Source organism: Micromonospora sp. NPDC002717, assembly GCF_040295705.1.
Classification (GTDB): domain Bacteria; phylum Actinomycetota; class Actinomycetes; order Mycobacteriales; family Micromonosporaceae; genus Micromonospora.
The window spans coordinates 225,331-280,595 of sequence record NZ_JBEOVW010000008.1 but is presented as its reverse complement, the minus strand read 5'-3'; the positions used below and the strand labels follow the sequence as shown (position 1 = coordinate 280,595).

The window sequence follows — 55,265 nt, the reverse complement described above, 5'->3', positions numbered from 1 at the left end:
ACTCGCCCTCTACCTGGCCGCCCAACTCGTCGACGCCGCGCAGGACCTGGCCCACGCCCCCGCCGGCCACCTGCACTACCGATTCCTCGGCTGGACCCGATGAGCATCCTGCGACCCGGCGACGAGAAGTTCCACTACAGCGACGGCTCCCACAAGTGGATCCCGCCCGACCCGGACTACGACCAGGAGGTCTGGGACGAGCAGGTCCGCCAGCACAAGCAGGGCCACCTCAGGAACGAGCAACCCAAGGTGCGCATCCAGCGCCTCGTCTGATGCCAGCAGTGCAGCAGCGAAGTACAGCAACCGTGCCAGCCGAACCGGCACGAGACGAGCTTCAGCAGGTCAGATGAACTCGTATGAAGCCCGCTCCGACCGTCTTGCCGAGAGTTGACACCGAAGAGACCGCTGGATCGATCCGAGTAACGCCCACACAGGCCGACGGCCACTTCCCGGAAACGGGAGGCGGGCCTTCTGCTGTCGTACAGCAGCGGTGCCGACCTGGCATAACCGCAGCTCGGCCCCGGCCCGGCTGCAAGACTCGCAAGGGTGAGCAGCGACGGCGAGCGCACAGGAACGCGGCGACTGGAGCCCGCCGCGCCGGGGAGCAAGGTGACCCCGCTGGAACTCTTCTACGACCTGGTTTTCGTCTTCGCCTTTCTCAACGTGACGGCGACGAACGCCAAATACCTCACCCCGACCGCGTTGGTGAAGAGCCTTCTGATCCTGGCCCTGCTCTGGTTCGCCTGGACGACCTTCGTCGCGCTGGGCAACGTCGTACGCGTCGATCAGGGTGTCATGCCCCTGGTCGGGTTCGCGACCATGATCGTCGTCTTCGTGCTGGCGGTGACGATCCCGGACGCCTTCTCGGACGCGCCGCACGGGCTGCCGGGAGATCTGGTCTTCGCCACCTGCTATTTCCTGCTACGGGCGCTGCAGGTGCTGGCTCTCTGGCACACCGTGCGTGGCGACCGGCAGTTGCGCCGCCGGTGGTCGGGGCTCGTCGCGCCAGCGCTGATCAGCACGGCGCTGCTGCTCGTCGCCGCACTCGTGCCGCAGCGGCTCTTCACCGGCACCGCCGAGTTCGGCGCCCGGGCCGGCCTGTGGCTGCTGGCCATCGCCGTCGAGTACACCGTCAGCGCGGTGGTCCGGACCGAGGGCCTGACCATCGTCTCGGCCGGGCACTGGGCGGAACGTCATGCCCAGATCGTCCTGATCGCGCTCGGCGAGTCGGTCATCTCCCTCGGGACAGCTTCCAACCTCGCGGTGGGATGGCCGCCCACCTGGCCCATCATTCTCGCCTCCGCGCTCGGCATCGTCCTGATCTCGGCGCTCTGGTGGGTCTACTTCGACGTCCGCGCCATCGCCGCCGAACACATGCTGCACAGCGCCCGGGGCCGCACGCGGGCCGCGCTCGCGCGGGACGCCTACACCTACCTGCACCTGCCGATGATCGCCGGCATCATTCTGTTCGCCCTCGGGCTCAAGCGGGTCCTCACCAACATCGCCGAGCCCACGGTGCCCAGCTTCGAGGATGCGCTCAGCGGAGCCGAGGTCTATGTCCTGTACGGCGGAGTCATCCTCTACCTCCTGGCGGTGCAGGGCTTCGAGCGCCGCGCCGTCCGCCGGTCCGACTGGTTCCAGGTGGCCAGGATCTTGCTCCTGACGGCGCTGATTCCGGTGGCTGACCGGCTGTCCGCCATCGCCGCACTGACCCTCCTGGTGCTGGTCGCCACCGCCCTGATCGTCGCGCAGAGCATCCGCACCAGGCAGCTCCGTCGGCGCGTACGCACGTCCAGGCTTGCCGAACAGCGGGAACTGGAGGCCGAGGAGACGACGTGGCGTCGCCGGCACCGATGACCGCGCACGCTGTGACCGGAACAGGCGACGTGCGGGTCGGGTGCCGGCGACGGCCTCGGCGCGTCGGAAGCGCCCGCTTCTCAGCTCACCGCCTGCCTCACGAGCGTGCCGATCCTGGCCTCGACGTCGGCGGTCAGTTCGGTCAGCGCGAAATAGGTCGGCCACATGGCGCCCTCGTCGAGGTTCGCCTCGTCACTGAAGCCGAGCACCGCGTACCGCGTCTTGAACTTCGCCGCGCTCTGGAAGAAGCAGACCACCTTGCCGTCGCGGGCGTACGCGGGCATCCCGTACCACAGCTTGGATGTGAGGACGGGCGCGTTGGCCTTGATCAGGGTGTGCAGGCGCTCGGCGATCACGCGGTCGGACTCCGACATCTCGGCGATCTTCGCGAGCACCTCGCTTTCCGTGTCGGCCTTGGCGCCCCGCCGAGCGCTCCTCTTCAGCTCCTTGGCGCGCTCCTTCATCGCGCCGCGCTCCTCGTCGGTGAAACCGTCGTACTTCTCGCCGTTCGCGCTGGTGGTCTTCGTCGTGGTCGACATGACAACGTCCTCTCTGTGCCGTGTGGGCTTCGGGCGGTACTGGTCGGTGGAGCCCTCTCCGGGGCCGGCTTCCACCGGTTGGTTCAGCGTTGGCCGGTCTCTTCGGCCTTGATCAGCAACAACGTCACCACGTGCCGGCCTGCTGGCGGGTCGGCGCGTTGAGCCGGTTGAAGGCGTTGGTGATCGCGATGTTGAGCAGCAGCGCGGCCAACTCCTTCTGGTCGAAGTGCGTGGCGGCCACGTCCCATACCTGGTCCGGCACCGGGTCCGGCTGGTCGGTGAGCCGGGTCACCGCCTCGGTCAGGGCCAGCGCGGCGCGCTCCTCGTCGCTGAACCAGGGCGTCTCCCGCCACGCGGCGACGGCGTGCACCTGGTCTGCGCTCGCGCCGTGCTGGCGGGCCTGGTGGACGCCCCCGGCCACACACGGGCCGCAGCCGTTGATCTGGCTCGCCCGCAGGTGGCTCAGCGCCAGCAGCTTGCCGTCGACCCCGGCGCCCGCGACGGCTCTGTTGACCGCCATCAGGGCCTCCATCGCCTCGGGGATCAGAACCGCCGGGTTCGGCATGCGCTCGGTCGACATCGCTTCTCCTTCGTCGTGGGTGTCTCTGACAGGAGTCATCCGACCATCGGCGCGCCGGGGCCGGCGCGGTCCGTGGGACACCGTGGGACACGTAGAACGTGGTCCAGCAGCGCAAACGCGTCGCCGATCCGGGTCCGTGGTCCGGGACGGTACGGTGTTGCGCGTGTCCAGCCCCCAGGAGCGACTGGTGGCTCAGCTCGCCCGGCTCAAGGAGTTGAGCGGGCTCAGCCTGCGCGCCCTCGCCCGCCAGGCTGGCCTGAGCAGCTCGTCGCTGTCGCGGTACCTGACCGGTCAGCTCGTGCCGCCGTGGGAGGCCGTCGTGGCGCTGTGCCGGGCGGTGGGCCGCGACCCCCGGCCACTGCGCGCGGTGTGGGCCGAGGCGGCCAGGGCCGGCGCGGCGCCCGCCCCACGCCGCAACGATCTGCCGGCCGACCTGTTCGACTTCACCGGCCGGGAAGCGGAGTCCGCGCTGGTCGAAGAGCTGCTGCACACCACCGGCGCGGTTGCGATCGACGGCATGGCGGGCGTGGGCAAGACCAGCCTGGCCGTGCGTGTGGCCCATCGGCTCGCCCCTGCTTATCCGGACGGCGGGCTCTACCTCGACCTGCACGGCTTCACCCCGGGCCAGGAGCCGCTGGAGCCGCAGGCCGCGCTGGGCCGGCTGCTGGGCGCGTTGGACGTGACGCACCCCCCGACCGGCGTCACCGAACGCGCGGCGCTCTGGCGGTCGGAGCTGTCCCGCCGGCGGGCTCTCGTCGTGCTCGACAACGCGGTCGACGCGGAGCAGGTGCGCCCGCTGCTGCCCGGCGCGGGGAAGTCCGCGGTCCTGGTCACCAGCCGCCACCGGCTGGTCAGCCTGGACGGGGTGCCGCCGGTGTCCCTGGAGCCACTGACCGACGACGACGCGGCGCACCTGTTCGGCCGGGCGGCCGGGCTCGCGCTCGTCGAGGAGGAAGCGGTCAGCGAGGTGCTGCGGCAGTGCGGCGGGCTCCCCCTGGCGCTACGGATGGCGGGCGCCCGGCTTCGTCACCGCCCCGGCTGGACGGTGGCGGTGCTGGCCGAGCGGCTGCGCGACACCGCCAACCGCTTCGACTCCGTGTTCGGCATGTCGCTCCGGCAGCTCGACGCCGTCCAGCGCCGCGTGTTCCGGCTGCTGGGCGTCCTGCCGGGCGCCGACTTCGACGCGGCGGTGGTGGGCGCGCTCACCGACATGCCGCCCGCCCGGATCGGCGCGGCGCTGGAGGAGTTGGTCGACGCCCACCTGGTCCAGGAGCCTGCGCCCGGGCGGTACCGGATGCACGACCTGATCCGGCAGTACGCGGCGGAAATCGCCGCCGAGGAGGAGCCACAGGCCGACGCCGCCCTGCGTCGGGTCCTCAGGCACTATCTGGCGCAGGCGGTCGCCCACGATCAGACACTGCCCTCGCCGTACCGCAAGGAACCCTCGCCGGGAGATCCGGTGAAGGCCATGGCCTGGTTCGACCTCGAGTACGTCAACCTGGTGGCCTGCTTCGACGCCGCCGTGCGGCTCGGCGTGGACGAGGTGGTGGCCGAACTGCCGCAGGCCATGCGGGTGTGGTTCTTCCGGCACCGCGGAACCGACGACCAGGCGCGCCTGCTCGAAGCGGCCGCAGCCGCCGCGGCACGTCTCGGCCGCGACCAGCAGCGGGCTTCGCTGCTCGCGGACCTCGGCTACGCCTGTGCCGCCGCCGGCCGCCTCACCGAGGCGCTCTCCGCCTACGAGCTGGCGGAGCAGTCAGGGCCGGACGACGACATCGCGGCCGCCCTGGCGCTGCGTACCGGCCTCGTGCGCCGGGATCTCGGTGAACTCGAAGCGGCACAGGCGCACTTTCGGCGGGCACGCGAGCTGTTCGAGAAGATCGGGCGCCGTGCCGGGCAATCCCAGGCGTTGGCCTTCGACGGATGGGTGACACTTCACCTCGGGCGGCACCGTGAAGCCGTCGAACTCGCCCGGGCATCCGTCGCCCTGGCGGACGGGCCCGCACAGATCACCGGGCTGGTCACCCTCGGTGTCGCACTGGCACCCGACGATCCGACGGAGTCGCTGCGCACGCTGCGCGACGCGTTGCGGCTCTCCGAGCAGAACAATCTTCAGCACAACCAGGCGTGGTGCCACAACTATCTCGGTGTCGCGCTGCGGGTCATGGGTTCACCCGAGAAGGCGCTCGAACACCACCGGCGGGCCTTCGAGCTGCTGGAGCCGCTGGCCGAGGTGCAGCTGGAGATCGACTTCCTGCACACCTACGCCGAGACGTGCCGCGCGGCGGGTCGCTACGACGAGGCGCTGGCGCTGCTGGACCGGACCGTCGAGTTCGCGCGTGCCCTGGGCCGGCCGTACGACGAGAAGCGCGCCCGTGCGGCGCGGGAGATCGTGCGCGCCGCACGCTGAGTCATCGCCACCGTCCGTACGCCAACGGCCGGCGACGCGCGGTGGCGTCCGGCCGGCCGGCCCGGAGGAAGGCGGACCGGCCGGGTGGGGCGCGCTGTCACCAGGCGTAGGTGACGGAGATGGTGACGTTGGGGCAGTTGTCGGCCCAGTCGGTCAGGGCGCTCTTCTCGGCGCTGTCGACGGTGAGCCGCCAGCGGATCTTCACCGCGACCCACTCGTTGATGTAGCGGCAGCGGGCGGAGGCGTAGGGCGGCATCCAGGTGGCCGGGTCCTGGTCCCCCTTGGCCTGGTTGACGTTGTCGGTGACGGCGACCAGGGACCGGCTGTCGCCCAGGTCGTTGGCGAAGGCCTGGCGGCGGCTGCTCGTCCAGTTGCGGGCTCCGGAGTCCCAGGCTTCGGCGAGCGCGACCATGTGGTCGATGTCGAGGTCGCTGGTGAGGGTCCAGTAGGCGTCGTCGTAGTAGGAGTACCAGCGGCCACCGGACAGGGTGCAGGTGCCGCTGATGCTCGGCCTGGTGGTGGCCTCGGCGATGAGGACCTCGTTGCGGGTGTGGCAGCCGTCCCCGTCGGCGTCGATCCAGTGGCGGAACAGGTCGCGGCTGTAGCCGGTGCGTACCTCGGTGGCGACGGGGAGATCGGCGACGGCGGTGGTGAGGGAGGCGGAGTAGCTGGCGGCCCAGGCAGGCTGGGCGAGGCCGAGGGTGGCGGCCAGGATCGCGGCGAGGCTGACGGCCGTTGCGCGCAGGGTGCGGGTCATGATGCTCCGTCCGGGTGAGAGCAGGTGGTTGCCGTACCCATATAGACAGAGTTGAAAGTGATCGTCCAGATCGATATCCGTGAACATCCGGTGACCGTTGCCCGATGCAGGGACACGACGCGTGGCTGTAGGGGCCACACACCGCTCAGTAGACGACGCTGTACCAGTGCGCGGTCTCGCCGGGAATCGGCGCCAACCGCACCTCGGTGCCGCCGGGGTGGTCGAACATGCGTACCCCGTCGCCGAGCAGCACCGGGGCGAAGAACATCAGGACCTCGTCGAGCAGCCCGGCCTCGATGCACTGCTGGGCGACGTTCGCGCCGAGGATGTTCACGTACTTGTCGCCGGCGGCCTTCTTGGCCTGCGCGACGGCGCTGTGCAGGTCACCGACGAACGTGACACCCGGGTGTGGTGCGGCCGGCGGCCGGTGGGTGAGCACGAACACCGGCCCGTGGTACCGGCCGCCGAACGCGCCCTCGCTGTCGGTGCCGCGGTTCGGGTCGTCGCCGCCGAAGGTGCGGTTGCCGGCCAGGATCGCGCCGACGTCGGCCAGCAGGCGCTCCGCCGTCGGGTTCTCGCCGGCAAGGTGCGCGGTCAGCCAGGACATGTCGCCGCCCGGGCCGGCGATGTAGCCGTCGAGCGACGCCGTCGCCGAGTACAGCAGTTTGGCCATGAGGGCTCCTTTCGCAGTGGTCACTGAATAGCCGGCCGGCGGCCGGAAGAGTCGCCGCCACGCCGAGGGCGGGGACACCGGCCTCGTCCTCCGTCAGGTCAAGCCCCTCACTACCGGCCCCGCTGACGCGGCCGGGCTCGGCGCCGACGCCTTGCCGGCGTCTGCCATGCTCTGGACGGTGACCACCGGCCACCCGACCAGTCCCCGCAGCCGCAAGGGCAGCCGCCGCCGCGTCCGGAGCCGTACCGCCCGCAGGGCCATCCTGCTCGGCGCGGTCGCTGCCGTCGTCGCCGTCGTCGTCGTCCTCGCCGTGGTCGTCGTGCCGTTGCTGCGGCCGCCCGGTCCGCGCCCGCTCTTCCAGCTCCCCGTCGCCTGCGGCGAGACCTGGCAGCTCGGCACCTACCCCGGCCACGACGACTACGACGTCGACCTGTTCCCGACCGAGGGCGAGGCGTGGGGGCGACCGGTGCTCGCGTCCTATGCCGGCACGGTCACCGTGGCCGGGATTAACGGGTCGCTGGGCGGTCGCACCCCCGACAACCCGAGCGGCCCGCGCGGTCGCGGCGGCGGTTACTGGGTGAAGATCGACCACGGCGGCAGGTGGGAGACGCAGTACCTGCACCTGCTCGAACCGCCCCTGGTGGGGGCCGGTCAGCGGGTCGCCCAGGGCGAGCAGATCGGGCGGATCGGCAGCACCGGCAACTCGGGCGCGCCGCACCTGCACTACGAGCAACGCCGGGGCTGGGAAAAGGTCGAGAGCCACTTCGACGGCGCGCCCTCCGGCATCACCCACGACGACACCGAATACACCGTCAGGCGTACGAGCAACAACTGCGCCCCCGGGCAACGGTAGCGGCTGTGCCGGTGCGGTAATTCGCTGCCGGAGCGTCGTACGCGGCTGGCATGCTGGCCGGCGTGACGCCGTTGAGGATCATCAAGGGTGACGCGACCAGCCCCCAGGCCAAGGGCCCGAAGGTGATCGCGCACATCTGCAACGACCTCGGCGGCTGGGGCAGGGGCTTCGTGGTGGCGATCTCCCGTCGCTGGCCCCAGCCCGAACGCGACTACCGCGACTGGCACCGGCACCGCGCGGGCAACGACTTCGCCCTCGGCGCGACCCGCCTGGTGCGGGTCACGCCGGACGTGTGGGTGGCGAACATGGTCGGCCAGCGCGGCATCAGGACCGGCAGTGGCGGCCCGCCCATCCGCTACGACGCCGTCGAACGCTGCCTGGCGTCGCTCGCCGACCAGGCGCAGGCGTTGGGGGCGTCGGTGCACGTGCCCCGGATCGGTTGCGGGCTCGCCGGCGGCACCTGGAACCGGATGGAACCCGTCATCGAGCGCACCCTCTGCGCGCGCGACATCGCCGTGACGGTGTACGACCACGGGTGACGGCCCCGCCGGGACGGCTGCCGGCGAACGGGTGGCTTGCGTCTCCCGTAGGGGGAGGCGCGTGGGTTGGGGCATTGACGGTGAGGCGTTCCACTCGATCGGGGAACCGGCCCGGCGGACCGGGCTGACGGTGAAGGCCATCAGGGGAGTGCCCGGCGGCGTGCCGGCCGCCCTCGGGTCCTGACCCGGCCAACGGGGGTTCGCGCTCGGTGACCGCTTCGTAGACTCCGGTCATGCCGCGGATCGTGCAGTTGCTGGCCTCGCCGGTGCACCGCTACGTGGGCCGGCCCGCGGACGGCCCGGCGCCGGCGCCGCCCGGCGAGCTGGTCGAGGAGGTCCGGGTCCGGGCGGGCCTGGGCATCGTCGGTGACCGGTACTTCGGCAAGCCGGCGCACCGGGAGGCGAGCGTCACCGTGATCGCGCAGGAGTCGTTGCCGCCCGGTGTCGACCTGGTGCAGGTCCGGCGGAACGTCCTCACCGCCGGCATCGCCGTGGACGAGCTGGTCGGGTCGGTGTTGACCCTGGACTCGGGAAAGGGCCCGGTCAGCCTGCGGGTCAACCGGCCGGCGCACCCCTGCGCCTGGATGGACGTCACCGTCGGGCCCGGCGCGTGGAAGGCGCTGCGCGGCCGGGGCGGCGTCCGCTGCACGCCCCTGAACGACGGTGTCCTGCGCGTCGGCCCGGTCGACGTCACGGTCGAGGGGTAGCCGGGCCCCGGCGGCTTTGACTCTGGTGGCTGCGGCCCTGGTGGCTGCGGCCCCGGCGCTTGTCGGCCGGGCGGCGCAGAGGTCCGGTCTCGTGGACGGGGCAGCTCGACAGCACGCCGCGGGCACACCCCGCACCCGGCTGGGCGGCGTCGGCCGCCAGCAGGGCGGGTGTCACCCGGAGGCGGGTGGGCGGTCCGGCCGCTGTCTCGCTGGTCGGCCCGGAGCGGAGAGGTCCCGGGGAGCGGAGACGCCCCGGGGAGCGGAGACGTCCCGGGGAGCGGAGACGTCCCGGCGGCGGTGAGCGAGGATCGCGAGGAAGCCTCTACGATTCGGCGTATGGCGCTGCTGCACCGGGCGGAACTGCACCCGTCGAAACTGGAACTCCTGGCGGCGTGGCTGCCCGGCCGGCCGTGGTACCAGGGGCCCGACGACGCCGACGTGGTCCGCGTGGCGGCCTACCGGTTCGACGATCCGGCCGGCGAGGTCGGCATCGAGACGATGCTCGTCCGGGCCGGGGACGGGCCGGTCCACCAGGTCCCGCTCACGTACCGGGGCGCTCCGCTGGACGGCGGCGACGAGTGGCTGGTCGGCACCACGGAGCACTCGGTGCTCGGCCGCCGCTGGGTGTACGACGCCTGCGGCGACCCCGTCTACGCCGCGGCGCTGGCGGGCGCCGTGCTCGCCGGCGCCGGTCAGGCGGAGGAGTTCATCGAGATCGACGGCCGGCTGGAACGCCGTGAGCCCAGCATGACCATCACCGGTGGCGGCACTCCCGGTGCCGACGTCCCGACGGTGGGCGCGCTGCGTCAGGTGGTGCCGGACGACCCGACGCTCATCGTCACGGATGCCGTCGACCTGGTCGTCGTGCGCCGCCTCGACGGCGGGAGCCGGCCCGAGGGCGCCACGCTGACCGGCGCCTGGGCGGGCCAGCCGACTGCGCTGCCGTTGGCGTACGCCCGGCCGCGCTGACGCCCGCCGGCGCACCCACCGGCCCCGGCGCCCGCCGCCGAGCCCGTCGGGCGTCGGGCGTCGGCGTGACGGAGGCCACCGGCAGCGCCGCCCGGACCGGCCCGGACGGGAACTATGGTCGGGGCCATGACCTTGGACGACGGCAGCCCCGACGACTGGACCACGCCCGGCGCGTTCGAGGTCGCCCCCGGGGTCTGGCGCGTGCCGCTGCCGCTGCCCAATGACGGCCTGCGGGCGGTGAACGTGTACGTCCTGCGCCACGACGACGGTCTGGTGCTGGTCGACTCGGGGTGGGCGGTCGCCGGAGCGCGGGCCACCCTCGACGCGGCGCTGGAGGAGTTGGACTCGACGGTCAAGGACGTCCGCCGCTTCCTCGTGACGCACATGCACCGGGACCACTACACGCAGGCCGTGCACCTGCGCCGCGAGTTCGGCATGCGGGTGAGCCTCGGCGCCGGCGAGCGCCCGAGCCTCGAGGTCACCATGTCGCCGGAGCGGGACCCGCTCGCCGAGCAGCTCGACCGCCTGCGGCTGCTCGGCGCGGGCGAGCTGGCCGACACCCTGGCGAGGATCACCCGGGGGCGCGCCCCCGAAGAGGACTGGGAGCTGCCGGACGACTGGTTCCGCGGCGGGGACGAGGTCAGGCACGGTGACCGCACCCTGCACGTCGTCGAGACCCCGGGGCATACCCGCGGCCACGTCGTCTTCCACGACACCGGGGCGCGGCTGCTGTTCGCCGGCGACCACGTGCTGCCCACCATCACGCCGTCGATCGGGTTCGAGCCCGTGCTCTCCGCGAACCCCCTCGGCGACTTCCTCGGCTCGCTCGCGCTGGTGCGGCAGCGGCCCGACGCGCGGCTGCTCCCGGCGCACGGGCCGGTGACCCCGAGCGTGCACGCACGCGTCGACGAGCTGGTCGCGCACCACGGCGCACGGCTCGACGAGACGGAGGTCGCCGTCGCCCGTGGCGCGCAGTCGGCGTACGAGGTCGCGGCGCGGCTGCGCTGGACCAGGCGGGAACGCGAGCTGGGCGACCTGGACGTCTTCAACCGCATGCTCGCCGTCACCGAGACCGCGGCGCACCTCGAGCTGCTGGTCGCGCAGGGGCGCCTGACCCGGGCCGACGTCGACGGGCTGCGCTGCTACGCGAGCGCCTGAACGCGGCGCGAAACCCCGTCCCCGGCGCGCCTCTAGGCTGTCCGCATGCCTACCCCGCTCCTGCCCGACGACCCGTCCGTGGCCGCACGGAGCGGTACGGGGGCGTGGGGGCGGTGAGCCGCCCGTCCGTGCCCACCCAGCGGGGTGGCGGGTCGACGGCTGCGTCCGGCGGCCCGCCGGGCGTGGCGGAACGGTGCGCCCGGATCGCCCGGTCGCGGCCGTTCGACGTGCTCATCGTCGTGGTCATCATGGCGAACGGGGTGGTGCTCGGCGTCGAGACATACCCGGACCTCGGTGCCGCGGGACGGGCCCTGCGCTGGTGCGAGTGGCTGTTCCGGCTGGTCTTCGTCGTCGAGATCGCCATCCGGGTGCTGGCGTACGGCCGCCGGCCGCAGGACTTCTTCCGGCACGGCTGGAACGTCTTCGACTTTGTGGTGACGGCGGCGATCTTCATCCCCGGCCTGCACGGCGACTCGGCGCTGCTGCGCTTCGTGCGGGTCGCCCGGGTGCTGCGGCTGGTGCGGTTCTCGCCGGGGCTGCGCACGATCGTGGCGGCGCTGTGGCGCAGCATCCCCGGCGTGGCCGGCTTCCTCGCGCTGGCCGCCGTGACCCTCTACGTCTACGGCATGGCCGGCTGGCTGATCTTCGGGGAGCGATATCCGGAGCAGTACGGCGACATCGGTCGTTCCCTGCTGACCCTGTTCGTGCTGCTGTCGCTGGAGACCCTGCCGGACCTCATCGCGCAGGGCATGGCGGTGTCGCCGTGGACGCTGCTCTACTACGTCAGCTACGTGATGATCACGGTGAACCTGCTGCTGAACATCCTGATCGCCGTCATCGTGAACTCGATGGAGGAGGCCCGTCGGCTGGAGATGACCGAGCGGTTGTCGCCCGACTACGACGAGGACGGCGACGGCGTGCCGGACGAGGTGGACCGGATCGCACTGACCCAGCGGCTGGACGACCTACGGGCGGTCATCGCCGAGCTGGAACGGGAGCTGCGCATCGACCGGGAGGACGGCCACGGCCCGGCCCGCCACCACCACGGCGAACGTACGGGCGGCCGGCCCCCCGGGTAGGGGGACCGGCCGCAGCGTCGGTGGGGCGGGTCAGCCCCAGATGGCCGTCGCCCACTCCGGATGGTCGACGAACGGGTTCCGGTTGCCCTGCCAACGCTCGTAGATCCGCTGGTTGCGGCGCTTCTCGAAGGCGTCCGGCGGGTCGAGCTGGTTCCACTGCAGCAGCACCGACATCCGGCCGTGGTACGGCGCGGTGCCGTTGTTGACCGACTGGTTCATCTCCAGGTTGGGCCAGCCGTCGGTGCCCTCGTACCGGATCGCCATGTACATGATCATGCGGGCCACGTCGCCCTTCACCGCGTTGCGCGGCTCCCACGAGTCGGCGTCGGTGTAACAGCCGGGCGCCTCGGCGACGGGGCTGCCGCCGTTGTCGAAGTCCTTGTTGCCCCGGGTGGAGTTGACCGAGACGTCGGTCGGCCGCAGGTGGTGGACGTCGGTCCCGGGGCCGGTCGCGGTGCCGAAGTCGCCGTGCGACTTGGCCCAGACGTGCTCGCGGTTCCAGTCGTCGACACCGCCGCCGTTGCTGGTCTTGCTCTGCGACCGGCCGGTGTAGAGCAGGATCACGTTGTTGGTGTTCGCCGGGTCCTGGTCGGTGTCCCGCAGCGCCTCCCACACCTGGTCGTAGGAGAGCTTGGTGTGCACCTTGATGATCGAGTGCAGCGAGCTGCGCAGCGCCGGGCCGGTCTTGCCGATCGCGCTGGCGTAGTAGGTGGAGTCGTAGTCGCCGCCGGGCGAGGTCGGGGTCGGGCCCGGCGTCGGCGACTGGGTGGGGCCCGGCGTCGGCGACTGGGTCGGCGAGGGCGTGCCGCCACCGCCGCCGAGGGTCATCGCCGTCGGGTTCTTCAGGCCGCCGTGGCTGAAGTAGGCGGTCAGCGTGCCGGTGGCGGTGACGCGCTGGCCCCGCAGGCCCGGGGTGGTGAGCAGCCCGAAGGTGCTCCGGTAGGCGGCGGTGACCTGGACGTAGAGCATCCTGCTCGTGCTGGTCTCGGCCGCCGTGTCGGCGATCGCGATCGCGGTGTCGGACGTGAAACCCGACCGCAGCACGGTCGTGTTGCTGGTCGGTTGACCGATCACGTAGCCGGTCACGGTCGCCGTCCGACCGTCCTGGGTGGCGAGCGCCTGGGCCACGGTCAGGGTGGTGGCGGCCGAGGCCACCGCCGTCGTCACCACCACGGGCGCCACCAGCACGGCGGCCAGCGCGAACGCCGTCGCGAGCCTTCTGGGCCGCGAGCGGGTGCTGTTCTTCGTATTCATGAACAGCGATGCTATCGGTGCGGGTGTGAACGCCGGGAGAGCGGGAGCGCAACATTTCGGGCGCGAGCCGTCGGCGGCGCGGCCCTCCCTCGGCCCGGCCGGCCACTACCGTCGGGGCATGGTCACCGTCGCCGACGTCCGCGCACTGGCACTGACCCTGCCACGGACCACCGAGCACCTCATCCGGGACCGCGTGAAGTTCCGCGTCGGTGCCCTCGTCTACGTCGCGTTCTCCCGGGACGAGACGACGATGGGGTTCGCGTACCCGAAGGAGGAACGCGCCGGGCTCGTCGCCGGCGACCCGGACCTGTTCCTCCTGCCCGACGCGGCCGACCTGCGCTTCAACTGGGTGTGCTGTCGCCTTGACCGGCTCGACCGCGACCACATGACGGAGCTGGTGACGGATGCCTGGCGGATGGTCGTGCCGAAGTTCCTCGCGCGCCAGCGACTGGGCGGCTGAGCGAGGCGCCCCGACGACCAGCGGCCCACCGCCCGGCCGGCCCGGCCGGCGGGAGATTCGCGGCGGCGGGGTCCGCCACGTCGCCGGCCGTCGGACCGTCGGCGGCGTAGGGTGGTTCGCGTGGATCAAGAGGACCGCATCGCCCTGTTCCTCGACTACGAGAACCTCGCGCTGGGGGCGCGCGACCACCTCGGCGGGGCGGCCTTCGACCTCCGTCCCATCGCCGACGCCCTCGCCGAGCGCGGCCGGGTGGTGGTGCGCCGGGCGTACGCCGACTGGTCGTACTTCGACGAGGACCGCCGGATGCTCACCCGGTCACACGTCGAACTCATCGAGATACCCCAGCGCATGGGCGCCTCCCGCAAGAACGCCGCCGACATCAAGATGGCCGTCGACGCGGTGGAACTGGCCTTCGAGCGCGGCTACATCTCGACGTTCGTGATCTGCACCGGCGACAGCGACTTCACGCCCCTCGTGCACAAGCTGCGCGAGCTGAACAAGCGCGTCATCGGGGTCGGCGTGGAGAAGTCGACCTCGGCGCTGCTGCCGCCCGCCTGCGACGAGTTCCTCTACTACGACCGCCTGGAGGGCGTCGACGTTCCCCCGGCGCGGGGCCGGCGCGCCCGCCCGGCGCGGCTGCCCGGCCCGGAGGCGCAGCAGGCCGAGCCGGAGCGGGAGCCCGAGCCGCAGCCGGTGGGCGAGGAAGCCGCCCGCGACGTCGACACGCTCGCCGTGCTGGTGGCGCAGACCGTGGCCGGCCTGCAGGGCAGCTCCAGCGGCGCGGTGACCGCCTCGACGCTGAAGCGGACCCTGCTCAGGAAGGACCCGACGTTCAGCGAGTCCGACTACGGCTTCCGCACCTTCGGCGAGCTGCTGCGACACCTCGCCCAGCACAACGTCGTCGAGCTGGGGGAGGGCCCCGCCAAGGGCGACCCCGAGGTGTCCCTGCCCGAGCACGGCGACCGGGAGGTGGCGTTCGGGCTGCTCCGCTCGGTGGTGTCCGACCTGGCCGGCGACGAGGGGGCGGTGGCGCTGTCCGGCCTGAAGAACCAGCTCCGCCGGGCGCGGCCCGACTTCAGCGAGAAGAAGCTCGGCTACCGCAGCTTCCTCCAGTTCTGCAAGGCGGCAGCCACCAGCGGCATCGTCGACCTGCGGTGGAGCCAGGACGCCGACGACTACCTGCTCACCCCGCAGTCCTCCTGACCACACCGGTGGCCGTGCCGGCGGCTGGCGCCGGCCCTCCCACGGACGCCAGTTCCCGCAGTGATGTTTGGCGATCCCGAGGATCGGAGAAGGTGCGCTGGCGCGGGCACTGCCGCCCGCCGGCTCTCGGGAGGAACTGTCATGACACGGATGGTGCGGGCGGCTGCGCTCGTCGGGGTGTTCGCCCTGGCGGTCAGCGGCTGCGGAGGCGTCGGCGGTGGCGACGGGGGCGGTGGCGGTGGCACGGCCACCAAGGGTGCCCTGAGCACGATGGGCTTCGGCCTGTCCGACGAGATCGCCAGGACGCGCGTGGACGCGTTCACGCGCGACCACCCGGACGTCGACCTGAAGATCACCGAGGGAGCCTTCGACGAGCAGCAGTTCCTCTCCGCGGTCGCCTCCGGCAACCCGCCGGACCTGGTCTACATGGACCGCAAGCTGATCGGCACCTACGCCGAGCGCGGCTCCATCCAGCCGCTGACGGACTGCGTCGAGAAGCAGGACATCGACATGGGGCAGTACCGGCCCGCCGCCAGGGAGCAGGTCACCCTCGACGGCACCGTCTACGGCATCCCGGAGTTCTCCAGCGTCCGGGTGGTCTACCTCAACGAGGCGCTGCTGCGGCAGGCGGGGCTGACCCCCGACGACGTCGACCTCGCGAACTGGGCGGGGCTGCCGGCGCTCAACGCCAAGCTGGCCACCGTCTCCGGGGGCCGGCTCTCCCGCATCGGCATCGACCCGAAGATCCCCGAGTTCCTGCCCATGTGGGCCAAGGCCAACGGGGCCGACCTGCTCTCCGCCGACGGGACGAAGGCGAACCTCGACGACCCCAGGGTGGTCGAGGCGCTCACCACCGGCGTCAAGCTGATCCAGGACCAGGGTGGCTGGGGGAAGTTCAAGTCCTTCCGGGACACCTTCGACTTCTTCGGCGCGCAGAACCCCCTGGCCAAGAACCAGATCGTCGCGTGGCCGATGGAGGAGTGGTTCCTCAACCAGGCCGCCAAGAACAGCCCGAAGGCCGAGCTGGTGGTCAAGCCCTTCGTCGATCGGCAGGGCAAGCCGGTCACCCTGTCCTCCGGGCAGGCCTGGGTGGTCCCCAAGGGGGCCAGGAACCCGGACGCGGCGTGCGCCTTCGCCAGGACGGTGACCGCCACCGACACCTGGGTCGCCGCGGCCAAGGCCCGCGCCGACGCGCGCAAGGCCGCGGGCCAGCCGTTCACCGGCGTCTACACGGGCAACGTCGCCGCCGACAAGCGGATCTTCGACGAGCTGTACCAGCCCACCGGCAACAAGCGGTTCGACGACGCGGTGGCCACCATCCGCTCGGTGCAGGACAGCGCGTTCGCCATGCCCGCCTCGCCCGCCGGCGCCGAGTTCGACAAGGCCTGGACGGACGCCGTCAACCGGGTGCTCTCCGGCCAGGCGCAGCCGGCGCAGGCGCTGGCCCGCGCCCAGCAGGAGGCGACCGCCGCGCTGGACAAGGCGTCGAAGTAGGCCCGGGGATGGCCACCACCACCGTCCCCGCCCCCGCCGGCCGGCGGCGTCGTACGCCGCTGGCCCGGCGGGAGGCGCGTTGGGCGTACGTCTTCCTGGCGCCCTGGATCGTCGGGTTCCTGGTCTTCAACGCCGGGCCGATGATTGCCAGCGCCTGGCTCAGCTTCACCGAGTACGACGTGATCAACGCGCCCCGGTACACCGGCCTGGACAACTACCGGGAGCTGATGGCCGACCCGATGGTGGCCCGCAGCCTGGGCAACACCGTCTACTACACGGCCCTGCACGTGCCGCTGGTGATGGCCATCTCGCTGGGGCTGGCGCTGCTGCTCAAGCGGGTGGGACGGTTGCAGGGCTTTTTCCGTACCGTCTTCTACCTGCCGGTGATGACCCCGGCGGTGGCGGTCGGCATCCTGTTCCTGCTCCTGCTCAACACCCAGGACGGCCTGATCAACCGCGGCCTCGCCCTGGTCGGGATCGAGGGTCCGAGCTGGACCACCGACCCCGACTGGGTGATGCCCGGCATCGTCCTGATGAGCCTGTGGAGCCTCGGCTCCACCGTGATCATCTACCTGGCCGCCCTGCAGAACGTGCCGCGTGACCTGTACGAGGCGGCGAGCATCGACGGCGCCGGCGGCTGGGCCCGGTTCCGGCACGTGACGCTGCCGATGATCTCCGGTGCGCTCTTCTTCACCCTGGTCGTCAACACCATCGCGTCCCTGCAGATGTTCACCGAGGTCTACACCATGTACTTCGGCAACCGGCAGACGCAGGGCTCGTTCAACAGCGACGCCGCGTCGTTCTACGTCATCCACCTGTTCCAGGAGGCGTTCCAGTTCCTGCACATGGGCTTCGCCTCCGCGATGGCCTGGCTGCTCTTCGTGATCATCCTGATCATCACGCTGGTGCAGGTGAAGCTGAGCAACCGCTTCGTGTACTACGAGGGAGACCGGCCGTGACGGGGCACCGGGGGCGACGCGGCGTGGCCCGCGCGCGCCGGGCCGAGGGAGGCCGGTCGTGACGGCCGCGGCAGAGCGGACGGTCGCCGCCCCCGTGGCCGCCGCCGCGCCGTCGGCCGTCGAGCGCCGGCCGGCGGCCGAGGACGCCGGGCGGCCGGTCTGGCAGCGGGCGCTGCTCGTGCTCGCCCTCGTCGGCGCCGCCGTGGTGTTCACGGCGCCGTTCGTCTGGCTGATCAGCGCCTCGCTGCGGCCCCGTGAGTACGTCTTCTCCACCGGGTTCCTGCCCACCCCGTTCGCGCCGGGGAACTACGCCGAGGCGTGGCAGGCCGTGCCGATGGTCACCTGGCTGCTCAACAGCCTGGTGATCGGCGTCGCGGCGGCGGTCGCGGTGACGCTGTCCAGCGCGTGGGTGGCGTTCGGGTTCGCGTACTTCCGGTTCCCCGGGCGGGACATCCTGTTCGGGCTGGTGCTCGCGACGATGATGCTGCCGTTCGCGGTCACCATGATCCCGACGTACCTGATCTGGTCGGAGCTGCGGCTGACCGGCACCCAGGTGCCGCTGTGGGCGGGCAACCTGTTCGGCTCGGCGTTCTACGTCTTCCTGCTGCGGCAGTTCCTGCTCTCGCTGCCCCGCGAGTACTTCGAGGCGGCCCGGGTCGACGGGGCGAGCTACCCGCAGTTGTTCTGGAAGCTGGCCTTTCCGTTGATCCGTCCCGCCCTGCTGGTGGCCTTCGTCTTCGAGTTCAAGGCGAGCTGGACGGACCTGATGAAGCCGCTGATCTACCTGCGCAACGAGGAGCTGTACACCCTGCCGCGCGGGCTGAAGGTGGTGCTGGACCGCTTCGGCTACGGCGGCGAGCAGCAGTGGGAGATCGTGCTCGCGGGCAGCGTCATCGCGACCGTGCCGATGCTGGTGCTGTTCTTCCTCGCCCAGCGCCACTTCGTCGAGGGCATCGCCACCACCGGCCGCAAGGGCTGACGCACGGAGCGGCCCGACCCGCCGTACGGGTCGGGTCGGGCCGGTTCCGCGGAAGTCGACCCGCGCCGCCGGGCGGCCGGCGGTGCGCAAGGCCCGGTCGGTCAGGGAATCGTCAGCCCGTACGCGGCCAGGATCTCGGTGATCGGCTGGTAGTAGGTGGTGCCGCCGGTGGCGCAGTTGCCGCTGCCTCCGGAGAGGACGCCGAGGATGGTGCCGGTGGCGGCCACGTAGAGGGGCCCGCCGCTGTCGCCGGGCTCGGCGCAGATGTTGGTCCGGATCAGGCCGGTCACGGTGCCCTGGGCGTAGTTGACGGTCGCGTTGAGTCCGGTGACGCTGCCGCAGCGTACGCCCGTGGTGGCGCCGCTGCGGCAGACCGCCTGGCCGATGTAGGCGTTGCCGGCGCCGTAGACGGTGAGCAGCCCGGGGTGGGTGTAGACCGCGCTGGGGTGGGCGATCGCGCCGGTGTGGCGGACCAGACCGTAGTCGTTGCCGGGGAAGCTGGTGCCGGTCCGGGTGCCGAGGACGGTGGTCTGCGCGCTGTCGGCGTACCAGGTCGAGGCGGCGACGGTGCAGTGGCCGGCGGTCACGAAGTAGGCGGTGGTGCCGCTGCGGACGTTGGCGCCCAGCGAGCACCGTCCGCCGCCGCCGTAGACGGCCTGCCCGCCGGCGATGAGGACGCGCAGGTGGCCCGGCTCCCGGTGCAGCAGCGCCCCGGCGCGTGCGGCGGTCGCCCGGAGCGCCGCCACGTCCCGGGCCGGGACGGTGTCGTCGACAGTCAGCGTCATCCGTCCGGTGGCCGGGTCGAGCCCCCAGGCGGTGCCGGGGGTGCGGACCGCTGCGAGCGTGGCCGCGGCGCGGGCGGCGTCGGCGTGGTCGGGGGCGGCGTGGGCGGGCGCCGGCAGGCCGAGCATCATCGCGGCGAGCAGGAGCAGGGCGAGCGGGAGACGACGCATCCGAACCTCCGATAGATCCGTCTCTGTCGATTCCCTACAGGATCCACCCGCGGGCCTGACGCGGACAAGCCACGGGCGCGGCAGTCTGCGGACCCGCCGGAGTCCCCCGTCGGGGGCTGCCGCCGACGAGGATCGACGCCGGCGAACGCGGCGCGGCGGCGGCGCCGGCCGGGCAGGTGTCAGTGGCGCGCGGCGGCGGCGCCGGCCGGGCGGGCGGGTGTCAGTGGCGCGCGGCGCCGGCCGCGGAGATGTCAGCGGCGCGCGGCGGCGGCGTGCCGGAGCGCGTCGAGCAGGCCGCGCAGGGCGGGCTGGTCCAGCGCGGCCTCCCGGACGGCCGCGTGGATCGCCCGGACCGGCCGTGGGTGGCGCAGGGGGCGGACCACCACGTCGGGGTGCGGGCTGTCCAGCGCGGTGCGCGGGACCACCCCGACCCCGAGCCCGGCGGCCACGAACGCCTGCGTGGTCGGGTAGTCCTCGCTCTCGACGGCGACGGCCGGGCTGAAGCCGGCCGCGCCGCAGGCGTCCAGCACGGCCTCCCGGCACGGGCCGGCCGGCTCGCTGCCCACCCAGGGTTCGTCGGCGAGGTCGGTCAGGTCCAGCACCCGCGCGCCGGCGAGCCGGTGCTCCCGTGGCAGGACGACCAGGTAGGGGTCGTCGAGCAAATGGACGAGCCGTACGCCGTCGCGGGCCTGCCCCCGGCGGCGGACCACGATGGCCAGGTCGGCCTCGCCCCGCTCCACCTCGGGCAGCGGATCGTCGGGGTCGACCAGCCGGAGGTCGACGCGGACGTCGGGGTGCTCGCGGCGAAAGCGGGCCAACGCCGGCGGCACCAGGGCGGCTCCGGCGGTGGCGAAGTAGCGGACCGCCAGCCGCCCCGTGCGTCCGGCCCGCAGCTCGGCGAGGGCGGTCTCCGCCTCGGCGAGGTGCCGGCCGATGACGGCGGCGTGCTCGGTGAGCAGCCGCCCGGCGGCCGTGGGACGCACGCCCCGGCCGGACCGCTCCAGCAGCGCCGTGCCGGCCTGCTTCTCCAGCGCGGCGATCTGCTGGCTGACGGCGGACGGCGTGTAGCCCAGGTGCGCCGCGGCGGCCGTCACCGATCCGCTGGTCACCACCGCGCGCAGGACCTGCATCCGCCGTACGTCGAGCATGTAGCAGACCTTAACAGTTCGGCAGAAACATTCACTTGTGCTGTTGGGTTGCTCCGGGCACGGTGGACCGGGACGGCGGTGCGGCGAGACGGGGGCGGCGATGGGCGGGGGACCGTGGGCGGTGCTGCGGCTGGGCGTACTGGCCCTGCTGTGGGGCTCGACCTTCTTGTGGATCAAGGTGGCCCTGGAGGGGTTCTCCCCGGCCCAGGTCACCGTCGCCCGGTGCGCCCTCGGCGCCGCCGCGCTGCTGGTCGCCTGCCGTTGGGTGGGGCACCGCCTGCCCCGCGACCGGGCGACGTGGGGCCGCCTGGTGATCGCTGCCTTCTTCTGCAACGCCCTGCCGTTCGCCCTGTTCAGCGTGGGGGAGCGGACCGTCGACTCCGGAGTGGCCGGCGTGCTGAACGCCACGACGCCCCTCTGGTCGGTGCTGCTCGGGGTCGCCCTCGGCACGGAGCGGGCGCCGCGTCCGGTCCGACTGACCGGGCTGCTGCTCGGCTTCGCCGGCGTACTGACGATCTTCGCGCCCTGGGGCCGGGCGGGGCTGGTCAGTGTGGACTCGCTCGCCATCCTCGGTGCCGCCGCGAGTTACGCGGTCGGCTTCGCCTGGATGGGCCGCGAGCTGGCCGGCCGGGGTACCCCCACGATCGCGCTGTCCGCCGCCCAGCTCGTGGCGGCCACCGGGTGGAGCGTCCTCGCCCTGCCCGCCGGCGGCCTGGTGATGCCCCGGCCCACCCCGGCGACCGCCGTCGCCGTCGTCGTCCTCGGCGTGCTCTGCACGGCGGTCACCTTCCACCTCACCTTCCGGGTCGTCGCGGAGGAGGGCGCGACGAACGCCGCCGCCGTCGGATACCTGCTGCCGGTGGTGTCCGTGGCGCTGGGGGCCGTGTTCCTCGGCGAGGGCCTGACGCCGCGTACGGTCGGCGGGATGGTCGTCGTGCTCGCCGGCGTGGCGCTGACCCGGCGCGGCGCGGCGGCCCGGGACGCCCCGCCCGCCGGGAACCCGCCGCACCCGATCGCCGCCCGGTCATGACGGCGCACCCGGCGGGCTGCGGCGTTCCGGCGAGGGCCTGGCGGGGTGGCGCACCGGCGGGCTCGACGCGGCGCGCCGGCGGTCAACCGGTCCCAGCCGCTACGGCAGCGGGACCGAGATGCCCCGGGCGTGGTCGGTGAGGGCCGCGCCGACCACGGTCGCCTCCAGCGGCAGCACCTCCAGGCAGCGGCGCACGGCGGCGGCCATCAGCGCGTTCGGCACCCGCATCGACAGCGTGCAGTGCGGCACCCAGCGCCCCGGCTGGTAGTGCTCGACCAGCCCGATGCCGGCCTCGGCCAGCCGGCCGTGCACCTCGGCGTGGTGCGCGAGCAGCTCGGCGGTGGGGGTCGGGCCCAGCCAGAGCACCCGCCCGACGAACTGACCGGCGTGCTGGAAACTCAACCGCAGCGGCGCGGCCACCACCGTGCCGCGCAGCGCCGCCGCGACCCGCTCCGGGTCGAAGCGGGGCGCGACGGCGAGCGAGACGTGCGGCCGGTGGCGCTGCTCCAGCAGCGACCGCATGCTCTGCACGCCCTCGGTCTCCAGCGCGTCCCAGAGCACCCGGATCCGCCGGGTGGCGTCGGTGTCCAGGTAGAGCTCCAGCGCCGCGACCACATGATCACTCTAGGGTCGCGGTGGTCACGGCACGACGACGGCCCGGCCCTCCAGCGTGCCGTCGGCCATCTTCCGGTACGCGACGACCGCCTCGTCGAGCCGGAAGGTGCTGGCCTTCGGCTTCACCATGCCCCGGGCGCCCAGTTCGAGCACCTCGATGAGCTCCGGCCGGCTGCCCCAGTACGTGGTCTGGATGCTCACCTCGTACGGCACGCCGAAGTAGCTCACCGGCAGCGTGCCGCCGCCGATGCCGACGATGGTGAGGTCGCCGACGGTGCGGGCGGCGGCGGCGCCGAGCGCGAGGGTGGGGCTGGCCCCGACGAAGTCCAGCACCACGTCGGCGCCCCGGCCGCCGGTGGCCCGGCGGATCTCCTGGGCGGTGCCCTCGCCGGAGAGCATGGTGAGGTCCGCGCCGCACTCCTCGCCGAGCTTCAGCGCCTCCTCGCGGGTGTCCACCGCGATCACCCGGGCCGCGGTGGTGGCCTTGAGGATCTGCACGCCGACGTGGCCGAGCCCACCGACGCCGATCACGACGGCGGTGCTGGTCGGCCCGAGCTTCTGCCAGGAGCGGCGGATCGCGTGGTACGGGGTGAGGCCCGCGTCGGTCAGCGGCGCCGCCAGCACCGGATCGAGCCCCTCGGGCAGCGGCACCACGTGCCGGGCGTGCGGCACCAGCATGTACTCGGCCATGCCGCCGTCCAGGCCGAGGCCGCCGCCACCGCCGGGCACCGGCGCCTCGGCGATGTTCTCGCAGTACGGGTCGATGCCCACCCGGCAGCGCGCACAGGTGCCGCAGCCCCACGGGCCGTAGACGGCCACCGGCTGGCCCACCGTCAGCCCGGCGACCCCGTCGCCGAGGGCGTGCACCCAGCCGGCGTTCTCGTGGCCGAGGGTGAACGGCGGGTTCCACGGCACGGCGCCGGCCTCGAAGTCGTGCATGAGGTGGAGGTCGGAGTGGCACGCGCCGGCGGCCCCGATCTTCACCACCACCTGCCCGGGGCCCGGGGCCGGCTCGTCGACCTCGACCAACTGGGGTTCCGACTTCCAGTTCGGCAACCGCAGCGCGCGCATGAACGTCTCCTGTCCTCCGGTTTGCTCCGCCCGCGGCCTGCCCGCTCAGCGCCCGGTCAAACGGCCCGCCTTCCGGTGGCGCAGGGCCCGCGCCACGTCGAGCGGCGCGGGTGCCGGCCGCCTCCCACGTCTCGCCCCGTCCGGGTGAGTCGGCCTCACCCGCCGGTGGGAGCCTGCTCCGAACCGTCGGCCGCCCACACGGCCGCTGGCCGCTGCGCCGGGGCGGCCGTCGCGGACGGGGCCGTGGCGGGGGCGGCCGGTGGCCCGGCACGACGGGCCAGGCCCCGGTCGACGCCCACGAAGATCAGGCCGAGCAGCCAGAACGCGACGGCGAAGAAGACCGCGCTGACGCCCACCCCGTCGTAGCCCAGCTCCCCGGCGTCGAGGAACGGGTACGGGTACCGCTCGACCACCAGCCCACGGACCAGCGCGAAACCGAGGTAGCCCAGCGGGAACGCCAGCCACCACGCCGCGTACCGCGGGCGGAGCCGGCCCCGCCGGTCGAACAGCGCCCAGTCCGCCACCGCGAGCAGCGGCACGACGGTGTGCAGGAACTGGTTGCCCAGCGCCTCGCCGAGCGCGCGGTCGGGCTGCGGCATCGCGAACGGGCTGGCGGGGTTGGCGAGCACCAGGTGGTAGACCACGCCGGTGATGGTGATGTAAAGGGTGACCGCGCCCTTGAGCGGCGACGGCGGTTCGGGACGGTCCCGCCAGGCCAGCCAGGCGGCGTATCCGGCGAGGAGACCGACGGCGACGTTGCTCTGGATGGTGAAGTACGGCAGCAGGCCGGTGACGGTGGCGGGACCCAGCGCGGTGAGCACGATCCCGGCCAGCACGCTGATCACGATCACCACGCGGAAGACCATCGCCACGCGTCGACGCCGCAGACTCATCGGGGCAAGCTATCAGCCGGGCCGATCCGGGGCACCGGGCGAGCGCCGGCCGGTGCGCGTCGGCGTCCTACCGGTTGGCCGAGCCGCCCGCGCGGCGCGTTCGTCACGTGCGACCCCTTCCCGGCGACGCCCCGGGGCACGTGACCGGCGGACAGACGTCGGTCCGCCGTGGCCCACGGCGCGATGGCGTGGGGTCAGCGACTGCCGCCGCTGCCCGGTGCGGGGCGACCGTGGTCGGGCGAGACCTGGTCGTTGCCGGGCGAGACCCGGATGTTGCCGGGCGAGACCTGGACGTTGCCGGGCACCGAGGGCCGGCCGGCCGGGACGGAGGGCGATGTCGTGGGTCGCCCGGGCTGCTGGGGGGTCGGGGTGCCGCCGGGCCGGTCGACCGGCGTGCCCGACGACCCGGGGCCCGCCGACTCGCCGGGCAGCAGGCGGTCGCAGTAGCCGGCCACCTTGCCGCGACCGCCGGCCGCGCGGACGAGGTCGTCGAAGGCCGGCTTGGCCAGGGCGCGGCCCGGGCCGTCGCCGTCCGTCCGGTAGGCCCGGCACAGCTCTGCCACGGACGCGCTCGGGTCGGGTCGACCCTCCCCCGTGGTGGGCGGCGCGGACGGCCGGCCGGGACCCGCGGTGGGGGAGACGGCCGGGGGCGGCGCGGGCGGCGCGGGTGTGGCGGTGGTGGGGGCGGGGCCACGCAGCGGTCCGGGCAGGGTGCCCCCGGCCGCGGCGAAGGCCACCCCGCCGGTGACGGCGAGAGCGACACCGGCGAGCGCGGCGCGGACGCCGAAGCCGGCGAGGGCGCGGCCCCGACGACTCCGCTCGGGACTGCCGACGGGGGTGCCGGCCCGCGCCAGCCGGTACGCCCGTACCGCGGCGTCCTCCCCGGCGAGCTCAGCCGCGCGGGGTGCGGCACGGACCGCCGTCAGGAGCGACGCGACAGGTTGCGGAGCGTCCCGCGGGTCGACGACCGGACCGCCGAGCAGTCGATCGACAGTCTCCTGGTCCATCCGGTGTGCTTTCATCTCGTGTCCCTCAGCGCCGCCGGATGCCGGGACGTCACACGGGGTGAGTGTGACGTCCGACAAACACCGGGCCGGGAGACGGGGCGGGGCGGGGCCGCGCGGGGGCGTCAACCCATGGTCTTGGCGCCGTCGATGGCCTCGCGGAGGATGTCGGCGTGCCCCGCGTGCTGGGCGGTCTCGGCGATCAGGTGCAGCAGGACGCGGCGGACCGTCCAGCTCGCGCCAGGCTCGAACCAGGGGGCCTGTGGCAACGGGTGGGCGGCGTCGAGGTCGTGCGTGGCGATCAACTCGTCCGTCGCGGCGGCCACCCGGTCGTAGTCGGCGAGCAGCCCGGCGAGGGTCTCGCCGTCGAGCATGCGGAACTGGCCGGCCCAGTCGACGGGATCACTGTTCATCGCCTCGGCGCCGCCGACGGCGAACCGCATCCACCGGTGCTCGACCTGCGTCACGTGCTTGATCAGGCCGCCCGGGCACAGCTCGCTGACCGTGCTGCGGGTCGCGGCCTGCTCGTCGGTGAGCCCCACGACGGTCTGCCGGAGGAAGCCGCGGTGCAGGCGCAGCGTCTCCAACAGGTCGGCCCGCTCACCGGTCAGCTGCTCTGTCGTGGTCATCCCGCCACCCCTCTTCACGGACGTCCGAACGGACTCACGATAGGGCCGGCCACCGACAGAACCGCGTCCCGCCGTGCCGGTTTTCCGCCAGCGGTTGCCGATTCGTCCGATCCGCGATCCACTGAATCACATGGGTGTCATCAAGGTGGGCACGTCGTCCTGGGCGGACCAGATGCTGCTGCGCTCGGGGTGGTACCCGCGCGCGGCGAACACCCCGGCCGGCCGGCTCGGCTTCTACGCCGGGCGGTTTCCCCTGGTCGAGGTCGACACCTCCTACTACGCCGTGCCCGTGCCCGAGACGACGCAGGGATGGGTCGACGCCACGCCGGAGGGCTTCACCTTCGACGTCAAGGCGTTCAGCCTCTTCACCGGCCACCCGACCCCGGTGGCGGCGCTGCCCCGCGACCTGCGCCCCGCCGGCGGCCCGAGCCGGATCCGGCGCCGGGACCTGCCGGCGACCGCGTACGACGAGCTGTGGGACCGGTTCCGGGCGGCGCTCGACCCGATCGCGGCGGCCGACCGGCTCGGTGTGGTCCTGCTCCAGTTCCCGCCGTGGCTGGCCCGCGGCGCCGCCGCCGAGCGGCGCATCGCCGAGCTGGCCGAGCGCTGCCGGCCGTGGCGGGTCGCCGTCGAGCTGCGCCACGGGTCCTGGTTCGACGGCACGGCGGCGCTGGACACGCTCGGTTTCCTGCGGGAGCGCGACCTGTCGTTCGTCTGCGTGGACATGCCGCAGGGGCACCCCTCGTCGGTGCCGCCCATCCTGTTCGCCACGGCGGAGCTGGCGCTCGTCCGCTTCCACGGGCACAGCAGCGCCTGGGGGACGGGGGACAAGCAGGAGAAGTTCCGCTACGCGTACGGCGACGAGGAACTGCGCCGCTGGTCGGAGCTGCTGACCGAGCTGGCCGGGCAGGCCGGCGAGCTGCACGTGCTGTTCAACAACTGCTGCGGCGACCAGGCCCAGCGCGACGCGGAGCGGCTGGCCGAACTGCTGGGCGTCGAACCGGTGGGGCGGGTCCGCCCGGCGCGGGCGGGAGCGGCGTCGCCCTCCTGACGGCGGGCGTGCGGCCCGTGTGGGCCGGCCCAGCCGGACAAATTCCGTCGACCGGGCCGCGCGGGGCCGGCATGATCGCCGGGTGGTGGCACCCTCTCGCGCGCTCTTGCGCTGGCAGTTCGACCTGACGTGGTCGCTGTTCGAATACCACCTCGAGCGCCTCGACCCGGCGGACTTCCTCTGGGAGCCGGCCGGGCACTGCTGGACGGTGCGTCGCGGCCCCGACGGCGGCTGGACGCCCGACTGGGCCGACACCGAACCCGACCCGGTTCCGGTCCCGACGATCGGCTGGCTGACCTGGCACATCGGCTGGTGGTGGACGGTCGCCACGGACCACCTCCGGGGGCAGCCGCCACGACAGCGCGCCGACGTGGAGTGGCCGGGCGCGGGCGAGCCGACCGTCGCGTGGCTGCGCGGCCTGCGTACCGAGTGGCTCGGTGTCCTCGACCGCCTCACCGACGCCGACCTCGACCGCACGGCACCGTTTCCCTGGCAGGACGACGCCGAGCACACGGTGACGCACATGCTCGGCTGGGTCAACGCCGAGTTGATGAAGAACGCCGCCGAGATCGGTCAGCTCCGGCTGCTGCGCGCGGCGGGACCCGGGGCCTGACCGGGCCGCGCTCCGAGGCCGGGGGGCGGCCGGGAGGTACCGCGCCGCCGCCCACGTCGCTCAGGAGCGCCGGCCCCTGGTCCGTAGCGCGTCCTCCGTCCGCTCCTCGACGTCGGCGGCGTCGGGGAAGGACCGCCGGGACGGCGCCGGGTCCGGGGGCGCGCCGGGTCCGGCCGGCAGCGTACGGGTCGGCTCGACCGGCCCGAATCCGTGCCGGCCCCCCTTCCCGGCCGGCCCCGCCGGCTCGCCGGCGCGGCGGTCCCCGCGCCGGCCCTCCGGCACGGCGGTCTCCTCACTGCCCTCGTCCATCGGGTCGTGCTCGCCGGTGCCCCAGGGCGGTTCCGCGTCGAAGCCGTCCCTGGTCACCCACGGGGTGATCGACTCCGGTGTGCGCCTGCCCCCGCTGCGTCCGTCTCCTGCCGCCATGGTCACCTCGCTGGTCGGGTCCGCCGCTACCGGCCCCGATTGCCCGTCCCGGGGCCGGTCATGCCTGCGCCGGTGCCCCGGCGGGGTCGTGCGGGGCGGACTCGCCCCGCCCGGCTCCGGACGCGGAGCGGCGTCCCGCCGCCGAGGAGTCGGCGGGACGCCGGCCGGTGGGCACGTCGCTCGGTCAGCGACCGGCCATCGCCATCCGCTTCTTCTTGGCCGCCGCGCCCATCGCCATCACCGCGCCCATCCCCTTCGGCAGCCCGCCCGCGCGTCCGAGCATCCCCCGGAACACCTCGCCGGGCTTCTGCTGCTCGCCCATGTACGCGGTCACCACGATGAGCGCCCCCGTCAGCGCGGGCACCGCCCACTGGAGCATCCGCATCTTCCGCTGGCAGGACGCCACGTTCGACGGCGTCTGCGAATTGGGTTCGGTGACCCCCTCGACCGACGGGCCGCCGGCCTTCTCCAGCTTCATGCCGAGCAACCGGCTGTAGCCGGTCACCGCCAGCGCGCCGACCGTCAGCGCGGTCTTCAGGGTGCTGACCCGGGCGACTCCCGATTGCGCCGCCATCCGGGGGCTCTCCGTCACCAGTTCGCCGACGGCGCCCGCGAGGTGGGCCCCGATCGCGGCGGCGTTCACCGGCGTCCACCGGGCCCAGCCGGCCGAGGCCATCGGCAACCGCTGGGTCGAGTCGTTCATCTGTGCCGCCGCGCCGTTGACGCCGAACGCTCCCATCAGGGAGCCCCCGAACCAGGCCGCCAGGCCCAGATCGTGCATCGAGCGCAGTGCGGTGTGCCGTTCGGACATCTGATCCCCTTCCACCGTGTCGGGCGCTGCGGCATACCCGCCGCCCGGTCGGCTATGCCCGTCCGTCACCCGCCGATAGGGCGCGGTCACGCGGATACCGGGGAAGACCGGGAACCGGTCGCGTCGCCGCCCGCGCCGCGGCGCGGACCCGGCCGGGCGGCGGCGGGTACGGCGGTCGCGCCGGCGACGGGGCGCGGCCGGGAGGAGTCGGCGGGGCCGGTGCGGGTAGATCGCGGGACGGACGATCCGAGCGAGAGGGGAAGAGGATGTCGCAGCCCGACGAGAGCCGGGAGAAGACCGCCTCCACCGACGCGGTGCTGATGCACCCGGGCAACGATCCGCGCAAGACGACGTCCCAGGTGCCGCCGCCACCCGAGCGCGGCGAGACCCGCGTCGAGCGGGACGGCGAGATGGTGCCCGTCGAGACCGACGAGTGACCGGGCCCCGGGCGGCGGGCACGCCGCGCGCCGCCCGGGGAGGCGTGCGGGCGACGGCGTGACGTCGGCGGGACCGACCCGACCGTGGTGCGCCGCCGTCGACCGAGGACGCCTCAGCGGGCCGGCAGGTCCGCGGCGAAGCGGGCCACCCGGGCCGCCAGCGGCCCGGCGGCGCGTACCCAGGTGAAGTGGTCCATCCGGGCACCGGCCTGCGCCGCGGTGTAGCGCTCGCGCACGACGGGCGCCGCGGCCAGCTTCGCGCAGAGGTGGTCGAGCGTCTCGTGCGGCGTGTACTGGTCGTCGTCGACGCTGACCGCGAGCACGGGGCTGCGCAGCTCCCGGACGGCCGCCTCGGCGTCCACCCCGCCCAGGCGCGGGAAGCGGCCGGTCCGCGCGGTGTGCGCCCAGTCCCGGATCACCCCGCGCGCCTGCCGGCCGCCGAAGCCCCAGCCGGGCCAGACGCCGAGCAGCCGGGCCGTCGCCGCGATCCCCTGGGTGTACGGCAGGACGCCGTACCCGCGCAGGCCCGGGTAGCTGCGCCACCAGGGCATGCCGACGGCGACCAGGGCCAGCCCGTCGACGTCGTGGTCGCCGTGCAGGGCGAGGTGCAGCAGCGCGGTCTGCCCGCCGAGGGAGTGCCCGAGCAGCACCGTCTTCCGCCCGTCCCGCCGGGCCTTGAGCGCCGCCAGCACGGCGCCCACGTCGGCGGCGAGTTCCGCGTAGCCGTAGCGACAGGCGCGGCTCGGCGCCGGCGTGCTCTCCCCGGTGCCCCGCAGGTCGGCCACCGCCACGGCGAGGCCGGCGGCGCGCAGCTCGGCGGCGAACGGCCGGTAGTAGCGTGCGCGCACCCCCATCGCGGGCGAGACCAACACCAGCGGCGCGTCGGCGACGCCGTCCGGCTCGGGGTAGACCTGCAACCCGATCCGGGCCCCGTCGACCTCGACGAACTCCTGCCGGTATTCCCCCGTCGCGTTCATCGCCCCAGGCTACGGCCCGAGGCTACCGGCGGGTAACCGAGGGGTGGTGGGGATCACCCGCGTCGCCGCCGGCCGTCAGGCCAGGGCCGGGGCGGTCCGGCCGACCGTGCTGACCGAGGCGTAGACCGCGCTCAACTGCTCGGCGCAGCGCTTCCACGAGTACCGGCTGCGGACCCGGTCCAGCGCCGCCGTGGCGTACGCGAAGCGGCGGACCTTGTCGGCGAGCAGCCGGCGGATCGCGGTGCCCAACGCCCGGGGGTCCCGGGGCGGCACGAGGTCGCCGGTGAGGCCGTGGACGACCGTGTCGGCGATGCCGCCGACATTCGAGCCGACGACGGGCACGCCGCAGGCCATGCCCTCGAGCGGGGCCAGCCCGACCGGCTCGTACCAGGGGGCGGCCACCACGAGGTCCGCCGAGCGGTACCAGCCGGCCAACTCCGTGCGGGGCACCGCGCCGACCAGCTTCACCCGGTCGGCCACCCCGCAGGACTCGGCGAGCGCCCGGAGCCGGCGGGCGAAGCCGTCCGTGGGGAGCAACCGCGCCGGCGGGCCGCCGACCACCACGCACTCCGCGTCGGGCACGGCCGGCAGGGCCCGGACGACGTCCTGGAAGCCCTTGCGTTCCACCATCCGGCCGACGGTAACGATCCGCGGGCGGGCCGGGTCGCGCGGGGCGACGGGCCCGTCGGGACGGAAGACCTGCTGGTCGACCCCGCAGGGGACCAGCACCATCCGGGACCGGGGCACGCCGAGGCGGACCAGTTCGCCGATCTCGTCCTGGCACTGCACGACGATCCGGTCGGCGGCCCGGCCCAGGGCCCGCTCGTAGCCGATCCGGCCTGGTGGACTGGTGTCCCGGGTGCCCTGCTGCCGCCGCTCGACGGTGCCGAGCGAGTGGTACGTCAGCACCACCGGGACCCCGGTGCGTCGGCCGGCGTGCAGGGTGGCCAGGCCGCTCATCCAGTGATGGGCGTGCGCCACGTCCGGCGTCCAGTCGCCGTCGCGCCACTGACCGGCCAGCCAGCGCCCGAACTCACCCAGGTGCGGCATCAGCTCCCGTCCGGGCAACCGCAGCGCCGGCCCGGCCGGCACGTGGCACACCTGGTAGCCGTCCGGAGTGGACACGGTGTCGGGCTGGGCGGTGGACTCCCGGCGGGTGTAGACGCGGACGTCGTGCCCCTCGCGCACCAGCGCGGCGGCCTGCTCCGCCACCCGCGTGTGCCGCCCGCCGGCCTCCCCGAGGACGGCGAGCGGGCTGGCGTGCTCCGAGATCATCGCGATGCGCATGTCTTCCTCCATCGGCCGGCCCGGTCGTCGGGGAACGGGTAGCGCCGCGGACGCTGCGCGCCCCGCGAGCCCGTCGCACCCGCATGCGGAGTCCCCTACCCCCGGCCTGGTCGCCTAACCGCCGGCCCGCCGAGTTCTCGGCGGGCCGCCCGGCCGGCGGCGCGGACCCGGCCGGTGGTGGGGCGAACCGCCGCACCACCGGTGTCCGGTCGGTCGCGGAGGGTCAGTTCCGGTCGTCGCGGAGCATGCCCGGGCCGAACACCTCGTAGGCGATCCGCTCCGCCGGCACCCCCCGCCGCAGCAGGCCACCCCGGACGGTGTTCATGAACGGCAGCGGCCCGCAGAGGTGCACGTGGGCGTCGGGGGAGAGCGGGATCAACGCGGGGTCGACCCGGCCGCCGGCCACCTCGGCGGCCAGCCCGGCCAGCTCGGCGTCGGTGACGTCCTCGTACCACAGGGCGGTACGCAGGTTGGGCAGCGCGGCGTGCAGGCGTGGCAGGTCGCCGCGGAACGCGTGCGCCGCGCCGGCCCGGTCGGCGTGCACCAGCACCACCGGGCGGTGCGGCTCGGTGGCCGCCAGGTGCTCCAGGGCGGCCATCGCCGGGGTCAGCCCGATGCCGGCGCTGACCAGCAGCAGCGGGCCCTCCCCGGCCACGGCGCTGACCTCGCCGAAGGGCGGGCTGAGCCGGAGGACGTCGCCCTCGGCCACGTGCTCGTGCAGGAAGGTGGAGACCATGCCGTCGGGGCCGGCGCCGGTGCCGCGTACCCGCTTGACGGTGATCCGCCAGTGGTCGGCCCCCGGCCGGCCGGAGAGGCTGTACTGGCGGATCTGCTGCCCGCGACCCTCGTCGAGGTCGACGGCGACCGAGGTGTACTGGCCCGGGACGAAGGCGGGCACCGGGCCGCCGTCGGTCGGGACCAGGGTGAACGAGACGACGTCCACCGCCTCGGTGACCCGACCGGTGACCCGCCAGTCCCGCCAGACCGACGCGCCCTCGGCGAGCCCCGCCGCGGCGTAGAGGCGGGCCTCCCGGGCGATCAGCTCGCAGGCCAGCAGCCAGTACACCTCGTCCCAGGCTGCCGCGACCTCCGGGGTGACCGCGTCGCCGAGTACCTCGCCGACGGCGGCGAGCAGATGCCGGCCGACGATCGTGTACTGGTCGGGGGTGATGCCGAGCGAGGCGTGCTTGTGCGCGATCCGGTCCAGGATCGGGCCCCACGGCGCGTTGCTGCCGCCGGTCAGGTGTTCCGCGTACGCGACCACGGAGGCCGCGAGCGCGGCCTTCTGCGCCCCGGTCGCCTGGTTGCCGCGGTTGAAGATGTCGAGCAGCTCCGGGTGGGCGTCGAACATCCGCTGGTAGAACCGGCCGGTGATCGCCTCGCCGTGCGCCTGCACGGCGGGCAGGGTCGCCGTCACCACTGCTGTTGAGGACTCCGAGAGCACGACTTGTCTCCTTCTGTGCTGAACCGCTCGGACCCCGCCAGCAAAACAGGCATCCCAGATACCTCTTTAGGGCCGAAGGTCCCGGGTCGGGGGTCGGGTGGATCACAGATCGCGTCCGTCGGCCCGTGGTGGGGCACGTCGGCGCTGGCTAGGGTCGGGACGTGAAGCTCAACCGGTCCACCGACATGGCACTGCGGATCGCCATGCTCACCGCCGCGAACCCACGGCGGATGACCGTGGACGAGCTGGCCGACCAGCTGGCGCTGCCCCGCAACCACGTGGCGAAGGTGGTGCAGCGGTTGCAGCGGCTCGGTGTGCTGGTCACGATCCGGGGCCGCTCCGGCGGGGTCGCCTTCGCCGAGGGCGGCCACGAGACCACGGTCGGGCAGGTGGTCCGGGCGTTCGAGGGCGACGACGAGGTGGTGTCCTGCGACGAGCCGGCCTGCTCGCTGCGCGCGGCCTGCCGGCTCCGGGACGAGCTGCGGCGGGCCCGTGACGCCTTCCTCGCCGTGCTGGACGGGGTGACCCTCGGCGGCCTCGTCGACGGGCCGACCGGTCCGGTGCTGCTCGCCCTCGGTCTGCCCCGCGCCCGCTCCGCCCCGGGACGTGACTGATCCGGGCGTAGGCGCGGCGGAACCCCGCGCCGGGCGGCGCGGGGTTCCGGGACGCGGTCGGGGTCAGGACACGGTGACGGAGCCGTCGGCGGCGCGGACGCAGGCCACGGAGCGGGCGCCGGTGGCGGCCGCGCCGGTCAGGCACTGCCCGAGCACCTGGTGGCCGGCGGCGTTCGGGTGCCACGACTCCTGGCAGGTCTGGAAGTAGCTCACGCAGGTGTTCGCGATCCGCTGGATGGCGATCTTGTCCTTGCCAGCGAGGCTGGTGACGAATACGCCGTTCGGCGGGCTGTCCTGGAGACGGATCGGGGTGGCCAGCGCCCCGGTCGGGCTGGCCCCCGACTCGCAGAGCCGGGCGCCGTCGAAGGCCCGCTGCACGTTGAGGTGGACCAGGTCCGCGCCGGGGAACTCGGCGGCCAGGGCGTCGCGGGTGGACCTCACCAGGGTGCCCAGGCCCTGCGAGAAGCGGTGCCCCGGCAGCAGGCTGGCCCGGTGGATCGGGCAGCCGGCCGCGTACCGCTCGGCACCCAGCGCGCGGAACTTGTCCCGGGTGTCGTCCCGGCTGTCCTCGCTGTGGAAACTCGGCTCCAGGTCGAACGGCAGCGGGTTGGTGTAGTCCTGGAAGACGATCCGGTGCTGGCCGTCGGCGTCGATCTCGCGCAACGTGGTGAGCAGTTGGCGTACGGCCGAGGTGGTCTCGGCGGTCGCGGCGCTCCACTGGGCGGCGGTGGCCAGGTCGGCGTCCGTGCAGGGCTCCTGCTCGACCGGCCCGCCCAGGTAGGCCCAGAATTCCCACCAGCCGGTCCAGGCGTCGGCGATGAACCGGTTGGCGCACTTCTCGGCGACGTCGCCGAAGGTGAACGAGCTGTTGTTCGAGCCGAGGCCGAGCAGCACCAGGTCGATGTCGTGGGTCCGGCCGACCGCGCGGAGCTGGTCGAGCTGGGCGGCCACCTGTCGGCCGCCGGTCCGGGCCGACGAGGCGGTGGCGATGTCGTGCGGCTGGCCGCCGGAACACGCGAGGTTGAACCGGTCCTGGATGCCCGGCAGGCTCGCCCGGTGCAGCGAGGCGTTCGCCGAGCGGTGACAGAAAAACGCGTTGCTGTTGGGCGCGGTCCAACCCGGGAAGCCCTGGGCGACCCCGGTGACGTCGACGACGGGGGTGTACGCGCCGGCGCCCTCGCCGCTGATGAAGCTGTCGCCGAGGGCGACCGCGGCGGTGGGTGGCGCCGCCGCGGCCGGGGCGGGCAGCCCGACGGCGGTCGACAGTGCGGCGGCGGCGACGGCGAGCGCCGCCGCGAGAGTCGTACGACGGAACCTGGACATGACGTCCTCCATCTGTACATCGAAATGTGAAAGATCCTCTCGGCCGCGATCCCATCACCCCGGCACGACGGACGTCAATGGCTCGGCATGGAATGGTCCGATGCGGGACGCACCCGCCCGGTCCGTTTCCGTCTGGCGGCAGCCCCTCCCGGCGTCGACCACACCGCGTCCCGGCGGCCACCGGGCATCGGGTGCCCATGACGGAGCGTCGATCGTCGGGCGGCCCGGGGTCTGTCCTGACGGTCTATGTCCCGCTTGTGCTCACAGGATGTGACGGCTATGGACACCGGTCGAAGTGCGTCTCTACAGTTCCGGCGTCCGGCTTTCTACTTCCACGGGGGTTGCGGTGGCCGTCGGCCGCTCGATGCACGCTGTCCAGGTCCAGAAACGATCCGTACGCCGCCTGATGGCCGGCGGGCTCGCGGCGGCGCTCGGCGCCACCGTGCTGGCCCCGCCCGTGTCGGCCGCGCCGCCGGCCGCCGCCGGTACGGGCGCGGCCACCGAGGCCGCGCGGGCCGCCGCGGCGGCCGAGCGGACCGGCCAGCGGGTGGAGGTCCTCTCCGCCCGCACCGAGTTGACCCAGGTCTTCGCCAAGCCCTCCGGCGGATTCGTCGCCGAGACCGCTGCCGTCCCGCAGCGGGTGCGTCAGACCGACGGGTCCTGGGCCGACGTCGACCTCACCCTGCGCCGCGACGGCGCGGGCGGGTTCCGTCCGGCGGTCTCCCCGGCCGACGTGCGGTTCTCGGCCGGCGGTCGCGGCCCGGCCACCACGCTGACCAGCGGCGGCAAGTCCCTGACCCTGTCCTGGCCCGGCGAACTGCCCGCGCCGGTGGTCAGCGGGGACGCCGCGACCTACCCCGAGGTGCTGCCCGGGGTGGACCTGGTGCTCCGGGCCACCCACACCGGCTTCACCCATGTGCTCACGGTGAAGACCCCGCAGGCGGCCGCCAACCCGGCCCTGCGGGAGATCCGCTTCGACCTCGGCGGCGACGTGCGGGTCCGGCGCGACGCCGACGGCTCGCTGCGGGCGCTCGCCGGGGCGGCCGAGGTGGCACGCAGCGCGCCGGCCGAGATGTGGGACTCGACCACGACCTCCGCCACCGGCCGGTCGGTCGCGGGGAAGTCCTCCGCCGCCGGCCCCGGCGCGGGGGCCCGGACGGCTCCGGTCGCCACCGCGATCGACGCCGCGGGCGACCTGGTGCTGCGCCCCACGCCGGCCCTGCTCGACCCGGCCAGGGCCAGCTTCCCGGTCTACATCGACCCGGCCTGGTCCGCGGGCGCGTCCCGCTGGGCGTACGCCACGAACAACAACTCCACCAACAGCGACCTCACCTCCGCCCGGGTCGGCAAGGACTCGGGGAGCGGCGTCATCTACCGCTCCTACTTCGAGTTCCCCATCTCCGCCCTCCGTGGCAAGCACATCGAGTCCGCCTACGTGCAGATGAGGCTGGACCACTCCTTCTCCTGCGGCAGCACGCCGACCTACATGTACCGGTCGGCCGGGATCGCCAGCACCCCCCGCACGGCGTGGGCGCCGACGCTGAGCACCCTGCAGGCGTCCGCCAGTTCGCACGCCAACGAGAGCCCCGGCTGCATCGACTCGCCCCAGCCGGACATGACGGTCAACTTCACCGGCAGCGGCGTCACCGCCGGGCTCAGCAGCGCCCTCACCAGCGGCATGACGGCGATCACCTACGGTTTCTGCGCGTGCAGCGACTCGTCGGGGACCGGTGAGAGCACGCTGGACCGTTGGAAGAAGTTCATCCCCGCCAACGCGAAACTGGTGGTCGACTACGACTCCCTGCCCGGCCAGCCGACCGCTCTCGAGGTCGGCGGGCAGGCCTGCGTCACCGGCGACCGGGTCGCCCTCGCGACCCCGCCGACCCTGTCGGCCGTCTTCCCCGACGACGACGCCGGCCAGACCCTGCAGACCGCGTACGAACTGCTGGAGATCCCGGCCTCGGGCAGCTACGACAGCAGCACGCCGCGGCTGACCCCGCCGGCCGGCTCGGCGGTGACCGCCGGCGCCCGCTCCACCACGGCGCCCGTGACCGGCGTCCTCGGCGGCAAGGCGTACGCGTGGCGTGCCCGCAGCACCGACCCCGCGCCGTACGGCCTGCTCAGCCCCTGGTCGGCGTGGTGCGAGTTCACCGTCGACGACACCCCGCCGACGGTGACGGTCGACCCAGTCACCAACCCCGCCCCGCCCGGCCAGTTCTACACCTACAAGCTCCGCTCGCCCGACCCCGACGTGGTGATGTTCCGCTACGGGTGGACCAGCCCGCCCACCGAGGAGGCGGAGGCGGGCACCACTCTCGGCTACCCTGGGAAGACCGTCTCCGTGACGCTGACCACCCCGGCGTACGGCACGAACACCCTGTACGTGGCGGCCGTGGACAGTGCCGGGAACGTCGGGTACGGCTCCCTTGTTGTCCAGGTGGACCCGCCCGCGGCCGGCTGACCCGCGAACCGGTCACGGCGCCGCCGGGCGCCGGATCCGGACAGACCACGCGACGACGCCGCCGAGGCCCGCACCACACGACGTGGTGCGGGCCTTGCTGCGGGGCGCCGTCGTCCTGTCGCATCTCCCGGTTAGGCTCGCTGCGGCGCGCCGGCCGACCGCCGATGTCGGACGCGGCACCACACCGCCGAGACCTGGGAGTACGACCAGTTGACCGCAGAGCCTGAAACCCTGTACGGGGCCGACGACCTCACGCACCTCGAGGGGCTGGACGCCGTCCGCAAGCGGCCCGGCATGTACATCGGCTCCACCGACAGCCGTGGCGTGGGTCACCTCGTCAACGAGATCCTCGACAACTCCACCGACGAGGGCGTCGCCGGCCACGCCTCGAAGGTCGAGGTGACGCTGCACGCCGACGGCTCCGTCCAGGTCGACGACGACGGGCGGGGCATCCCCACCGACGTGCACGCCAAGTCCGGCATCTCCGGCGTCGAGCTGGTGCTGACCCGGCTGCACGCCGGCGGCAAGTTCGGCGGCTCCGGCTACAAGACCTCCGGCGGTCTGCACGGCGTGGGCGCCTCGGCGGTCAACGCCCTGTCCCGCCGGTTCGACGTCACGGTCCGCCGGGGCGGCAAGATCCACGCGATGTCGTTCCGGCACGGCGTGCCGGGGATCTTCGACGGCGACGGCCCCGAGGCGGCCTTCACCCCGGGCCCCGGGCTCCAGATCGTCGGCGCGATGAAGCGCGGCCAGCGCACCGGCACCTCGATCCGCTGGTGGCACGACGCGCGCTACTTCGAGACCGGCGCCGCGCTGGACGCGGACGCCGTCCGGATGAAGCTGCGCAACACGGCCTTCCTGGTCCCCGGCGTGAGCTACACGCTGCGCGACCACACCGGCGAGGAGCCGACCGAGGAGCGCTTCCACTACCCCAACGGCCTGACCGACATGGTGGAGTTCCTCGCCCCGGCCGGCGACCGGCCGGTCTCCGGCACGCTGCTGGTCACCGGCGAGGGCACCTACCGGGAGAACGCCGCCGACGCCAACGGCGTCATGCAGTCCAACGTGCAGCGCCGGGCCGAGGTCGAGGTGGCCTTCCGCTGGGGCACCGGCTACGAGCGCACCGTCGAGTGCTTCACCAACACCATCCGCAACGCCCACGGCGGCACCCACCGCAAGGGCTTCGAGCGGGCCCTGGCGCGCACCCTCGCCGACGCGGTCCGCAACACCCGTGGCCTGCTGAAGGCCAAGGAGGACCCGCCCACCCTGGACGACGTCCTGGAGGGCATGACGGCGGTCGTCCACGTCCGGATCCCGGAGCCGCAGTTCACCTCGCAGACCAAGGACGAGCTCTCCACGGCCGGCATCACCAAGGTGATGCAGTCGCTGGTCGAGCAGCACCTGAAGTCCTGGCTGGAGGACCGGAGGACCAAGGCCGAGGCGCGCACGGTCCTGCAGAAGATCGTCGACGCGGCCCGGGTGCGGCTGACGCAGAAGCAGCAGAAGGACGCCGCCCGGCGCAAGACCGCCCTGGAGGGCGCGTCGATGCCGGCCAAGCTGGTCGACTGTCGCGCGGCGGGCATCGAGCGCAGCGAGCTGTTCATCGTGGAGGGCGACAGCGCCCTCGGGACAGGTCGACTTGCCCGGTCTGCCGAATACCAGGCGCTTCTTCCGATCCGGGGCAAGATCCTCAACGTGCAGAAGGCCAACCTTCAGCAGGTGCTCGACAACGCCGAGTGCGCCGCCATCGTGCAGGTGCTCGGCGCCGGCTCCGGCCGCACCTTCGACCTCTCGGCGATGCGGTACGGCCGGGTGCTGATCATGGCGGACGCCGACGTGGACGGCGCGCACATCCGCACCCTGCTGATCACGCTCTTCGCCCGCTACATGCGGCCGCTGATCGAGGCCGGCCGGCTCTACGCGGCCATGCCGCCCCTGCACAAGATCACCACGAAGGGGCGCAACCCGCAGACGATCTACACCTACACCCAGGCCGAGATGGAGGCGACGGTCCGCAAGCTGGAGAAGGCCGGCAAGCAGATCGTCACCCCGATCCCGCGCTTCAAGGGTCTCGGCGAGATGGACGCCGACGAGCTGTGGGAGACCACGATGAACCCGGCCACCCGGGCCGTCCGCCGGATCACCCTCGACGACGTCGACGCCGCCGAGCGGATCCTCGAGCTGCTGATGGGGGAGAAGGTCGAGCCGCGCCGCAACTGGCTGATCGACTCCGCCGACCGGGTCGACCGCGAGGCGATCGACGCATGACCAGGCCCGCCACCACCCGTCCGGAAGAGAGCTGACCGATGGCACGCCGCAAGGACGACCGCGCCAAGGTGGACCTGTCCGCCTTCGACCAGGCCGGCGCGCGGGTCTTCGACAACCCGCTGGTCACCGAGGTTTCCGACTCCTACCTGGAGTACGCCTTCTCGGTGATCCACTCGCGGGCTCTGCCCGACGCCCGCGACGGCCTCAAGCCGGTGCACCGGCGCATCCTCTGGTCGATGTACGAGCAGGGGCACCGCCCCGACCGGGGGCACGTGAAGTCCGCCCGCATCGTCGGCGACGTGATGGGCAAGTACCACCCGCACGGCGACACCGCGATCTACGACGCGATGGTCCGGCTCGCCCAGGACTTCTCGCTCAACGCTCCGCTCGTCGACGGGCACGGCAACTTCGGCAGCCCGGACGACGGGCCGGCAGCGGCGCGCTACACCGAGGCCCGGATGTCGCGGGAGGCGATGCTGCTCGTCGGCGAGCTGGGCGAGGACACGGTCGACGTGGAGCCCAACTACGACGGCTCCCTGACCCAGCCCACCGTGCTGCCGGCGGCCTTCCCCAACCTGCTGGTCAACGGGGCGTCCGGGATCGCGGTCGGCATGGCGACGAACATGATCCCGCACAACCTCGGCGAGGTGGTCTCCGCCGCCCGCTGGCTGATCAACCACCCGGACGCCACGCTGGACAAGCTCATGGAGTTCGTCCCCGGGCCCGATCTGCCCACCGGTGGCCTGCTGCTCGGGCTCGACGAGGTGCGCCGGGCCTACGAGACCGGGCGCGGCGTGGTCCGCATGCGGGGCCGGGTGGAGATCGGCCCGCTGGAGGGCAGCCGGGGCCGGCAGGCGATCACGGTCGTCGAGCTGCCGTACGGCGTCGGCGCGGAGAAGGTCATCGCCGCGATCACCAACGAGGTCAACAAGACCAAGCGGCTCACCGGCATCGCCGACGTCAAGGACCTCACCGACCGGGAGAGCGGCACCCGCCTGGTCATCGAGTGCAAGGTCGGCGTCAACCCGCAGGCCCTGCTCGCCGACCTCTACCGGCTCACCCCGCTGGAGCAGTCGTTCGGCGTCAACAACCTGGTGCTGGTCGACGGGCAGCCGCAGACCCTCGGGCTGAAGGCGCTGCTGGAGGTCTTCCTGGCCCACCGCTACGAGGTGGTCACCCGGCGCAGCTCCTACCGCCGCCGCAAGCGCGAGGAGCGGCTGCACCTGGTCGACGGTCTGCTGATCGCCCTGCTCGACATCGACAAGGTGGTCAAGCTGATCCGGGCCAGCGAGGACGCCCAGGCGGCCAAGGACGGCCTGATGCAGAAGTTCAGGCTCTCCGAGATCCAGGCCACCTACATCCTGGACACTCCGCTGCGTCGGCTGACCAAGTACGACCGGATCGAGCTGGAGGCCGAGCAGGAGAAGCTCCGCACGGAGATCGCCCAGCTCTCCACGATCCTCGACGACCCGAAGGTGCTGAAGAAGGTCGTCTCGGACGAGCTGGCGGCGGTGGTGAAGCAGTTCGGTGCCCCGCGCCGCACCACGCTGGTCGACGGCGACCTCAAGGAGGTGCTGGCCGCGTCCGTGCCGGCCGGCCCGCTGGAGGTCGCCGACGATCCGTGCCAGGTGATCCTGTCCGCGACCGGGCTGGTCGCCCGGACCGCGGCGGAGTCGGAGGAGGCGTCCGAGGGGCGCCGGCGGCACGGCCGCGTCAAGCACGACGCCGTACGCGCCATCGTCCACTCCACCGCCCGGGGGCGGGTGCTGCTGGTGACCAGCGCCGGCCGCGCGTTCAAGGTCGACGTGCTGCCGCTGCCGGTGCTGCCCGAGCAGGCCGGGACGGTGTCGCTGCGCGGCGGGATGGCGGCCGCCGAGCTGGTGCCGCTGGAGCCGGGGGAGACGGTGGTCGGGCTGGCGCCGCTGGGGCCGACGGCCGAGGGCTCACCGGGGCTGGCGCTGGGCACCCGGCAGGGCGTGGTCAAGGTCTGCGCGCCGGAGTGGCCCGTCCGCTCCGACGAGTTCGAGGTGATCGGCCTGCGTGAGGGCGACGAGGTGGTCGGGGCGACCTGGCTCACCGACGGGGCGGAGACGCTCACCTTCGTCACCTCGGAGGCGTCGCTGCTGCGCTTCGCCGCCGGGCTGGTCCGTCCGCAGGGTGTCAAGGGCGGCGGCATGGCGGGCATCAACCTGCCGGCCGGCGCCCGGGTGGTCTTCTTCGGCGCGGTCCGCACCGACGACCCGGGTCACGGCGAGCCGATGGTGGTCACCTCCACGGGAGCCACGGTGAAGGTGACGCCGTTCCAGGCGTACCCGGCGAAGGGGCGGGCGACCGGCGGGGTGCGCGCCCATCGCTTCCTCAAGGGTGAGACCGACGTGGTGGTCGCCTGGGTCGGGTCGCGTCCGGTGGGCGCGACCGCCACCGGCGAGCCGGTGGAGCTGCCGGCGGCCGACCCGCGCCGCGACGGCTCCGGCTTCGCCGTCATGCTCGGCCCGACCGTCGTCGGCCACCAGGTCGAACGCGACTGACCCCCGGACGGTCGAGGGACGGCTGCTGACGCACCCGTCCCTCGACCGTCCACCCTCCCGCCCACTCCCCGCTTTGATCATGAAGTTGTTGCGCGACACGCCGGTGTCGAGGACAACAACCTCATGATCAACGGGCTACGGCTACGGCTTGGGGGTGGGGGTGGTGCCGCGGAGGTGGGCCACCAGGCGCATGCCGTGGTAGACGACCAGGGCGGCGGCGGTGCCCAGGGCGATGCCGTTGAAGGAGAGGCCGCCGGCGGTGAGGGTGTAGTTGGCCGCGCCGACGATCACCGCGACCGCCGCCGTCATCAGGTTCACCGGGTCGTGGAAGTTCACCCGGTTCTCGATCCAGATCCGGGCGCCGAGGATCGCGATGAGGCCGTAGAGCGCGGTGGTGGCACCGCCGAGCACGCCGGCCGGCACGGTGAGGATCAGCGCGCCGAACTTCGGGCTGAGCCCCAGCAACACCGCCGCCACGCCGGCCACCCAGTACGCGGCGGTGGAGTAGACCCGGGTCGCGGCCATCACGCCGATGTTCTCCGCGTACGTGGTGGTGCCTGAGCCGCCGCCGGAGCCGGCGAGCACGGTGGCCAGCCCGTCGCCCAGGAACGCCCGGCCCATGTCCCGGTCCAGGTTGCGGCCGGTCATCGCGGCGACCGCCTTGACGTGCCCGGCGTTCTCGGCGATCAGCACCAGGATCACCGGGATCACCAGCACCACCGCGCGCAGGCTGAAGCTCGGCGCGTGGAACTCCGGCAGGCCGACCCAGGCGGCGTCCCGCAGCCCGTCGACCGCCTTCGGGTCCAGGTCGCCGAGCGCGGCGGCGAGCAGCCAGCCGACCAGCACACCCAGCAGGATGGACAGCCGGGCCAGGAAGCCCCGGAAGGCGACCGTGGCGAGCAGGATCGCGGCCAGGGTCACCACCGCGATCAGGGGCTGCGCCTTCACCCCGGTGCCGCTGCCGCCGCCGTCCCACGCGACCGGGGCGAGGTTCAGGCCGATCAGCGCGACGATCGCCCCGGTGACGACCGGCGGCATCAGCGCGTCGATCCAGCGCGACCCGGCGAGCTGCACGACCAGCCCGACGGCGGCCAGCGCGACGCCGGCCACGACGATGCCGCCCAGGGCCGGGCCGATGTCCCCGCCGGCCTTCGCGGCCAGCACCGGCGCGATGAAGGCGAACGACGAGCCGAGGTACGAGGGCAGCCGGTTGCCGGTGATCAGCAGGAACAGCAGCGTGCCGAGCCCGGAGAAGAAGAGGGTGGTCGCCGGCGGGAAACCGGTGATCAGCGGCACCGTGAAGGTGGCGCCGAACATGGCCACGACGTGCTGCACGCCGACGCCGAGCGTGCGCGGCCAGGACAGCCGTTCGTCGGGGCGGACCACGTCGCCGGGGCGGATGGACCGGCCGTCGCCGTGGACCGCCCAGGCGGACCAGCGGGAGCGCGGCTCGGTGGAGGACTTGGTCATGCGTCGCCCTTCGCGTCGTCAAGAGGTGACGGGGGCGCTGACGAAACCCAGGAGTCGTTTCTAGCAGAGCGCCGCCTCGCCCCACCCGCCACCCCGGCCACCAGGCACGATCGGTCCCGCACCTGATGCCCTGTCCCGCACACGATGCCCCTTTCGTCGGGCGGAGAGTGCAAGATCGGCGGGCGGGGATCGGGGCGGGGGTGGGCGCGCGGCGGGGTTATCTGCCGGTGAGGACCCGGTCGTGGTCGGGGCCGGACTGGCGGACGATCGCCGGTGCCGGAATCGTGGGGCGGAGCGTGAGCAGGCTGCCCACCAGGCCGGAGAAGAGCACGACCACGCCGAGCGCGATCGCGGTGGCCGAGGGGAGCACCACCCGCAGGGTGTCGTGCGGGTTCAGGTCGCCGAACCCGTCCAGCCCCCAGTAGGCGACCGCCCCGACGGTGCCGGCGACGCCGGCGACGAGCAGCAGCAGGCCGACGGTGACGCTGGTCTCCAGCCGCAGGAGGCGGATCCAGCGGTCCGACGCGCGCCGCGGGACGAGTGCCTCCTGCCGGCCGTAGATCTCCGCGAGGCCACCGAAGAGCACGAGCTGCACCCCGACGAGCACCATCAGGCAGGCGTACACCAACGTGCTGACGTCGAGCCGGACCGGGCCGAGGGTCAGCGGGCCCGGGGTGAGCGCCCCCACGCCGGCCAGCCCGAGCGCGGCCAGCGCGGCGCCCGGCCGGACGAGGGTCTTGCGCGGCGCGAACACCAGCAGGAACCGCAGGTGCCGCCAGCCGTCCCGCCAGGTCCGCAGGTGTGGCGGGCGCGACCGGCCGTCCGGCGACAGGGTGGTCGGCACCTCGACGATGTCGTACCCGGCCAGCGCGGCGCGCACCACCAGCTCGGAGGCGAACTCCATGCCCGGCATGCACAGCCCGAGCGCGCGGATCCGCTCGGCGTTGAAGCCGCGCATGCCGCAGTGGAAGTCCCGGACCCCGCGCAGCCCGAACAGCCGCCGGCCGAGCCAGCTCAGGACCGGGTTGCCCAGGTAGCGGTGCAGGGGCGGCATGGCGCCCGATGCGATGCCGCCCCGGAACCGGTTGCCCATCACCACGTCGTGCCCGGCGCGCAGCGCCTCGACGAACGGGCCGAGGTCGGCCAGCGCGTACGAGTCGTCGGCGTCGGCCATGATGACGTACCGGCCGCGCGCCTGGTCGATGCCGTTGAGCAGGGCGCCGCCGTAGCCGCGGATCGGGGCGTGCACCACCCGGGCGCCGGCCCGCTCGGCGATCTCCTGCGACCCGTCGGTGGACCCGTTGTCGGAGACCAGCACCTCCCCGACGACCCCGCACTCCCGCAGCGAGCGCAGCGCCTTGCGGACGCAGACCTCCAGCGTCTCAGCCTCGTTGAGGCACGGCAGCAGCACCGTGACCTCGATCTCCGGTTCGTTCGTCATGATCCCCGTTGCTTTCTGCCGTGGTGGGCGCGAGCCGGTCCGGCTCGCCGTCAGCCGAGATGAGCCCGACCGGATCGCCGTCGGCCGCCGGGCGCCCGACCGGATCGCCGTCGGCCGACGCGGGCCGATCCGTCGGATGGGGTGTCGAGCGCAGCCGCTGCCAGCCGAGAGCGGCGGCGATCGGGAGGAACGCCAGGGCCGGTAGGCCGTAGCGGTGGTCGAACATCGACGTGGCCACCGAGAAGACCATGATCCCGAGGCCGATGCCGGCGTACAGCAGGGCGACCAGGCTCAGCCGCAGCCGGCCCCGGCGCGGCCACACCGCCCCGACCAGCGCGATCAGCAGCATGGCGGCCAGGACCGGCGGCGGGGTGACCCCGTACCGGCCGTAGCCGTGCAGGAAGCGGCTGGCCGCGTTCGGCTCGACGTCCCGCGACGGCGCCGGTCTCCACTCGTACCCGGGGCCGGCGGTGCGCGGCACGCAGTCGTAGTCGGCCGCCCAGTCGGTCGGCGCGGGCTGCGGTCGCCACCAGTTGGCCAGGCACGACTCGGTCGGCGCGAGGGGGGTCGGCCAGAAGTAGCGCGCGGTGTCCGACGCCACGGCGGCCAGGTAGTCGCCGGGCTGCTGGCGGAGCACCTCCCGGGCGAACTCGTCGAGGTCCTCGGGGCGTTCGGCCTGGCGGATGGGGCTGTCCCGGTTCCAGATGAACCAGTCGGGCCGGGCGGGGCGCTGGCCCAGCGGCTGCGCCGGGCAGAGCTTGCGCAGCCCCGGCCGCAGCTCCAGCCGGTCGCAGTCGGCGATCTGCGCGGTCCGTCCGTAGAGGAACTTCCCGCCCTCCAGCCCCAGCGCGCCCTTGGCGGTGCCGATGCCGGCGAAGGCGGCACCGAAGAACACGACGACGCCGAGCAGGTACGCGGTGGGCGCCCGCCAGCCGCGCCACGGCACGAGGAGGAACAGCAGCAGGGCGCCGAGGGCGACCACGCCGGTGGGTCGGGTCGCCATGCCCAGCGCGACGGCGACGCCCGCGCCCAGGGCGGCGGGCGTCCCGGGCCGTTCCCGGCGGACCAGCAGCAGCGCCGCGAGGGCCAGCGCGGTGGTGAACAGCGTCTCGGTGAGCAGATACTGCTCCAGCGTGAGCTGGGTGGCGTCGAGCAGGACCGGCGTCGCGGCGAGCGTGGCCGGCCACGGGCCGACGCCCAGGCGGCGCAGCAGCAGGTAGGCCGTGACGCCCAGGGCGAGCCCGGCGAGGTGCTGCACGGCCACCACGGAGGCGACCGTGCCGGTCCACTCGAAGGCCCTGAGCAGCCACGGGTACGTCCACCGGGCCGGCATGTCCGGCCACTGTGCGGAGAGCCGGAGGTACGTGCCGGAGTCGCCCTGGAACCACAGCGCGGGCGGGTACGCCGCCATCGTCGTGATTCGCAGCGCGAGCCCGGCGGCGAGCACGACGAAGAACCCGACGTGGCGACGCAACAGGGCGGGGAGGGAACGAGCGCCGGCCCGCCGTGTGGCCGGGCGTCCAACAAGCACGGAAAGCTCCAGGAGACAGCGGAGAGTGATTGAGTGGTCAAGCTAACACGGTGACCGGTGACGGTGGGTGCACTGACCCGGACCCGAGGGCGGCTCAGGCGACGCCGGCGGGTCGAAACTGGACGCTGACCCGGGGCCCGACGGGGCGGGCCGTCTTCGGTACCGCGTGCTCCCAGGTGCGCTGGCAGGAGCCGCCCATCACGACGAGGTCGCCGTGCCCGAGCGGGAAGCGCAGGCTGTCGCCGCCGCCCCGGGGCCGCAGCAGCAGCGTGCGCGGCGAGCCGAACGAGACGATGGCGACCATCGTGTCGGTGTGCGCGGAGCGGCCCTGGGTGTCGCCGTGCCAGGCGACGCTGTCCCGGCCGGAGCGGTAGAGGCACATGCCGGCGGTGACGAAGGGCTCGCCGAGTTCGGGGGCGTAGTGCCGGGTGAGCGCGGCGCGCGCCTGCGTGAGCAGCGGGTGCGGCAGCGGCCGGTGGCCGGAATACCAGCAGAGCAGCCGCGGCACGTCGACCTCGGCGTCGTACATCGTGCGGCGCTCGGCCCGCCACGGCACGTCCCGCAGCAGCGTGTCGAAGACCTGGTCGGAGCCGGCGACCCAGCCGGGAAGGTGGTCGACCCACGCGCCCCGGGCGAGCGGGTGCCGGCGCAGCCGGCCGGCCAGCGGCCCCAGCGACGGCCCCGCGTCGGTCAGGTCCAGCATCGACGGCTGGTACGCGGCCCCGGTCATCCGCCCAGCGTACCGGCCCGGTTGGCACAGGTGTACGACACGGGGGATCTCGTCGCCCGCCCGTCACCTGGCGCACACGTCGGCGTCGCCCGGCGTCGGCGGGCCGCCCCTACCGTGAGGCGGCTCCGTCCGGGCCCGGGCGGGCCGCGCGCCGAGGAGACGACCAGTGCAGAGCAGTTCCACCCGCGTGCCGGTGGCGCCGCGCCCGGCGGCCCCGCCGCAGGCGACCCCTGTCCGCCCGGCCCGCCGAGCCGCGGTCGCCGTCGGTTGGCTCGCCGCCGCCTGGGTCGTCCCGGTGCTGGCGTACGCGCTGGGCGTGGCCGCCGTGCTCCCGCCGCTCGTGCTCGTGCTGACGGCCGCGCTGCTGCGGGTCGGGCGCACCCTGCTGGACCGGGTGGTGCTGGCGGCGGCGCTGCTGCTCGGGGCGCTCTGCGCCGCCGCCCTGCTCTTCTCGGTCTGGCCGTGGGGCCTGCACCCGGTCCCGGTGGCCGGCACGGCGCTGACCGCGCTGCTCGGCCTCGCCCTGGTCACCGGGGTCCGGCCGCGCCTGCCCCGCCCGGTGGCGGCCGACGCGGCGCCGGTCGTCGCGGCGGCGTTGGCGACCCTGGCCCTGGCCTGGCCCTACCTGCGCGCCGACGGACTGGCCGGCCGGCTCGCGTACGCGATGACGGGCGAGGACAACAGCCGGCACCTGGCCGCCGTGGAGGGCATCCGGGCGGTCGGCGGCTACCTGTTCAGCGACCCGGACGGCGCGGCCCGGATCGCACCCGAGGCGATGGTCTGGTATCCGCAGGGCTTCCACGTGACGGCCGCGCTGCTGGACGGCTTCCTGCGTTCCTCGACCGCGCCCGGCTCGGCGACGAGCACCCTGGACCACTACCTCGGCTGGTCGCTGGCCGCGTACGCCCTGCTGGTGCTCGCGGTGCTCTGGGCCGCCGCGCGGATCGCCGGCCGACTGCTCGACCCGCTGCGCGCCGCCGCCCTGGCCGGCGCGGTCACCGCGCTCGCCCTGGGCTCGGAGCTGGCCCGTTTCGTGGTGTACGGCTACCCGGGGGAGAGCCTCGGCCTGGCGCTGACCGCGATCCTGGTCGCGCTGGTGTGCCGCCCGGTGGCCCGCACCGGCACCCAACTCTGCCTGCTCGGGGCGCTCTGCGTCGGGGTGGGGTTCGCGTACCTGATGTTCCTGCCGCTGGTCGGGGCGCTGGTGCTGGCCTGGCTGGTCCGGCACCGGCGGGCGGTGCGCCGGCGGCCCTGGCTGGCCGGCGTGGTGGCCCTGGCCACGGCCGTGCTCACGCCGCTGCCGAGCGTGGCGGGCCTGCTCTTCACCGACCAGGTCGACAACGCCGCCACCGGTGGCGGCGTCTTCCCGCGCTACGACGCCTACCTGGCGCTGACCGGCGTGGTCGCCGCGGGTCTGCTCGCCGGCGGCCTGCGGCTACCGGTGTGGCGCCGGTACGCGGGCGCCCTGGCCGTGGCGCTGGTCTTCGCGGCCGGCTTCCGTGCCTGGTTCGCTGTGCAGGGCACCGACCCGCGTTACTACTACGGCAAGACCCTGCACCTGCTGCTGGTGGTCCTGTTCGTCGGGGTGGGCGCGGTGTTCCTGCTGCGGCCGGTGCCGTGGCGCGCGCGGCGGCACCCGGGCCGGTCCGGCGCGGTCGCCCGGGCGCTCGTCGCGCTGTCGCTGGTGGCGGCGACGGCCGGAGTGGCCGGCGTGGCGCGCGGCGGCGGGATCTTCGCCCAGCCGTTCGGCGCCCGGACCACCACCTGGGCGGCGGCCTGGTGGTCGGGCCTGCTGGACCGGCCGAGGCAGGCCGACGTGACCATGCGCGCGCTGGCCCACGCGCCGGTACGCGACGGCGAGGTCACGGTCGTGGTCAGCGAGCACCGGCGGGAGGGCTACCTGGAGACGCTCTTCCTCGCCACCCTCCAGGGCACCCACGGCGCCTCCGCGCCCGCGTTCTACAACCTGCCGCTGTCCGAGCCGGCCCGCTCGGCGGCCCTGGTCGAGCAGGAACGGCGGCCGATCCGCTTCCTCGCCACCGGCCCGGAGGCCGCGGCGGTCGTCGAGCGGCTCCTGGCCGAGCGCCCGGAACTGCGCTCCCGGGTCACCCTCGACCTGCTGCCCTGACGGCGTCGCCTTTCCGCACCGCTTGAGGCCGACCGGCACGCCCGACTCCGTATCCTGGGCGCCGTGGCGCGCGACCTCCCGTTGCTTCTGCTGGATGTGGACGGTGTCCTGAATCCGTTCGCGGGAGACCGGTGTCCGGTCAGCTACCAGGAGTTCCAGTTCTTTCCGGGGGAGGCTCCGGTACGGCTGTGCCCAGCTCACGCGGATTGGCTCCGAGAGCTGGGCGAACGGTTCGAGATGGTGTGGGCCACCGGGTGGGGCGCGGAAGCGAACCGGCTCCTCGCGCCGGTACTGCGTCTTCCGCAACTGCCGGTCATCAGCCTTCCGTCGGGCCCGTTCGAACCGCGCGAGAAGGTGCCCGCCGTGGCCGCGTACGTCGGCTCACGTCCGGTGGCCTGGATTGATGACGCGCTGACGACGGAGGCGCGGGCATGGGCCGAAGCCCGCGAGGCACCCACCCTTCTTGTCGATATCGATCCTGCCGAGGGGCTGAGCCTGGCTGTGGTCCGTCGGCTGCTCGTCTGGTCGCAGGGCTTGCCGAATCCGACTGATTTCCCGGGCCGAAGACAGCAGCACTGACACCAACTGGCCCGGACGAGGAGACCCACGTCAGATGGGTGCGGTCAATTGCCCCGAGGCCGGGACCCGGACGGACGAGGCCGGACAACCTGCACAGAACCGGATACTGGTCGGGTGGCGGAGGAGCAGGTTACCGAGTTGACCCGGTGGACGATTCATGGCGAGCGGGTTGTGGACGGCAGCCGGCGGGCGCGGTTGAGCGTCGCTGACGTGGAACTTCCGGACGGTGTCAGGTTCGAGCAGTACGTGATTCGGGCGCCCCGGTCGGCGATGGTCGCCGTCCTCGACGAGCAGGAGCGCCTGTTGCTGATGCGGCGGCATCGGTTCGTGTTCGACCGGTGGGTGTGGGAGCTGCCCGGTGGCTACGTCGATGACGAGGAGCAGCCGGCGGAGTGCGCGGTCCGGGAGGTCGAGGAGGAGACCGGTTGGCGTCCGGCTGCCGTGGAACCGTTGCTGTCGTTCCAGCCGTGGGTGGCGACCGCGGACGCGGAGAACCTGCTGTTCCTCGCCCGCGGCGCGGAGCACATCGGCGCTCCGGTGGATGTCAACGAGGCCGAGCGGGTGGCGTGGATTCCGTTGGAGGAGGCCCGGGATCTGGTGTCCCGGGGTGAGATCGTGGGCGCCGGCACGGTGATCGCGGTGTTGGAGCTGGTCGCGCGCAAGGCCCGGCGCGAGCTGTAGTCAGCGGCGTTGGCCGAGGGCCGCGTCGACGCGGGTGATGAAGTGTCGTACGGCTGGCCGGCGGCGGTGCGCCGTGAGCTGGGCTTGCAGGTCGCGTAGGTAGCGGACGGCCCGGGCTGACCGTAGTTGCGAGGTCAGGGTGAGGGCTTCGGCTCCGATGGCGCTGGCGCGTTCGGGCTCGCCGTGGCGGGCGTGGATGGTGGCGAGAAGGGCGAGGTTGAAGGCTTTGCCGCGTACGTAGCGTTCGTCCATGTGCAGGGATCGGGCGGCGAAGCGTTCGGCCTGGTGGTGTTGACCGAGGGCCTGGAAGCAGTGGCCGAACTTGGCGGACAGGTACGCCTCGTCGAAGTAGCCGAGCCATTGTGGGTCGCTGCTGCGGTCGGCTCGGTCGAGGGCTTGTTCTGCCTGGTGCAGTGCGGTGGCGCAGGCGCGTTCGTCGCGGGCTGCGGCGTGGGCGTGGGCTTCCATGACCAGTGCCTCGGCGGTCAGCACGGTGAGGCTGGCGCGGTGTGCCGTCTGTCGGGCGGCCCGGGCGAGGTCGACGCCGGTGCTGGTGTGGCCGAGGTAGGTGGCTTGGTGACTCATCGCGGCGAGGATCTCGGCACCCAGGCCGGCGTCGTCGGCTGCGCGGGCGAGGTCGAGGGCGTGGGTGAGGTAGCGCTGGGCGATGCCGTGTTCGGCCATGTCGTACGCCTGCCAGCCGGCGAGCTGGGTCAGCTCGGCGACGGCGGCGAGCAGCCTGCGGCCGGTCGCCGGGTCGTAGCGGCCCTCGGTCACCAGGGGCGTCACCTCGTGGTTGAGGTAGCGGGCAACGGTGTCGCGGGCGTGGCCGCCGCCGTACTGGTTGTCGAGTCGCCGGTAGGTGGTGGCCATCTCCCGGATGGTGTCGATGTCGGGTTGACCGACCGTTCGCCGGCCTTCCTGTGCGACGGGTCGTGGGGTTGGGGCGGTGAACCAGCGTAGGGCCGGCAGGGTGTAGCCGGCGGAGCTGAACACTGTCTGACGGAGCATGTCTCGACGGTTCACGTCGCCTTCCCATAGCTGTACGGCGGCGCGGACGTCCTCGCGCCAGGACCGGTTGACCGGCACGTCACTCTGTCGGCTGTCGGGGCGGACGGCCATGTCCCGGTGACATGCATGTCGGCGGGGCGCGAGGCCGAGCGTCATCCGGGCCTCGTCGGGCATGCCGCAACCGTCGGCGATCCGCTCCAGCACGTCGATGGAGGTCACCTTCCGCCCGGCGATGATCCGGCTGACGTAGCCCTGTTCGAGGCCGACGGCGGCGCCGATGCGAGTCTGGCTCGCCCCGGTGTGCCGGGCGATCAGCCGGAACAGAGTGCCGATGTCGCGGCCTTGCAATGCGGCGCGCGTGTCCTGGTGCGACCAGAGGTCGTCGGGAATCCGAAGGTGATCGCGCAGCACAGCGGCCCCCAGCGTCGTCACGTGACTACCCATGGTGCTCGGCCAGGAGCTTAGGGCCGGTGTCCGTGCAGGTCGAGCCCGCTCATGTCACCGTGACATGGCCAGCCGACATGGCCGCCGGGCCACGGCCGGCGGCATCGTCGCGGACATGTTCCTCGACGCCGAAAGCCCGCCGGTCGAGCCACGCCACGGCTGCCGTGGCGCGGGTCCCGTGCATCGCGGGAAGACCACCACCCGCCACCACAGACGCGTGGCGGGGTGACGATGGGCGCCACCCACGGCTCGAAGGCCCTGATCGAGTACGCCAAGGCCCAGGTCGAGACCGCCGACGTGATCCTCAGCCATCACGACGAGGTAGGGCTGGGCTTGTGCCGGTGCGGCCGACCCCACCCCTGCCCCGAGCGACAGCACTGGATCCAGAAGCGGGCGCACTACGTACCCCTGCTCGGTGGTCCACGATGACCACCCACGGCCCGGTGCTGCCGATCTGGAGCTGCGGCGGGTGCGGGGCTCCCTGGCCCTGCCGGACCCGCCGACAGGAGTTGCGAGCGGAGTTCGCGGACGCCCCGATGTCACTGGCGCTGTACATGGGGGCGCAGTTCGTCCGCGCCGCCGAGGATCTGACCTGGGCTCCGGCCGGCACCCTGCACCGACGCTTCCTCGGCTGGACCCGGTGAGCATCCTGCGGGCCGGCGACGAGAAGTTCCACTACAGCGACGGCTCCCACCGGTGGATCCCGCCGGACCCGGACTACGACCAGGAGGTGTGGGACGAGCAGGTCCGCCAGCACAAACTGGGCCACCTGAGGAACGAGCAACCGAAGGTGCGCATCCAACGCCTCGTCTGATCCCAGCAGCGCCGGCAGCTCCCCTCCGGGATCAGGCCGGCGTGGCGGCGAGGGCGGCGAGCACCGCGTCGGCCACCCGGCCCCGGCCCAGGCCGTCCACGGTGGACCAGGCGCGGGCGGAGAGTGCGGCGCGGCGCTCCGGGGAGGCGAGCAGCCCGGTGAGGGTGCGGGCGGCGGCGGCCCGCGCCGCCCGCCCCGGTACCCCGGCGGCGGCCAGCTCCGGCAGCTCGCCGAGGCCGGCGACGAGACCGTGCGCAACCACCCGCTGGTACGACTCCCGCTGGTTGTCCACGACGCAGACCAGCGCGGACGGCGCGCCGAGGCAGCACAGCTCCCAGGTCGACGTGCCGGCCGCGCTGACCACCAGGTCCGCCGCGCCGATCAGCGCGGGCAGCTCGTCGGTGGGCGGCACCGGGCGCAGCGACTGTCCCCGCCCCGGCGGCACCGCCGCCAGTTCCGCCTCCACCTCGGGGCGGCCGACCACGACGGTGAGGTCCATCGGGTGCCCGGTGGCCAGCAGCACCCGGGTCAGCACCGGGGCCGCCCCGACCGCGTCGGTGCCGCCGAAGAACGCCAGCACCCGCGGCCGGCCCACCGCCGTCGCGGGCCGGGGCGCCGCCGGCCGGGCGGCCACCACCGAGTCCCGCAGCAGGGCGTACGCGGTGCCGGCGAGCAGCCGGCCGGCCGGCGCCACGGTCGCCGCGCCGAAGTTCTGGTCCAGGTAGAGGTCGGCGTCCTGCCCCCGGGTGTCGCCGTCGACGACGGCCAGGGTCAGCACGCCCGCCTCCCGCAGCGCGCCCGCCCCGGTCGGGTCCAGTTCGTAGGAGTCGAGCACCATGACGTCCAGCGCGTGCCGGCGCGCGGTCGCCACCAGTTCCTGCGGGGTCTCCGGGCCGGGGTGCAGCGGGATGCCGCGGGCGGCCAGTTGCGCGCCCGCCCAGCCGACCCGCTCGACGGTGCCGAACATCTCGACCGAGGCCCCCCGGGCGAGGAACTCCTCGGCGAGGGCGAGGCAGCGGACCAGGTGCCCGACGCCGCGCCGCGGCCCGGCGTCGCAGCGCAGTCCGACGCGTACGGTGCTCAGGACTCCTCCAGCCGTTTCTGTCGTACGCCGGCGTTGACGGCGCGCAGCGCCGGTTGCCCGTCGAGCCAGTCGGCGAGCTTGGCCAGCGGCACGCTGACGTCCCCGAAATGGTCGGCCACCGCCCGCACCAGGGTCCAGTCGGCCTCGGTGTCGAGCGTGAGCCGCAGGTCCGACCGGTCCGGGGTGAGCGTCACCCCGAGCACCCGGAACAGCTCCGGACGGGAGTACGCGTACGAGGTCACGTGCACCCGGTGGTGGTCGGTGGCGAGCCGGTCCAGCGTCCGCAGCGTGTCCGCCCGGACGATTTCGACGTCCAGGCCCCGGGGGAGGGTGCGGGCGATGGACGTGCTGGCGTAGTCGAGCCCGGGCACCGCGCGCCAGACCGCCGCGACCAGCGTGATGATCTCGGGGTCGAGCAGCGGGCAGTCGGCGGTGAAGCGCATCACCGCGTCGCCCGGGTGGCCGTCCAGCGCGCCGACGAAGCGGGTGAGCACGTCGTCGACGGGGCCCCGGTGCCACGCCACGCCCAGCCGGTCGCACTCGGCCACCACCGCGTCGTCGGCGGGCTCGGTGCTGGTGGCGACCACCAGGTCGGCGAGGACGCCGCTCTCCCGCGCGGCCCGCACCACCCGGCCGAGGACGCTGCGCCCGGCGAGCGGCCGGAGTACCTTGCCGGGCAGCCGGGACGAGCCCATCCGGGCCTGTACGACGCCCACGATCCGCGGGCCGGTGCCGGTCGCGGCCGCCTCGGGTGGCTGGAGGGCTCCTGCCGGTTCGGGTGCCCGCCGGTGCCCGGTGTCGGTCTCGCCCGCCGTCGACCGGGAAACGGTGCCGGTCGGGCCGGGCGCCGTCGGGGTGCCGGCGGTCGCTGTGTCGGTCACTGATTCTCCTCCGGCTTCGGGGCGAGGGCCTGCCGGGCCCGGCGCTTGGCCGCCCGGGCGCCCCGCTTCGCGATCCGCGCCGGCGCGATGGCCAGCCGGCCCACCCGGTAGCTGAGCGAGCCGCTGAGCAGGTGGATCGTCGCGTCGGCGCGGCGCAGCGCCCGCTCCCGCGAGGTGAGCAGTTCCTCGGTCCACTTGAGCAGCGCGGCCAGCCGGGTCAGTTCCTCGCGCTGGCGCAGCCACGCCTCCCGCAACTGCTGGTAGCTGCGACTGCCGAGCGGTGGGTCGGTCGGCTCGACGGCCCGCAGCTCGGTGGCGAGGGCGACGCGCCCGTCGGCGTCCAGCCCGTGCAGGGCGGCGGCGATCGCCGCCTCGGCCTCCACGGCCGCGGCGACGGTCGGCCGGTCCAGGTCGTGGC

At 73.7% G+C, this 55,265-nt stretch carries 56 protein-coding genes (2 of these 56 only partly in view); 30 read left to right on the top strand and 26 right to left on the bottom strand.

Features of this window, described 5'->3' with window-relative positions:
• The 3 genes from ABT006_RS15130 to ABT006_RS15120 all read left to right on the top strand — a co-directional run.
• Positions 1-103 carry the final stretch of a flavin reductase gene (locus ABT006_RS15130; protein ID WP_350706646.1) on the top strand. It extends 116 nt beyond the left edge of the window, so 103 of the gene's 219 nt are visible here — the last part of the coding sequence; the start codon falls outside the window, past its left edge; it ends in the stop codon at positions 101-103.
• Positions 100-273: a hypothetical protein gene (locus ABT006_RS15125; protein WP_350706644.1), complete on the top strand. Its 174-nt coding sequence runs from the start codon at positions 100-102 to the stop codon at positions 271-273. Before ABT006_RS15130 ends, ABT006_RS15125 begins: the two co-directional genes overlap by 4 nt.
• A 273-nt stretch (positions 274-546) precedes the next feature.
• Complete coding sequence (locus tag ABT006_RS15120; protein ID WP_350706642.1) at positions 547-1,857, top strand: low temperature requirement protein A; 1,311 nt, start codon at positions 547-549, stop codon at positions 1,855-1,857.
• An 80-nt stretch (positions 1,858-1,937) separates the two neighbouring features.
• Here the strand turns inward: ABT006_RS15120 and ABT006_RS15115 are convergent, their stop codons facing one another.
• On the bottom strand, positions 1,938-2,396 hold the full coding sequence (locus ABT006_RS15115; protein ID WP_350706640.1) for an iron chaperone: 459 nt from the start codon (positions 2,394-2,396) through the stop codon (positions 1,938-1,940).
• 124 nt (positions 2,397-2,520) lie between these two features.
• A complete protein-coding gene (locus ABT006_RS15110) occupies positions 2,521-2,976 on the bottom strand; it encodes a carboxymuconolactone decarboxylase family protein (RefSeq protein WP_350706638.1) in 456 nt (151 codons plus the stop codon).
• Between the two features lie 163 nt (positions 2,977-3,139).
• Between ABT006_RS15110 and ABT006_RS15105 the strand changes: the two genes are divergently transcribed.
• A complete protein-coding gene (locus tag ABT006_RS15105; RefSeq protein WP_350706637.1) occupies positions 3,140-5,386 on the top strand; it encodes an ATP-binding protein in 2,247 nt (748 codons plus the stop codon).
• 97 nt (positions 5,387-5,483) lie between these two features.
• Here the strand turns inward: ABT006_RS15105 and ABT006_RS15100 are convergent, their stop codons facing one another.
• Both ABT006_RS15100 and ABT006_RS15095 read right to left on the bottom strand, forming a co-directional pair.
• Positions 5,484-6,143, bottom strand: a complete 660-nt coding sequence (locus ABT006_RS15100; RefSeq protein ID WP_350706635.1) for an HNH endonuclease family protein — start codon at positions 6,141-6,143, stop codon at positions 5,484-5,486.
• Between the two features lie 145 nt (positions 6,144-6,288).
• On the bottom strand, positions 6,289-6,816 hold the full coding sequence (locus ABT006_RS15095; protein WP_350706633.1) for a dihydrofolate reductase family protein: 528 nt from the start codon (positions 6,814-6,816) through the stop codon (positions 6,289-6,291).
• Positions 6,817-6,982: 166 nt separating this feature from the next.
• Between ABT006_RS15095 and ABT006_RS15090 the strand changes: the two genes are divergently transcribed.
• The 7 genes from ABT006_RS15090 (at position 6,983) to ABT006_RS15060 (ending at position 12,121) form a co-directional block, all read left to right on the top strand.
• On the top strand, positions 6,983-7,669 hold the full coding sequence (locus tag ABT006_RS15090) for a M23 family metallopeptidase (RefSeq protein WP_502890956.1): 687 nt from the start codon (positions 6,983-6,985) through the stop codon (positions 7,667-7,669).
• Positions 7,670-7,731: 62 nt separating this feature from the next.
• Positions 7,732-8,208, top strand: a complete 477-nt coding sequence (locus ABT006_RS15085) for a macro domain-containing protein (RefSeq protein ID WP_350706629.1) — start codon at positions 7,732-7,734, stop codon at positions 8,206-8,208.
• A 61-nt stretch (positions 8,209-8,269) separates the two neighbouring features.
• Positions 8,270-8,392, top strand: a complete 123-nt coding sequence (locus ABT006_RS15080; protein WP_350706627.1) for a hypothetical protein — start codon at positions 8,270-8,272, stop codon at positions 8,390-8,392.
• Between the two features lie 49 nt (positions 8,393-8,441).
• Positions 8,442-8,915 carry a molybdenum cofactor biosysynthesis protein gene (locus tag ABT006_RS15075; RefSeq protein ID WP_350706625.1) on the top strand — a complete coding sequence of 158 codons (474 nt, stop codon included), beginning with the start codon at positions 8,442-8,444 and terminating at the stop codon, positions 8,913-8,915.
• A gap of 336 nt (positions 8,916-9,251) precedes the next feature.
• A complete protein-coding gene (locus ABT006_RS15070) occupies positions 9,252-9,884 on the top strand; it encodes a CG0192-related protein (protein WP_350706623.1) in 633 nt (210 codons plus the stop codon).
• Positions 9,885-10,010: 126 nt separating this feature from the next.
• Positions 10,011-11,042 (top strand): MBL fold metallo-hydrolase, encoded by a 1,032-nt coding sequence (locus ABT006_RS15065; protein ID WP_350706621.1) that lies wholly within the window; start codon positions 10,011-10,013, stop codon positions 11,040-11,042.
• A gap of 113 nt (positions 11,043-11,155) precedes the next feature.
• Positions 11,156-12,121, top strand: coding sequence for an ion transporter (locus ABT006_RS15060; RefSeq protein WP_350706620.1), 966 nt, complete (start codon positions 11,156-11,158; stop codon positions 12,119-12,121).
• Positions 12,122-12,151: 30 nt separating this feature from the next.
• Here ABT006_RS15060 and ABT006_RS15055 read toward each other — a convergent pair whose 3' ends face one another.
• The gene (locus tag ABT006_RS15055; protein WP_350706619.1) at positions 12,152-13,375 is read right to left on the bottom strand and encodes an endonuclease; all 1,224 of its coding nucleotides are present in this window, start codon (positions 13,373-13,375) and stop codon (positions 12,152-12,154) included.
• 118 nt (positions 13,376-13,493) lie between these two features.
• Here ABT006_RS15055 and ABT006_RS15050 point away from each other — a divergent pair, with 118 nt between their 5' ends.
• The 5 genes from ABT006_RS15050 to ABT006_RS15030 all read left to right on the top strand — a co-directional run bounded on the left by ABT006_RS15050 (position 13,494) and on the right by ABT006_RS15030 (position 18,470).
• Complete coding sequence (locus ABT006_RS15050) at positions 13,494-13,835, top strand: MmcQ/YjbR family DNA-binding protein (protein WP_350706617.1); 342 nt, start codon at positions 13,494-13,496, stop codon at positions 13,833-13,835.
• A gap of 120 nt (positions 13,836-13,955) precedes the next feature.
• Positions 13,956-15,038 (top strand): NYN domain-containing protein, encoded by a 1,083-nt coding sequence (locus ABT006_RS15045; RefSeq protein WP_350706615.1) that lies wholly within the window; start codon positions 13,956-13,958, stop codon positions 15,036-15,038.
• 141 nt (positions 15,039-15,179) lie between these two features.
• The gene (locus ABT006_RS15040) at positions 15,180-16,532 is read left to right on the top strand and encodes an extracellular solute-binding protein (protein ID WP_350706613.1); all 1,353 of its coding nucleotides are present in this window, start codon (positions 15,180-15,182) and stop codon (positions 16,530-16,532) included.
• Positions 16,533-16,540: 8 nt separating this feature from the next.
• Positions 16,541-17,491: a carbohydrate ABC transporter permease gene (locus ABT006_RS15035; RefSeq protein ID WP_350706611.1), complete on the top strand. Its 951-nt coding sequence runs from the start codon at positions 16,541-16,543 to the stop codon at positions 17,489-17,491.
• A gap of 58 nt (positions 17,492-17,549) precedes the next feature.
• Positions 17,550-18,470 (top strand): carbohydrate ABC transporter permease, encoded by a 921-nt coding sequence (locus ABT006_RS15030; RefSeq protein WP_350706609.1) that lies wholly within the window; start codon positions 17,550-17,552, stop codon positions 18,468-18,470.
• 101 nt (positions 18,471-18,571) lie between these two features.
• Here the strand turns inward: ABT006_RS15030 and ABT006_RS15025 are convergent, their stop codons facing one another.
• A complete protein-coding gene (locus ABT006_RS15025) occupies positions 18,572-19,423 on the bottom strand; it encodes a S1 family peptidase (RefSeq protein WP_350706607.1) in 852 nt (283 codons plus the stop codon).
• Positions 19,424-19,674: 251 nt separating this feature from the next.
• The gene (locus tag ABT006_RS15020; protein ID WP_350706605.1) at positions 19,675-20,571 is read right to left on the bottom strand and encodes a LysR family transcriptional regulator; all 897 of its coding nucleotides are present in this window, start codon (positions 20,569-20,571) and stop codon (positions 19,675-19,677) included.
• 100 nt (positions 20,572-20,671) lie between these two features.
• On the opposite strand from ABT006_RS15020, the gene ABT006_RS15015 reads away from it, so the two are divergent.
• The gene (locus tag ABT006_RS15015; RefSeq protein WP_350706603.1) at positions 20,672-21,601 is read left to right on the top strand and encodes a DMT family transporter; all 930 of its coding nucleotides are present in this window, start codon (positions 20,672-20,674) and stop codon (positions 21,599-21,601) included.
• A gap of 99 nt (positions 21,602-21,700) precedes the next feature.
• Here ABT006_RS15015 and ABT006_RS15010 read toward each other — a convergent pair whose 3' ends face one another.
• The 5 genes from ABT006_RS15010 to ABT006_RS14990 form a co-directional block, all read right to left on the bottom strand.
• Positions 21,701-22,216 (bottom strand): 2'-5' RNA ligase family protein, encoded by a 516-nt coding sequence (locus ABT006_RS15010; protein WP_350706601.1) that lies wholly within the window; start codon positions 22,214-22,216, stop codon positions 21,701-21,703.
• Between the two features lie 24 nt (positions 22,217-22,240).
• Positions 22,241-23,287 carry an NAD(P)-dependent alcohol dehydrogenase gene (locus tag ABT006_RS15005; RefSeq protein WP_350706600.1) on the bottom strand — a complete coding sequence of 349 codons (1,047 nt, stop codon included), beginning with the start codon at positions 23,285-23,287 and terminating at the stop codon, positions 22,241-22,243.
• Positions 23,288-23,442: 155 nt separating this feature from the next.
• A complete protein-coding gene (locus ABT006_RS15000) occupies positions 23,443-24,180 on the bottom strand; it encodes a Pr6Pr family membrane protein (protein ID WP_350706598.1) in 738 nt (245 codons plus the stop codon).
• A gap of 194 nt (positions 24,181-24,374) precedes the next feature.
• Entirely contained in the window at positions 24,375-25,187 is an 813-nt protein-coding gene (locus ABT006_RS14995) for a hypothetical protein (RefSeq protein WP_350706596.1), read from the bottom strand.
• Positions 25,188-25,309: 122 nt separating this feature from the next.
• The gene (locus ABT006_RS14990) at positions 25,310-25,813 is read right to left on the bottom strand and encodes a DinB family protein (RefSeq protein ID WP_350706594.1); all 504 of its coding nucleotides are present in this window, start codon (positions 25,811-25,813) and stop codon (positions 25,310-25,312) included.
• 130 nt (positions 25,814-25,943) lie between these two features.
• Here ABT006_RS14990 and ABT006_RS14985 point away from each other — a divergent pair, with 130 nt between their 5' ends.
• A complete protein-coding gene (locus tag ABT006_RS14985) occupies positions 25,944-26,864 on the top strand; it encodes a DUF72 domain-containing protein (RefSeq protein WP_350706592.1) in 921 nt (306 codons plus the stop codon).
• Positions 26,865-26,946: 82 nt separating this feature from the next.
• Positions 26,947-27,477 (top strand): DinB family protein, encoded by a 531-nt coding sequence (locus ABT006_RS14980; protein WP_350706590.1) that lies wholly within the window; start codon positions 26,947-26,949, stop codon positions 27,475-27,477.
• Positions 27,478-27,537: 60 nt separating this feature from the next.
• On the opposite strand, the gene ABT006_RS14975 is transcribed toward ABT006_RS14980, so the two are convergent.
• Positions 27,538-27,903, bottom strand: coding sequence for a hypothetical protein (locus ABT006_RS14975; RefSeq protein WP_350706588.1), 366 nt, complete (start codon positions 27,901-27,903; stop codon positions 27,538-27,540).
• Between the two features lie 184 nt (positions 27,904-28,087).
• A complete protein-coding gene (locus ABT006_RS14970; protein ID WP_350706586.1) occupies positions 28,088-28,714 on the bottom strand; it encodes a hypothetical protein in 627 nt (208 codons plus the stop codon).
• A gap of 266 nt (positions 28,715-28,980) precedes the next feature.
• Between ABT006_RS14970 and ABT006_RS14965 the strand changes: the two genes are divergently transcribed.
• Positions 28,981-29,151 carry a hypothetical protein gene (locus ABT006_RS14965; protein ID WP_350706584.1) on the top strand — a complete coding sequence of 57 codons (171 nt, stop codon included), beginning with the start codon at positions 28,981-28,983 and terminating at the stop codon, positions 29,149-29,151.
• A 113-nt stretch (positions 29,152-29,264) separates the two neighbouring features.
• Here the strand turns inward: ABT006_RS14965 and ABT006_RS14960 are convergent, their stop codons facing one another.
• The 3 genes from ABT006_RS14960 to ABT006_RS14950 all read right to left on the bottom strand — a co-directional run bounded on the left by ABT006_RS14960 (position 29,265) and on the right by ABT006_RS14950 (position 32,919).
• Positions 29,265-30,128: an alpha/beta hydrolase family protein gene (locus ABT006_RS14960; protein ID WP_350706582.1), complete on the bottom strand. Its 864-nt coding sequence runs from the start codon at positions 30,126-30,128 to the stop codon at positions 29,265-29,267.
• A 75-nt stretch (positions 30,129-30,203) separates the two neighbouring features.
• Complete coding sequence (locus ABT006_RS14955) at positions 30,204-31,415, bottom strand: glycosyltransferase (protein WP_350706580.1); 1,212 nt, start codon at positions 31,413-31,415, stop codon at positions 30,204-30,206.
• 223 nt (positions 31,416-31,638) lie between these two features.
• The gene (locus ABT006_RS14950; RefSeq protein WP_350706705.1) at positions 31,639-32,919 is read right to left on the bottom strand and encodes a globin domain-containing protein; all 1,281 of its coding nucleotides are present in this window, start codon (positions 32,917-32,919) and stop codon (positions 31,639-31,641) included.
• A gap of 101 nt (positions 32,920-33,020) precedes the next feature.
• Between ABT006_RS14950 and ABT006_RS14945 the strand changes: the two genes are divergently transcribed.
• Entirely contained in the window at positions 33,021-33,473 is a 453-nt protein-coding gene (locus ABT006_RS14945) for an RrF2 family transcriptional regulator (RefSeq protein ID WP_350706578.1), read from the top strand.
• Positions 33,474-33,536: 63 nt separating this feature from the next.
• On the opposite strand, the gene ABT006_RS14940 is transcribed toward ABT006_RS14945, so the two are convergent.
• On the bottom strand, positions 33,537-34,796 hold the full coding sequence (locus tag ABT006_RS14940) for an SGNH/GDSL hydrolase family protein (protein ID WP_350706576.1): 1,260 nt from the start codon (positions 34,794-34,796) through the stop codon (positions 33,537-33,539).
• A gap of 364 nt (positions 34,797-35,160) precedes the next feature.
• Here ABT006_RS14940 and ABT006_RS14935 point away from each other — a divergent pair, with 364 nt between their 5' ends.
• From ABT006_RS14935 to ABT006_RS14925, 3 genes are all read left to right on the top strand, one after another.
• Positions 35,161-37,257 carry a hypothetical protein gene (locus tag ABT006_RS14935; protein ID WP_350706574.1) on the top strand — a complete coding sequence of 699 codons (2,097 nt, stop codon included), beginning with the start codon at positions 35,161-35,163 and terminating at the stop codon, positions 37,255-37,257.
• A 210-nt stretch (positions 37,258-37,467) separates the two neighbouring features.
• Positions 37,468-39,525 (top strand): DNA gyrase/topoisomerase IV subunit B, encoded by a 2,058-nt coding sequence (locus tag ABT006_RS14930; protein ID WP_350706572.1) that lies wholly within the window; start codon positions 37,468-37,470, stop codon positions 39,523-39,525.
• 38 nt (positions 39,526-39,563) lie between these two features.
• Entirely contained in the window at positions 39,564-42,053 is a 2,490-nt protein-coding gene (locus tag ABT006_RS14925) for a DNA gyrase/topoisomerase IV subunit A (RefSeq protein ID WP_350706570.1), read from the top strand.
• Between the two features lie 141 nt (positions 42,054-42,194).
• Here the strand turns inward: ABT006_RS14925 and ABT006_RS14920 are convergent, their stop codons facing one another.
• The 4 genes from ABT006_RS14920 to ABT006_RS14905 form a co-directional block, all read right to left on the bottom strand.
• On the bottom strand, positions 42,195-43,523 hold the full coding sequence (locus ABT006_RS14920) for a uracil-xanthine permease family protein (protein WP_350706568.1): 1,329 nt from the start codon (positions 43,521-43,523) through the stop codon (positions 42,195-42,197).
• Positions 43,524-43,740: 217 nt separating this feature from the next.
• Positions 43,741-44,964, bottom strand: coding sequence for a glycosyltransferase family 2 protein (locus ABT006_RS14915; protein WP_350706566.1), 1,224 nt, complete (start codon positions 44,962-44,964; stop codon positions 43,741-43,743).
• Positions 44,906-46,495, bottom strand: a complete 1,590-nt coding sequence (locus ABT006_RS14910; RefSeq protein ID WP_350706564.1) for a glycosyltransferase family 39 protein — start codon at positions 46,493-46,495, stop codon at positions 44,906-44,908. Before ABT006_RS14910 ends, ABT006_RS14915 begins: the two co-directional genes overlap by 59 nt.
• 94 nt (positions 46,496-46,589) lie before the next feature.
• Positions 46,590-47,225: an alpha-ketoglutarate-dependent dioxygenase AlkB gene (locus tag ABT006_RS14905; protein WP_350706562.1), complete on the bottom strand. Its 636-nt coding sequence runs from the start codon at positions 47,223-47,225 to the stop codon at positions 46,590-46,592.
• 166 nt (positions 47,226-47,391) lie between these two features.
• On the opposite strand from ABT006_RS14905, the gene ABT006_RS14900 reads away from it, so the two are divergent.
• The 3 genes from ABT006_RS14900 (at position 47,392) to ABT006_RS14890 (ending at position 50,613) form a co-directional block, all read left to right on the top strand.
• On the top strand, positions 47,392-49,353 hold the full coding sequence (locus ABT006_RS14900) for a hypothetical protein (protein ID WP_350706561.1): 1,962 nt from the start codon (positions 47,392-47,394) through the stop codon (positions 49,351-49,353).
• A 63-nt stretch (positions 49,354-49,416) separates the two neighbouring features.
• A complete protein-coding gene (locus ABT006_RS14895) occupies positions 49,417-49,932 on the top strand; it encodes an HAD domain-containing protein (protein WP_350706559.1) in 516 nt (171 codons plus the stop codon).
• A 114-nt stretch (positions 49,933-50,046) separates the two neighbouring features.
• Entirely contained in the window at positions 50,047-50,613 is a 567-nt protein-coding gene (locus tag ABT006_RS14890) for an NUDIX hydrolase (RefSeq protein WP_350706557.1), read from the top strand.
• Here the strand turns inward: ABT006_RS14890 and ABT006_RS14885 are convergent, their stop codons facing one another.
• Positions 50,614-52,035, bottom strand: coding sequence for a helix-turn-helix domain-containing protein (locus ABT006_RS14885; protein ID WP_350706703.1), 1,422 nt, complete (start codon positions 52,033-52,035; stop codon positions 50,614-50,616).
• Positions 52,036-52,299: 264 nt separating this feature from the next.
• Here ABT006_RS14885 and ABT006_RS14880 point away from each other — a divergent pair, with 264 nt between their 5' ends.
• Genes ABT006_RS14880 through ABT006_RS14870 form a run of 3 tightly spaced genes read left to right on the top strand, consistent with a single transcriptional unit; the run spans position 52,300 to position 52,882 of the window.
• Positions 52,300-52,497 carry a hypothetical protein gene (locus tag ABT006_RS14880; RefSeq protein WP_350706555.1) on the top strand — a complete coding sequence of 66 codons (198 nt, stop codon included), beginning with the start codon at positions 52,300-52,302 and terminating at the stop codon, positions 52,495-52,497.
• On the top strand, positions 52,494-52,712 hold the full coding sequence (locus ABT006_RS14875) for a hypothetical protein (RefSeq protein WP_350706553.1): 219 nt from the start codon (positions 52,494-52,496) through the stop codon (positions 52,710-52,712). Before ABT006_RS14880 ends, ABT006_RS14875 begins: the two co-directional genes overlap by 4 nt.
• Entirely contained in the window at positions 52,709-52,882 is a 174-nt protein-coding gene (locus ABT006_RS14870) for a hypothetical protein (RefSeq protein WP_350706551.1), read from the top strand. Before ABT006_RS14875 ends, ABT006_RS14870 begins: the two co-directional genes overlap by 4 nt.
• 31 nt (positions 52,883-52,913) lie before the next feature.
• Here ABT006_RS14870 and ABT006_RS14865 read toward each other — a convergent pair whose 3' ends face one another.
• The 3 genes from ABT006_RS14865 to ABT006_RS14855 all read right to left on the bottom strand — a co-directional run.
• Entirely contained in the window at positions 52,914-53,966 is a 1,053-nt protein-coding gene (locus ABT006_RS14865; RefSeq protein WP_350706701.1) for a PseG/SpsG family protein, read from the bottom strand.
• On the bottom strand, positions 53,963-54,685 hold the full coding sequence (locus ABT006_RS14860) for a cytidylyltransferase domain-containing protein (RefSeq protein ID WP_350706699.1): 723 nt from the start codon (positions 54,683-54,685) through the stop codon (positions 53,963-53,965). The genes ABT006_RS14865 and ABT006_RS14860 overlap by 4 nt, the downstream gene beginning before the upstream one ends.
• A 158-nt stretch (positions 54,686-54,843) precedes the next feature.
• Positions 54,844-55,265: the 3' portion of a class I SAM-dependent methyltransferase gene (locus ABT006_RS14855; protein ID WP_350706549.1), read on the bottom strand. 1,462 nt of this gene lie beyond the right edge of the window; 422 of the gene's 1,884 nt are visible here — the last part of the coding sequence; its start codon lies off the right edge, out of view — the gene reads right to left on this strand; its stop codon occupies positions 54,844-54,846.

Excerpts from the sequence above, each read along its gene's own strand:
- ABT006_RS15125 (WP_350706644.1), top strand. The coding sequence starts at position 100 with ATGAGCATCCTGCGACCCGGCGACGAGAAGTTCCACTACAGCGACGGC.
- ABT006_RS15115 (WP_350706640.1), bottom strand. The coding sequence starts at position 2,396 with ATGTCGACCACGACGAAGACCACCAGCGCGAACGGCGAGAAGTACGAC.
- ABT006_RS15110 (WP_350706638.1), bottom strand. The coding sequence starts at position 2,976 with ATGTCGACCGAGCGCATGCCGAACCCGGCGGTTCTGATCCCCGAGGCG.
- ABT006_RS15100 (WP_350706635.1), bottom strand. The coding sequence starts at position 6,143 with ATGACCCGCACCCTGCGCGCAACGGCCGTCAGCCTCGCCGCGATCCTG.
- ABT006_RS15095 (WP_350706633.1), bottom strand. The coding sequence starts at position 6,816 with ATGGCCAAACTGCTGTACTCGGCGACGGCGTCGCTCGACGGCTACATC.
- ABT006_RS15090 (WP_502890956.1), top strand. The coding sequence starts at position 6,983 with ATGCTCTGGACGGTGACCACCGGCCACCCGACCAGTCCCCGCAGCCGC.
- ABT006_RS15075 (WP_350706625.1), top strand. The coding sequence starts at position 8,442 with ATGCCGCGGATCGTGCAGTTGCTGGCCTCGCCGGTGCACCGCTACGTG.
- ABT006_RS15070 (WP_350706623.1), top strand. The coding sequence starts at position 9,252 with ATGGCGCTGCTGCACCGGGCGGAACTGCACCCGTCGAAACTGGAACTC.
- ABT006_RS15065 (WP_350706621.1), top strand. The coding sequence starts at position 10,011 with ATGACCTTGGACGACGGCAGCCCCGACGACTGGACCACGCCCGGCGCG.
- ABT006_RS15055 (WP_350706619.1), bottom strand. The coding sequence starts at position 13,375 with ATGAATACGAAGAACAGCACCCGCTCGCGGCCCAGAAGGCTCGCGACG.
- ABT006_RS15050 (WP_350706617.1), top strand. The coding sequence starts at position 13,494 with ATGGTCACCGTCGCCGACGTCCGCGCACTGGCACTGACCCTGCCACGG.
- ABT006_RS15040 (WP_350706613.1), top strand. The coding sequence starts at position 15,180 with ATGACACGGATGGTGCGGGCGGCTGCGCTCGTCGGGGTGTTCGCCCTG.
- ABT006_RS15035 (WP_350706611.1), top strand. The coding sequence starts at position 16,541 with ATGGCCACCACCACCGTCCCCGCCCCCGCCGGCCGGCGGCGTCGTACG.
- ABT006_RS15025 (WP_350706607.1), bottom strand. The coding sequence starts at position 19,423 with ATGCGTCGTCTCCCGCTCGCCCTGCTCCTGCTCGCCGCGATGATGCTC.
- ABT006_RS15020 (WP_350706605.1), bottom strand. The coding sequence starts at position 20,571 with ATGCTCGACGTACGGCGGATGCAGGTCCTGCGCGCGGTGGTGACCAGC.
- ABT006_RS15015 (WP_350706603.1), top strand. The coding sequence starts at position 20,672 with ATGGGCGGGGGACCGTGGGCGGTGCTGCGGCTGGGCGTACTGGCCCTG.
- ABT006_RS15005 (WP_350706600.1), bottom strand. The coding sequence starts at position 23,287 with ATGCGCGCGCTGCGGTTGCCGAACTGGAAGTCGGAACCCCAGTTGGTC.
- ABT006_RS15000 (WP_350706598.1), bottom strand. The coding sequence starts at position 24,180 with ATGAGTCTGCGGCGTCGACGCGTGGCGATGGTCTTCCGCGTGGTGATC.
- ABT006_RS14995 (WP_350706596.1), bottom strand. The coding sequence starts at position 25,187 with ATGGACCAGGAGACTGTCGATCGACTGCTCGGCGGTCCGGTCGTCGAC.
- ABT006_RS14990 (WP_350706594.1), bottom strand. The coding sequence starts at position 25,813 with ATGACCACGACAGAGCAGCTGACCGGTGAGCGGGCCGACCTGTTGGAG.
- ABT006_RS14985 (WP_350706592.1), top strand. The coding sequence starts at position 25,944 with ATGGGTGTCATCAAGGTGGGCACGTCGTCCTGGGCGGACCAGATGCTG.
- ABT006_RS14975 (WP_350706588.1), bottom strand. The coding sequence starts at position 27,903 with ATGGCGGCAGGAGACGGACGCAGCGGGGGCAGGCGCACACCGGAGTCG.
- ABT006_RS14970 (WP_350706586.1), bottom strand. The coding sequence starts at position 28,714 with ATGTCCGAACGGCACACCGCACTGCGCTCGATGCACGATCTGGGCCTG.
- ABT006_RS14965 (WP_350706584.1), top strand. The coding sequence starts at position 28,981 with ATGTCGCAGCCCGACGAGAGCCGGGAGAAGACCGCCTCCACCGACGCG.
- ABT006_RS14960 (WP_350706582.1), bottom strand. The coding sequence starts at position 30,128 with ATGAACGCGACGGGGGAATACCGGCAGGAGTTCGTCGAGGTCGACGGG.
- ABT006_RS14955 (WP_350706580.1), bottom strand. The coding sequence starts at position 31,415 with ATGCGCATCGCGATGATCTCGGAGCACGCCAGCCCGCTCGCCGTCCTC.
- ABT006_RS14940 (WP_350706576.1), bottom strand. The coding sequence starts at position 34,796 with ATGTCCAGGTTCCGTCGTACGACTCTCGCGGCGGCGCTCGCCGTCGCC.
- ABT006_RS14935 (WP_350706574.1), top strand. The coding sequence starts at position 35,161 with ATGCACGCTGTCCAGGTCCAGAAACGATCCGTACGCCGCCTGATGGCC.
- ABT006_RS14925 (WP_350706570.1), top strand. The coding sequence starts at position 39,564 with ATGGCACGCCGCAAGGACGACCGCGCCAAGGTGGACCTGTCCGCCTTC.
- ABT006_RS14920 (WP_350706568.1), bottom strand. The coding sequence starts at position 43,523 with ATGACCAAGTCCTCCACCGAGCCGCGCTCCCGCTGGTCCGCCTGGGCG.
- ABT006_RS14915 (WP_350706566.1), bottom strand. The coding sequence starts at position 44,964 with ATGACGAACGAACCGGAGATCGAGGTCACGGTGCTGCTGCCGTGCCTC.
- ABT006_RS14905 (WP_350706562.1), bottom strand. The coding sequence starts at position 47,225 with ATGACCGGGGCCGCGTACCAGCCGTCGATGCTGGACCTGACCGACGCG.
- ABT006_RS14880 (WP_350706555.1), top strand. The coding sequence starts at position 52,300 with ATGGGCGCCACCCACGGCTCGAAGGCCCTGATCGAGTACGCCAAGGCC.
- ABT006_RS14875 (WP_350706553.1), top strand. The coding sequence starts at position 52,494 with ATGACCACCCACGGCCCGGTGCTGCCGATCTGGAGCTGCGGCGGGTGC.